Origin of the sequence: Rhodocytophaga aerolata, from assembly GCF_030503435.1 — a bacterium.
Lineage (GTDB): Bacteria > Bacteroidota > Bacteroidia > Cytophagales > 172606-1 > Rhodocytophaga > Rhodocytophaga aerolata.
In genome coordinates this window covers 57,672-102,337 of sequence record NZ_JAUKPO010000027.1, presented here as the reverse complement: position 1 = coordinate 102,337, position 44,666 = coordinate 57,672, and the positions used below count along the sequence as shown (strand labels likewise).

Here is a 44,666-nt window from a genome sequence, read left to right as displayed (position 1 = left end):
TAAGGGATGAAAGAAAGCTATTACCTGTAGTAAATTCTCTATATACAATAATGATCTAAGGCTTTGATAGGATAGAAGAGTTAAAACAACTACCCCTTTCGGGTAACTTAAAATTATAAATGATTTTTAATGATTGAATTAGTAGGTAAAGGGAACTTCAATCATGGTCTGTTCCCAGGCAAACCTCATTACTCCTTTGTTGACACCCTTGGCTTCAAATTGAATTGCAAAGTTTTCCACCTGATTGTTAAGTTTAGTGGCTGGAGCCATTACTCTTACTATATCCTTGTCTGCATTATAGCTATAGGCACCCCAATAATCCAGATCCGCATTTAAAACAATAGTCCATTCCTTTTCTCCCGGAATAGTAAAAAGGGAATAGCTACCTGCTTTTACTCTTTTTCCACTTAGCTCAACATCCTGATAAAACTTTATTTCAGTAGCCTCATTAGCTCCTGTGCGCCAGGGTTCACCAAAGGGAACTAGTTTGCCAAAAATAACTCTTCCATTTCGTGCAGGTCTACTGTAAGTGACTCTGATGATCGCCTTTTGTCCTTCTTTTCTGTCGTGGGCAAAGTTATGCGGGAAATAAGCGATGTCCATCGGACTTTTGTCTAAATCACTAAAACTTTGAGCTGGGCAGGCCAAGGAAAATAAAGCAAGCAAGAGGATAGACAGGATCAACTTTTTCATTTGTGTTTTTTTCTCAGTATACGCTAAAATAGTCAGTTAGACCATCAAGATGCAATTAATCCTCCAGAATGGAAGATGAAAGAGCATATCTATATCTTTAATTGTAAGTCGTCAGATGATAGGCGACAAACAGCTAAGAGAAAGATAGTACTAAATTATACCCGTTATTTAATACTACATAATGTGGATGCTACATAGTGTTAAAATTATGGTTTTCGCAGAACATACTGTCCAGTCAAGGCAGCAAGTTCATTACGGTTGTACCTCCATATCTGCTACGACCGGCAAATGGTCTGAAGCATATTTTTCATTGATCACCTGGTGGCTTTTTACACGAAATTTACCTGCTGGCCTAAAAGCAATAAAATCGATAGCTTTGTTTGGATTGTTTACAGGAATAGTAGGTGCACACGTTTGGCAAGTCCTGGTAAAATGTGTATCTAGCTGGCGGATTACCTCAAACTCTGGCGATGCATTAAAGTCTCCGGCAATAACGAACGGCAACTTTTCACCAGAAGCTATATTTTCAATTTCGTTGATCTGTAATTCACGGTTTACGGGTGTTTTCTGAGCATCTAAATGGGTACTGCCAAACCGTATCTCTTTTCCGCCGGGTAGGGTAACTTTAACTGTGGCTACTATCCTGGGTTCTCCCTTCGTTTCTGCTTGCGTAGGCAGGCGGTGTACCTGTTTCTCTGACAATGGATAGCGGGAAAGGATGGCTACTCCATATTCTCCTCCACCATAGTCAATGGCTTTGCCAAAATAGTAATACATGTTTAGCTGCTTAGCAATCTCTTCTGCCTGGTTATACGCACCTGACCGGTTGGTATGTACATCTACTTCCTGCAGGGCTACCAGATCTGGGTTCTGGGTTCGGATAGTATTTGCTATAGCTTCTATATCAATATATTCAGGTTTTGACGGAGGGTTGCAATGATGAATATTATAAGCCATTACCCGGATGGTCTGCCCGTTTATGCTGTCGCCCGTTTTTGTAGTAGCTGCGCTTTTTTTAGCTGGCGCAGTTTGGGTAGAACAGGAGGCTGCCAGTAAAGCAACCCCTGTCATAAAACTTAAAAAGATAAATCTGAGTCTGTTTTTCATGCTTACCATCCTGGGTTTTGACCTAAATTGGGATTCCGTTCGAGTTGTGTCAAGGGCACTGGCCACAAATAATTCCTGGACGGAGTAAATGTCCTACCAGAAAAAGCAATAATATATCCTTCTTCGTCTGCGCGGATACTAGCTACATCTGCCCCAATAAGTGCCCAGCTCTTTTTCATGCCTTTTACATCCTGCGCCAGCAGTTCTCCTTGCTCCCAGCGCAGAATATCAAAATAGCGTTGACCTTCCAGGGCCAGTTCTACCCGGCGTTCCCTGCGGATTTCTTCTCGCACATCCATTCCATTGGCAACTAATTTGGTGAGTACCATAGGCACCATGCCTACCCGTTCCCGCAGCAAATTAATGCTCATGTCTATATCTGCCTGTGTAAGGGTTCCTTGCTCTAGCCTGGCTTCAGCATAGGTTAGTAATACTTCCGCATAGCGCAACAAATGTATATCATTGGCATCCCGGCTGACACGCCCCACTGTGGAAAGTTCTACATATTTGGTAAAATAATAGCCGGTAAGGGTAACCGATCCCCGCCTGTCGGAGCGAAATTTAGGCGCCGTGAAGATAGCCGGATTTTTGTTTTCCGGATTTCCGTCAAAACGGCCGCCCCATGGCGTATTGGGTGGCAGAATGGTTTGCCGCATCCGCGGATCACGGTTGGTAAATACATCTTCATAGGTGTTTTCCACATACAGAGGCGACCTATCAATAGGCAGACCGTCTATCATCAGATAACTGTCTACAAGGGATTTGGTGGGATTCCATCGGGCATTCTGATCTGGCACTTGTATTTCCCGGCTAAGGTTATGCATACTTACATCTTCTAAATGCATCCGCGCAATGATGGTTTCGCGGTTTCGGCCACTAGCCAGCTTACCGGCATAGGTGAAGAGTTCATGATAGCTTGTACCCGGGTCGCCATTGCTGTAGAGCTGGTAAATACCCAGATCCATTACCGCTTTTGCTGCCGCTTCGGCTACTGCATACCGTTTGTTGTATAAAGCAATGCGGGCTTTTAAAGCAAGGGCAGCTCCTTTGTTCATCCGGCCCAGGTTATCTCCACTGGGGATTTCTGCCGGCAGGTTCTCTGCTGCCAGATCCAGGTCTTGCATTAGAAAATCAATGATCTGTTCGCGCGGATCACGCGGGCCGTATACTTCATCTATATTCAGCGTAGTAGTAATGAAGGGCACATCGCCCCAGAAACTGGTAAGATAGCTGTACATTAATGCCCGTATCACCCGTACTTCAGCCGCCAGTTGCTCTTTTCTGCCGGGCGTAATAACGGTGGCTTTTTCATAATTTTCCAGGAAAGCATTGCATTGCCGGATACCTGCGTACTGGGTCCTCCATTCAGTATTCAGGGTGCCCAGGTCGTTACCAAAGTTGCCGCTGCCGATCAGTTGGTAATCGGTGGTAGAAGGCCATAAGGTGTTATCGCCCATGTTTTCCATGTCTACCGTGTTTTTGGCTTTTACATTGGCATAAATGGCATTGACTGCCAGTTCCAGTTGTTCTTCGGTTTGCCAGAAGGTTTCATCGGTGATCTGGTCCAATGGCACCCGGTCCAGGAATTCATCCTTACAGGAGGAAAAAAGCAGTGTGCTTATTAAGAAGCTATATATTAATGTCTTTTTCATACGGCTTTAGTTGAAAGTCATTAGTTATTTTTGCTGATTACTGAAAGTTGAGGTTCAGGCCCATGACAAATGTTTTTACCTGTGGGTAAAATCCGCCACTACTTACTGGCGTTTCCGGGTCATAGGCATAAAAGAAATCAGAAGCTGTCAACAAATTATCTGCAGAAGCAAATATCCGTAGCTTATTGATGCGTACCCGTTGGGTGAGGGCTGCCGGAAGCGTATAGCCCAACTGAATGTTTTTCAGACGGAGGTACGAAGCATCTTCCAGCCAATAGGTAGATAAGCGTTGGTTATGCGATTGTTGATAGGTTAACCGCGGATAAGAAGCATCTGTATTTTCAGCTGTCCAGCGGTCCAGGTGGATTTTCTGTGGCAGGCTACCTTCATTAATCAACGCATGCCGGGAAGCCCCTTGCAAATAGCCATCGGCTTTTCCTACGCCTTGCAGAAAGAAACTCACATCAAATCCTTTCCAGGCGGCATTACCCCTAAAACCAAAGGTATATCTAGGAATAGCATTGCCAATAACGGTGCGGTCATCATCCAGTGTTATTTCTCCATCGCCATTCAGATCTTTATAGATTAAGTCGCCGGGCGCTACCGGGTCGCTGACAATATGCGGAAAATTGGGGATGTATTCATCGTTTTCGGCATCGTAAGTAAAGTCAGCTACCTGGGCTATGCGGTCGGCTGCCAAACCAAAAAAGGCATCTATGGGTTCTCCCACTTTCCGGATGCGGTCGCTGAGTACTGGGGGCACCCCGCCATAATCCGTTACCCGGTTTCGTACATCGGATATATTAAAATTGGCGCCATAGGTAAAATCTCCTCTCTGCTCGTTCCAGGAAAATGCCAGCTCCCAGCCTTTGTTTTCTACTTTTCCGGCATTCTGCGGAGGAGAATTGGTGCCTAAAACATCTGGCAGGGGTACCACTAACAGGATATCTTTTGTTTCGTTGATAAAATAATCGGCTGTTACACCCAAACGGCCATTTAACAACGTCAGGTCCAGGCCTACATTCTGCTTTATTACCGACTCCCAGGTTAACAGCGAATTAGGTACACTAGTATAGCGGTAGCCGATGGTATTGGCATTACCTATGGGCATGGTACCTACCGGCCCCAGCACATCCAAATAAGCAAAATCGCCCACCCGGTCGTTGCCCTGGGAACCATACGAAATACGGAGTTTACCAAAATCAATGAAGCTTTTAAGGCCACTAAAGAAACTTTCTTCCGAAAACGCCCATCCTAAGGATGCCGAGGTAAACAAGTTCCATCGCACATCTGGAGCAAACCTAGTAGATCCATCATACCGAAAGTTCACTTCTGCCAGATAGCGGTTGTTAAACCCATAATTTACCCGTCCAAATAATGATTGCAGGGCATTCTGGGAGGCACTTCCACTATTGAGTTGATTTTCTGTACCTAGGTTGAGATGGCCTACCTGCTGGGTAGCCAGGTTGGTTCTAGTGGCTACAAAATTATCCCCTATGTTTTCTTCCTGCGATGCACCCAGCATTACCTTAAAATCATGTATCTCATTAAACAAGCGTTCATACTGGGCTATGCCAATAAATGTCTGATAGAGGTTAGTATAGTCGCGGGTATCAATTTTGTTGGGAACATTCGTTTGATAGATCAGGGAATTATCTATAGGGCTGTAATAATTAATGGTTTTGGAGAATATCGTCCGTTTGGAGTTAGAGCGGATAAGCCCATATTGTCCGCGCAGGCTGAACCCTTTAAACAGGTTTAGGGTAGCACTCAGGTTACCTGTAAACTCCTGCGAAGCAAAATCATCTGTTCCACCATCTGTAGTAACGGCCACCGGATTGCGTTGTCCGCCTATATAGCCCCAGCCGCCGGTCGTAAAGCGGACGGGCACGAGAGGAAGAATCTGGTGGGCTGCATAAATAGGTCCGCCTGCGCCACCTATTCCTTCCGATGAACCAGAATAGTTTCTGTCAATGTAGCCCAGGTTCACATCTACCTGCAGCCGGTCTATAAGCGTTGTATTGAGCCGCACCCGAAGATTGTTCCGATTAGATTTGTAGTTATCTCCGGTGATGAGCCCGCCTTCTTTCAAAAGCCCGTAAGAAAGATAGTAGCTAAAGTTTTCGCCCCCACCGTTGACGCTGAAATTATGATTTTGTTGCGGAGCAGAGGGTTTATATATCTCATTGATCCAGTCGGTATTGGCAAAATAATTCGGGTCTGACCCATTGCGGGCTATTTCTATATCGGCATCGGTATAGGTAGGATTCCTGCCTACATTTACCTGCGACTCATTTAATAGCTGCATATACTCCGGTGAACCCAGAAATTGGGGAAGGGCTGTAGGAGTTTGCAACCCAAAGTAGTTGCTATAAGATATAGAAGGGGTAGTTGATCTGCCTTTTTTAGTTGTGACCAGAATCACTCCATTGGCTCCCCGTACGCCATAAATAGAAGAAGAAGCGGCATCTTTCAGCACAGAAATACTTTCTATATCCTGTGGATTCAATATATCTAACGTGCCTCCGGGAATGCCGTCTATAACTACCAGGGGAGAAGCATCACCTAAAGTACCGATGCCCCGTATGCGGATAGTGCCCCCATTATTGCCCGGTTGGCCGGATGGATTCGTAACGGTTACGCCGGCCATTAATCCCTGAAGGCCGGAACTCAGGTTAGTAACTGGGCGGCTTTCCAGGGCATCTGCTTCAATAGCACTTACAGCACCAGTTACGTTTATTTTTTTCTGGGTGCCATACCCGACTACAACTACCTCATTTAGCTGGTTATTACCAGCTTCCAGCTCAATAGATAAAGATAACTTTGCATTGCTACTTACCCGCTGATTTCGTATGGTTTGTGCCTCATAACCGATGTAAGAGAACGTAAAACTGTAGGTGCCTTCTGTGGGCAGATTGGAGAAAGAAAATTTACCCTCTACATCGGTAGCCGTACCGGTCGTAAAATCCGACTGTTCATTTTTGGCAAGCACTGTTACTCCAATAAGGGCTTCGCCGGTTTCATCCAGCACAATGCCGCTTACCTGTTCGGCGGTTTGCTGCGCATGAGCCTGGTACAACAACAGCCAGGAAAATATTAAAAGGAGCTGCCACTTTGGTGGATTACTTCGCTGGTGAATGGTAGGTTTTAAGTCCATAGTCTAACGGGTTAAAGGATACGTATTGTTTTTACTTTATATTTCAATAAGTTCTACTCTACTCTGTGCTATCAATTTTATGGAAGAAGGGCTAGTATGAGGGTTTTTGAATGCTGTACCCCTCTTTCTTCTTTACCACTTTCAGGTCATTTACACTGGCTATCGTTTTCAGGGCTCTTTCCAAAGACCGGTTTGTATGTATGCTGCCTGTAAACTGTATAGCTGAGATAGCTGCCTTATCATATAAAATAGCTACACCGTATAGTTTTGTCAGTTCGGAAAACACTTCCGGCAAAGGCAACTGGTTAAACTTAACTACATTGCCATTGACTTGGACACTGCCGGTGAGTTTATTTGCTTTTGCTATTGGGATAGCTGTAATCCGTGTTTGCCCTTGGGCCACATCCAGAATCAGTTCCTGGCCAGGCCTCAGATACACTTCTGTCAGTGCATTTTTTAGTTCTTGTGCATAGGCTATTATCACCACCCGGCCAGTATGCAGCCTTATCTTTACTTTTTTCTCCTGTGGAATTGCCTGTATAGTAAATGAAGTGCCTAATGCAGTAGTCGCTAAGCCTCCGGCCACGACTGTAAAAGGGTGGGCAGTGTCTTTTGTAACAGAAAAAAAGGCTTCTCCAGACAACTGGATATGCCTGCTTATTTTAAAAACTTTCGGGTAACGTAGGCTGCTGCCTGGGTGTAATTTCACCAGTGAGCCATCCTCTAAACTGATTTGCTGTATTGTATCGGTGGTGTTTACTTGGGTAATAATTTCGCCTGAAACAAAGGAAGAAGTAGTTGTTGCGGCTAAAGGCTCTTGTCTGCCATGCGTTTTAGTAGTATAGAATATGCCCAACGCCAGCAAGCAAAGCAGTAAGCTGGCGGCTACGGCAGTAAGGACAATAAAGTTTAGCTGCTTTCCACCCGGTTTTTTATAGGTTTGCTGCCGGATGTTTTGCAGCATCCGCTCTGATAGGCTTGCATCCCATTTCTCTTGTATAGGCAGATTGTCCCATTCTGCTTCCGGTAGCCAGGCTTCCAATTGCTCGGGATGCTGTTTAAAATAGGCAATTACAGCTTCCGCTTCCTGGGTGTTGCAGCGGTTCTGAAAAAACTTCTGGATGAGTTCCTGATTTACCATAAATTCATACTAACACAAGGAGTACGAACCGTAAGTAAAAAACCCCTGCTGTTATTAAAAATTTATTTTATGAAAAAGGATAAGAGGAAGAAAATACTCAATTTGTAATTCAGTATTTTCTTTAGTTGTTTGGTAGCTTTAGTGATGTGGTCTTCTACTGTTTTTTTAGAGATGGAGAGGTTGCGGGCAATATCTTCGTAGGAATATCCATAGAATTTCCTCAACTGAAAAACTTTTTTGCGTACAGGAGGCAACGTATTAATAGCATCATAAATTTCTTTATACTGATAATTTTCAAAAACAGCATTCTGGGTGTAACTGGCTTTTTCTTCTTGCCTGATTGTTTGCAGCATATCTCTTTCCCGGGCTTGTTTTCTGAGTTCATCAATCAGGGTGCTGCGGGCAATGCAGAAGATCTGTGAAGAGACAGAGATTTCTGCCGCCATAGATCTGGCAAAATTCTTCCACAGCTTTATAAATGTTAGCTGTACAAGTTCTTCGGACAGAAAGGTGGAACCTGTGTGTTTTATAAAATAGCTATAGACTTTTTGATGGTATGTGTGGTAAACTTCTTCAAATTCAGTTTTGGAGTCAACAGGTTGTTTTCTTTCTTTAAGTTTATCAACAAACATGGAAACTGCCTTTAGTTCGTTAAATTTTTCTTCAAAGGTAGACCAAATGAAATTACGGAACTGTTAAATAATATTGAAGTTCCAAGACGCTATGTATAGAGGCATATCTTGCATTCATTCAGCACGAGATAGTTTATCCCAAAGTCTTCTGCTAAATAGGTAGTAAAAAAATCAATATTGGAAACAAGCTGGACTAAAGTGGCAAGAAATTTCAGGATTAGCAAAGGTGCTATTCTATACTCTGAGTATTTCATGGTAGGTTAACTGAAAGGGGGAATTATTTTAACCAGTCTTTATGTACAATACTAGAATCTGGATGCTAAATACGCTCTCTTTCCATTCTCCACTTTTAAGGGGGAGTTCCACCTTGGAATTCACCTTTTAAAGTGGATAAACGAAAGAGAACAAATTTAACATTTAGATTCTGGAGTTACTCCCAAGGGGAAGGTATTTTAACTCCCTTATTTGTGTTACAAAATCTAGTGTATAAAAATTGGTTGGATGTACTTGACAAGCATAATTATAAAAATACCTAAAAATAGGTATTGACAATCGTCAAACTTCTACCCATTTTTACATGGCTTACTTATTGGTGCCAACACACTGATTCTATGTTTATTTATGTATTGATCTGCCTTCGCTTCATACATATATATTGCTTCTATTTTTCTTCAAAAGTGAATTGGTTTATTATTTTATAATTATAAGCTAATTCAAATTATCAACACTTTCTCATAAAGAACCATTCTGTTGAATACTTGGGCTAACAGAGGGTTCATTTCTTTTTGAAGTTAATACTCATCAGTTGTTAGTTGTTCATGGTCAGTTATCTATATGCCTTTGATAACCAAATTATTGCCTTCATAAGATTACGTCCTACTCATTTTAATTTAGTATAACTTACCCTAATACTTTCATCTTATGCCTATCAATCCATATGGAATCCTCAAAGGCCGTCCTATTGATAAACAACTGGGAACCGGACCTAATCCTCATTATCAGGTACTGCTGGTAGATGATGAATTCGAGTATCGTATCGCTATTAATGTGAAGTCAAAAGAGTATCCTTCTGAGTTACTTTACTTAGTAGATGAAGACTTTATGCACCCATTGCTTTCGCAGTTATTTGAATTGAGGCTTGGGTTTACAGAAAGTGAAAAAGTACCAAACGGATTAGCCCTGGACTATATCCGGGGGAATTTATTTGACCGCACTTCAATGCGTGCATTACCACACTCGCTACCCGGAACCGACAATGACCTCAATGAGAAGATCGATTATTTTATTTCCCAGGCCATGGGCAGAGAAGATGCTCTGGTATATGCCTTTGGAGAACGATGGGGACCTGAACCCGGCAAAAGAGACAAATATTTTGGATTTACCCCCGGATATGGTATACATAATATTCACATGAACCAGGGCAATGTAGCACGGTTTAAAGGTGATGATGGTGTATGGCAGGATGGCGGAATTCTCATTCACTTTCCCTCAGAAAACCGGTTTGTAGCTATATTCCTCGCCTTTCAGTCTCAGACCTGGCATACAGATGACACTACAGGGCACCGTATCGAGACACCTTCTGATGGCTTCGATCAGGTGGACAACCAGGAGATGGAACAAAAAATTTATATCATCGCTGCCCTGGTCAATCCTTCAGGAGACGACAGCAACAAAGAAACGGTAACCTTACTGAATGTATCCTCGGAAACGATTCATTTACAGAGATGGGCTATTGCTGATAAGCGGAAGCAGAAACAAATCATCACTGCTCAGCAATTAACACCCTTTCAGACACTTACTATCTCCCTTACCGGTCAAACGGCTCAACTTTCTAATGAAGGAGGTATCATCACTTTGCTCGATAGCCAGGGATTGAAAGTACATGGTGTATCTTATACCAAAAGTCAGGCACAGAAAAGTGGGTGGCTATTGAAATTCTGACCTCATATTACTTAGTGGATCTATAAATCTGTATACATCACTCTTTAAAATTTATAACAAATGGAAACATTTAGAATCAGCTGGTGGAATGTAGAGAATCTTTTTGATATAGAAGACTCTCCTGACCGGATTGGCTGGCTAAAAAATGAATTAGCTAAGGAATTAGAAGGATGGAATGAGATGGTTCTTGCTAAAAAAATTAAGCAGCTAGCCAGTATCATTGCACAGTTACATGCAGGAAATGGGCCTGATCTACTTGGTATATGCGAAGTAGAAAACCAGATCGTTTTACAGAAATTAGTCAATGAACTAACTACTGTTCATGGCAAAAACTACCAGGTTGTACACCACGATACCTCTGACAAGAGAGGAATAGATGTCGCCTTTTTATACGACCCGTTAAAATTCCAGGCCAATCAGACTTTTTTTCACGTGATTCAGAAAAGAACGGCCACCAGAGATATATACCAGGTAAATTTTACTACTACTTCAGGAAAAGAGTTAATTGTAATTGGTAATCATTGGCCATCACGCTCCGGCGGACAGTATGAATCGGAACCTTACCGAATCATGGCCGGAGAAACCCTTTCTTATTTTCACGAGCGTATCATTGAGATTAAAGGAAAAGATGTATGTATTTTATTCATGGGAGATTTTAATGACGAGCCTTTCAACAGGGCAATTACGGATTATGCCTTGAGTATCCCTTCCAAACAGAATATGCTGAATGCCAGAGAAAGGCCATTGATCTATAATTTGATGTGCAGGATTTTGGGGGAAGAAACCGGTACGTATTACTTTAATAATTTTCCTAATATTTTAGACCAGTTTATGGTCTCCAAGGGTTTTTACCTGCCGGCTGGTGCTATTTACAGTTAAAAAAGATTCTGTCAGAATAGAGGCTATTGCAGATATGGTAAAAGGGGGAGAATATGCTATACCCATTAAATTTGGGAGACCATCCTCTCAGGCTAGTTTCAACGAGAATGGGTACAGTGATCATTTCCCGATTTCTATGGTCATTGAAGAAAAATAATATTCTACATATGCTTGGTAAAACACATGAGAGCTTTACTTGTCAAGTTAACTTATTATACGGCTGTTGCCGTGTTATTCTGGATAGTACTTTACTATGGTTGGTTGATGCAATGCTTATCCCACCATGCAATTGGGCAGGGAAAAGCCAACTGGGGTTCACTCATAAAAGTGGAAGAGAAAAAGAGAGTGGATTTGATAGCTAGATTTTAGTATCAAGAAAGAGGGTGGTTAAAGAAACTCCCCCTTTCTAATAACCGCAAATATATCTACAATGTGTATATTTTTTCTTACCATTTACTTACTGAAAATTTACTACAAGTAATCAACGCATAGGCTTCTACATTGATTTTGCGTATTTGCCGGTGTTTGAAAGACCGGCTTGATGTAGGCATATTTTTCTAATCCTTTTTGTTGTGCTTCTACTTTAGAAGCAATACCCTATACTTAGCCAAAGATTCGCATCTATATAGCCCCCATTCTTTGTAGAAGGATCAGTTTTATCAAGTTGTTTGTAATACTTACCATAGCCTAACCCCACATGTCCATCTAAGCTTACGCGATTGGTAAATAGATACTGTCCACCTATATTAGCTCCCATTCTTACGGATTGCCCATAAAAGTCTCTGGCTCCTACTCCAAATAATCCAACCGGTTTGTCTAATACTTTGGCCTCTGAATGAAGTCTGCGATTCAGGTTACCCACATACATACTTACGTAGGGAGAGAAAGAATCATAGTTGAGTCGGTTGAAGTAATATTTTGTATCCAAGGTAAAACCATCGTAACGATAATGATCGGTCAGCAGTATGCGGGTAAATTGTCCATTCACATAAGAAAGTCCTACACTCCAATGGGAACTGAGCGGTTTTTCTATCGTTAAGGTAGGTCTCTGAGCCAATAAATTGAGCAGATTGGTTTTTATCCATATACTTCTCTTAGGAAGAAGTGTTTCCTCTTGAGCATATGCTGCCATATGTGTTCCCATCATCAACAATATTATTAAAGCTAGCTTTCTCATAGTATATTTCAATCTTAATCACGCCTAACCGAATCAACTGCAACTGTATACCGTTGGCCATAGCTGAAGTAATGAGCTAGGTAACCATGGTTGTCAGCTTTCCAAATATTAGGTGTATTCTCTTTATTTCCCTTGCAGTTTGTTAACCTCTTCTAGGGTTACTATTAGGTAATCTACTCCAAGCCTTTTTGCATTTTCTTCTACCGTCATAGTGAATCCGGCTTGCTTACGTCTCGTGTTTACATACTTTGGGTCTTTTATCGGCCACACAAATCTTTGCCATTTCTCTTGTCCATTCTCAGCATTGGTAGTTTTGAAACCATAAACTTGGGAGCCATAAACCTGTTCTTTGCCTGCCTGCATTAAAAACCGATCCTCCATCATGGCGTACAAGTGAAAAGCAAGCTCCCCTTTTTTGGCTGCTTGTTCGATTTGGGGCATGTACTGTTGAATTTTAGGAGAATGCTGCAAAACGTAAAATACGGCTTCGTTGGTGGGAGTACCCACCAACGACTTGCCCGGATAGCCATACTGTTTAAAGATTGCTTCTATTCTTTCAAGATTGGATGCATCCACCTCTTGCATTTTCGTATGAAGAAAAGTAGGTAAGTCTTTTGTTGATAGCTGGTAAACTTGTGCGATAGAATCCTCTTTGCCTTGCCTATTGCTCAACCAATCTAATTGCCGGTATTTCTGATCCAAAGTGAAAATACTATCTAGTTCTTGCTTTAAAGAGATATTTAAGTTTTGTTGAGCTTTTATCACTGAGGCTAACAACAAGAAAAGCAATAGGACAAGTAGTTGTTTCATAGGATGGTTATTTGGTCTAGGATGTAAGCTCTGTTTGGAGAAGCTTAATATAGTATTTCTAATATAAACTATTTATCAATACGAGCATCCATTACTCCTAGGTAATCATATTTAGTAAGTAGGCAACTCTTACAGAGCCTTTAGGAAGAGCAGCGGCACATACTAGGCAGGTAGAGCAGTAAGTGCGGATAAGGCCTCAAGGATTCATGATAGTATTTAAGAAATTATGCTATAAGCAGAGTTATAAGATATGGTAGTTAAAATAATTTCCCCTATTCTGTTACCACAAAGTTTGTTGCCTACCGAAATGAAGTAGGTTTTTCTTACTATCCGCTGTATGAAAAATAGGGAGCCTGACACATATAAGAAAGCCAAGACTAGACAACCCATTTTCTTGAAATTATAAGTTCGTACTCTGTCAAAACTTCCCTATGAAGGCTTATTTGCTTGCAATAGTGATATTTTGCCTGTCAGCATTTTTAATTAAATGACTGCCTGAATTCTACAGGTGAAATGCCATTTTTACGCTTAAATAACTTACTAAAGGATTGCGCATGCTCAAAGCCCAACTGATAGGCAATTTCACTCACAGATAAATCGCTTGTAGATAGTTTTTCTTTGGCCAGCTCCATTACCTTATCTTGTATAAAGTGTTTGGTACTTTGGCCAGTTAACAGTTGTAATAAACGGCTCAAGTAACCAGCTGATATGTGTAAGTGATCGGCAACGAATTGTACAGTAGGTATTCCTTTGTCTGCTAACTCATCCCTGTTAAAATAATCTGAAAGCAATATTTCTAATTTATTTAGGATGGCATGATTTGCCATTTTTCTGGTAATGAATTGCCGTTGGTAAAATCTCTCGCAGTAAATAAGCAACAATTCTATCTGTGCCAGGATTACATCCTGGCTATAGTTGTCAATTTTATCTTGGTACTCCTGTGCTATTTTTTCAATAATTTCACTAACCAGCCTTTCTTCCTTGTCTGACAGGTGCAAGGCTTCATTTACCTTGTAAGTGAAATACTCATAGGTTTTAATTTTCTTTGCCAAGGGGGTATTCCAAAGAAAATCGGGATGGATTAATAACAGCCATCCGCAATGTGTAAATTCTGCTGCTGATGCCGTTTGGATGGTTAAAACTTGTTTGGGCGACATAAAGTGCAGGATGCCTTCATCAAAATCAAAGTCGTGTTGTCCATATTTGATTTTTGCATTGAAATTTTTCTTCAAGGCAATAGAATAAAAATGGTGAATGATGCTGCCTGGACAAGTAGTTGGTTGCCGTTTGATGTCTTCAAATCTTACGACACTGATCAATGGATGGGCAGGTTTGGGTAGATCCATAAACCGGTGATACTCGGTAATGGTTTTAATATGATGAGAGGCAAGCGAACTCATAGAACAATGACTTTATAAAGCGAGTACTAGTTTTAAACCTTCATTTAATCGGGTTGGTTTACGCCCTAAATAAAACGCAAGTTCATTAGTAATCTCTGCTTCCTGGTTATTTTTGATATCGGTGATAAAATCTAGTATTTTCTGAGTCAATGCCTCTTCTACATTTCTTTGTCTCATCATGGCTGCAAATACGGCTCGCTCAACAGGGGTGTATTTTACTTCTTTACCAGAAAGTGCTGTAAGTGCAGAAGCAATATCATCAAAGGAATAGGCTTGATCACCTGTAAAGCTGTAAATTTTGTTTTCACATGTTTCATTCAATAAAACCTGTGCCATGGCTTCACCCATTTCGCTTCTCAAGGCAAAGGCTACTTTACCTTCTCCTGCCGGCAGTAAAATTCCTCGATCCAAGGCTGCTTGCCCTCCTACAAACTGTGGAATAGCATCCATATATAAGGTGTTTCTAAAGATAGTAAATGGCAGGCCACTCTCTCGGATATAGTCTTCTGTTTTGAAATGCTCCACCATTAATTGATTGACTAAGGTGTTTCTATCTCTCATACATCTGCTCGTGTACGCCAGATGTTTAACACCCATTTTCACAGCCATATCAATCACATTTTTATGCTCTTGGATTCTGTCCCCCTGATCACCTGAAGAAATAAGCAGAACCGTATCCACTCCCTTCATGGCCTGTTCAAGTGTAGCTAGATTGTCATAATCCCCGAGAAAGGCATTAAACCCCCTTGCTTCAAAGGCTGCCCTTTTTTCTTCATTCCGGGTAATGACTGAAATTTGATCAGCCCAAATTTTCTTTAGCAAGGTTTCGATAACGGCAGAACCTAAATGTCCCGTAGCACCGGTTACTAATATGCTATTCATCTTCTATTTATTTGGTTGATACAAAATTGGAAATGAATAAAATAAGAAAAGTGTGCAAATCTTGCTTTATGGTAGTCAAATCTGATATTAGCCTTCTCCTATGAGCGTGGAATTGTATTTGGATTCTTGAGTTTTATGAAAGGGGAGTTAGAGAGACTTAAAATTTACCAATTCTAAGGAGAACATGCTAAGATTACCTTCTAAATAAAAAGCTCCTCTGTAGGAGCTTTTTTGTACTTGATGTTTTTAAAATTAAGTGGTTTGTTTGCATCAAAAGTATGCATATACCAAGACAAAAAACACGAGTTACTAGAATATAACATAAACTTCATATCTAGTAACATTACAGTTTTCTATTAGCGTAAAATTTCTAGGGTTTCTAAAAATCTTCCCTCAGGAAATAATGGATGGCAATATCTAAAGTTAAAAGATATGCCCCTTTCGGGTAACCCATAATTGTATTAGTTTCTGTATGCTATCTGTCCGAAAAACAGGGGACCTAACATATGCTCAAATTGTTTTTATCTATCAGTGGTAGGATTAACTTCTTACAGCTAGCCCGTCATTCTACAACTTATGTAGAATCAACTGCACGATTGCAGTTTGCGCAATATGTAGATTTTGCTACAATTAATCAGGAGTATATTTTACAGAAAGGCTCAGGCCACTATATAATAGCCTTTGACTTAAGTTACCGGCCCAAAAGTGGAAGGGCTACTGCGGGCATAGGCAAATATTGGTCAGGAGCAGCTCAAACTACACTTTGGGGTCTGGAAGCAGGCCTGCTATCAGTCATTGATGTAGACAATCATACCGCTTTTCACTTAGATGCTATTCAAACCCCTGCTAAGCAGGAAAGAGAAGCAAAAGGGATCAATCTGCTAGAACATTATGGACAAGCTATTTTGTGGGCTGCCCCACAACTGACTTCTTTGAGTGCGTACCTGGCAGTGGATGCCCCTGAACCGATGACATGGAATGTCAGGTTCATCTTTGCTAAAAAAGAGTTTATAGACCGCATCCTTACCGGCACTCCTTTGCAGATTATTTCCCGTCTAAGGAAAGATGCCAACTGCTATTATCTGTATCAAGGACCCAAAAAACAAGGCAGAGGGGCTCCCAGAAAATATGCAGGCAAAATCAATTGGCAAGAGCCGGACTTAACTTCTTTTAACTTACAATATGCTGATGCCCATCTCAGGTTGTATGATGGGGTGGTCTATTGTAAATTTCTTTCCCGCAATATCCGCATTGCTTTTTGTCAATATTTGGACGAAAACCATCAGGTAAGTGCTCACAAAATCTATTTCTCTACTGATTTACAATTACCTGCTTTGATGATTGGCAAGTATTATCTACTTCGTTTTCAACAGGAATTTTTAATTAGGGATGGCAAGCAGTTTACCGGCTTACAAGATTGCCAGGCACGTTCGACAGCTAAACTGGAATATCATCGGAATACAGCTTTAACTGCCATCAATATTGCCAAAGCTGAGCAATGGTTAAACAGGCCCAAAGCAGAAAGAGGGGCTTTCTCCATGAGCAGTATTAAAACTTTCTATCACAACCACTTACTCATTGATCAATTATTTAACATCTTGCCTGAAGATACTAAGATGATTAAAAATCATCCACTTATCAGGCAGCTTTATCATTTCGGTGCTATTGCTGCCTGATTTTTAACCAGCTATTGAATTTCTAATACGTTTCAATAAAGTCTATAATCCATGAAATCTGCCCAGTTTTTGTTACAAGTTCAGTCTATTTTATTATGTTAACTCGTATACGCACTAAAGTTTAACAATAAACAGGTAGAGGTACAAATTCATTTACCACTATCATATCACAATCGCTAGTAGCCTTCAATCTTGATTTCTTTATCTCTGTATACTCCGGATCGTTATAGCAATTGAAAACTGCTTCTTTGGAAGGAAATCTGATAATGGCATTCATTGTTTTTGCTTTTCCTTCCAGACTTATCGCTTTTAAATCTGAGGCTAATACCTCTGCTCCATACTTATCAAGTAGAGTTTTTAGCAAAGGAAGGTATTTCTTGAATGCTTCAAAGTCATGAATATTATAGCTGTTGATTAAATATACGGCCATGGTTGTATTTGTGTGAGTGGTCTTTATTTCAAAAAGGATGATATCAGATGAAGCAAGTAGCTCCGATAGGGTAATACATATAAATTGGTTCAATTATCAATAAAGGATACTCTGGAGCTAGAAAAGCCTCAAAGGCGTGTGCAAATCAATTTCTTATTTTTCATAAAAAACATGGTCAAGGGCATTATTCTGAAAAGTGTTCTCATTATACACCTCATCCCTGAAATCACTGCCTCGTCCTACAAATATCCCATAGCCCCCGCTGTTATTTATTTTTGAGTTTTTGATAAACAAATTTGTACCTGGCCCCGTCAAACCTACACTCGCTTTCTTACCGGAAACCAGAGAACCACTACCTGCATAACTGATTTCTACAAACTCCCATTCATTTAGCGCAATTTGGGAATTTACTCTTATGCCATTCCAATACCCTGGTGTCTTGTTATAGCCGGTAAAAACAATCGGATTTCCAAATAAACCTTTGGCATTGATGTAACCTTCTGTATTGATAACAACCGTTACATCCTTGGCTAGCTGGATAACCACCCCAGGTTTTAGCTCCAGACCTGTATTAATCGTTAACTCTCCCGAAACCAGGTACGGGGTGTGATCATCGAAGCCTTGCCAGGTCTCAGGGCTTCCATAGCTGTTATTAATACTGGATTGCATGACCTCTACTAAATTTCTCCCATTACCGATAAATTTGGATGCTTTATCCAGATACCTTACGTTAGGCGCATCTAAATAAATACCTGATCCGCTATTATTTGAAAACAGATTGTTTGAAAATTCTTTGATAACTGATCCTGGAGAGACCGGAAGGCCTATTCCTCCGCTTTCTGCAATTAAAGTGTTTTTGAGGGAAAGCTTCGCTTTTGTTTGACCATATAATGTGAGGGCAGCATTGTAGGAGCTTACACTGGTTTTTTTCCCTCCATACCATATCTCAACATGTTCCAATAAGTTTTGCGGACTGCTGGAAAAGAAAACAATACCTTTCCATGAGCCTTTTATTTTCTCAACCCCGGTAAATACGACTTTCTTATTGGGTCCTCCCAAAACTGCCAGGGAGCCTCCTTCATTGACTTCAAGCCTGACATCTTTTTCAAAAGCCATGACCACCCCTGCATTTATCTGGAGGTCAGAATTTATGGAAATGTCTTTGGTTACAATATAATCAGGTTTTTCTGAATCGGGGATTAGATCCGGCAGGCTTATAGGAGATGTAAAATCCGAATCAATAATCTGGGTTTCAGCGGCTCCGGCATTGATGATTACCCTATCTGCACTTTGCCCGGAAGCATTGGATATGATGAGTTCAATTTCATACTGTCCCAAAGTGGTCGGCGAAAAATTAGCTATAGCCGCATCACTTTTTACAATAACCGATACGCTTCCTTCTGGTTTACGAATAATAGTCCATTTAAATTTGAAGGGATTCCCTAGGTTACTTTTAGAAGCTGTCCCATCCAGTATCACTTCATCATTCATGGCTACATTATGGTCTGGACCAGCATCTGCCGTGAGCACTTCTTTTTCCAGAACTTCATCCGGAGGCTCAGCAACAGGGGTTGCTTGCTTATTATCATCCTTTTTACAGGCAGATAAGACCAACATAGCTGCCAGAAAAAGCCATTTGAAATGCCTAAAAATTTTCATTGGGTAGTAGATATTTAGGAGACAAAAACAGGAGGGCCACCAGGCAGAAATAATGCTTGTTTTTAGGCAAAGTTATAGGCTACATCCCTTATTTTTGTAGGTAGTATTACTTACATTTTATTTAGCAAGATGAGATGCCTGCTGATGAAATAATCTTTTTGCCGGTTTAGATGTTTCGATTTCCAGGTAGTACTGTTTATAATCTCCGGTTCTGTATTAAAATGAAGTTGTTATTTGCAGTAAGCCATAAATCATCTAAAGGGTTGATTTCTTCAGAGAATATCTCAGCCGGTACACACTCAATTTTTCTGAAGTGTGATTTTTTTACTAATTTCATTCCAACGCGTTTCCGGAAGCTCTTGCCGGGCAAGTTGCAGTATCGATTGAAAGATAAACTCGGGAGCTTCCATTTTAACCCCCCTTAGCCAGCTAATTACTTCCGCATTATTGATGCCCCGCATCATCCATTTACTTTCTTCAAATAGTTCGTCTGGGGAAATACTGTTGACGATGTTCTGTTCAATAGTTAAAATCTCTTCATCGGTATAATGTTCCCATAGTACTTTATTGAGCTGATCTTCTTCGCGGTTCATATGCTCCAGGTTGAAAGCTACAAAGGCATTAAAAAGGAAAAATATCTGCCTGCCAATGGCATAGCGGCTTTCCGGATCAAGCGTAGAATTAAGTACTTGTTTTAAGTTCCGCAGGTCGGCGGCAAGCCTGTGATCAGTTACGTGTTCTTTTTCAAAATTATCTACCAGCTTTTTGTTGTGTTTCTCTATAGCCGGTAAGATAAACCGGTCTTCGTGATCGGCATGTTCATCAAAAAAGTATAAGGTGTTTTCTACTTTCTCCAGTGTTGGCAATGTTTCTGCAGGATTTGTAAAGTCGGTATGTTGGATGGCTAAAGCAGTGTCGTATAACATGGCGCGTAAGCCTTTGTGGATTAAATTAAAGCTATTATAGCGTTGCATAAATAATGGGATTTGTTAAATGAATAAATAAAAGAAAACAGGAATTGTCAATACATTAGCCAATAAGACTTCGGTAGGATTCATAACATATCTACACCTTTCAGAGAGTAAGCTACTGCTGAAGATGCTCTCTGAAAAAGTATGCTGATAATAGTGTCATTTATAAAATCCATCCGTTACTTAATCTTCAGATGGGATGGTACTAAAGAGGATAGATTACAAATCAGCCGGAGATATGGGGGCAGGCACTACATTTTTTACTGGTTTGGTACTTTTCAGGTATTGAAATATAGCTTTTAAATCCTCATCGCTGAGATTTTTAAAATTTGGCCAGGGCATGGGAGGAAGCAGTGGACGGCTGTTATCCAGACCTTTATATTTCCCTTCTCTCATGGCCTTAAAAAACTGTTTCTCTGACCAGTTTCCAATTCCTGTTGCATCAGAAGTTATATTAGAAGCATAGGAAACACCCCAGGGGCCAACTGTAGCAGTGCTCATGTGATTAAATAAGACCCAGTTTTTTAGTTCTTCTTTCTTTATTTTAGAAAGGGGCTCTGTAGCAGGATGTCCACTTAAAGCCCTTGTGGAATCAGGAGTCGGGCCTTGTGGACCAAAAATCTTTGGTGAATGGCAATCGCCACAGCCAATGACAGACACTAGATATTTACCTCTGCTCAACAGGTATTTCTTGTCTTTCTTGTTGTCATTCCTGACTAGCTTTAGATTTTGTTCAAATTTCTTCTTTTCAGAATCATTACTACTGCATTCCATTAGGGAAAAGCTAATCATCGGAAATAAAAAAATAATAGCTAAATCATTGAATTTCATTTCATTTACAATGTTTAAAGTGAAGTTTATTAATTTTAATAAAGGCGTTGGTTTCAAACTGAATGAAGACTTCATGTCAGGAGAGAAATGTTTTGTAATGTTTCCTCAAAAATATTCCTGCCACTGTCCCCAGGGTCCATCCTCTGCTTAAGAGCATGCAACTAATTAGCTACAGGTGTGAGATCCTATAACAGAGCACCATGGCATTGATCCCCTCCCACAGATTAAGAATACTTTACTGCTTGTCGTGGCGAATCAACTTTGTGGGTAGTTTCCCCAACGGCATCCTTTGTTCCAATGCGCCTGTCCAGGGAATATCTGCCACCTCCCTGCATTAGCAGTACAAGCGACATAGCAATAACCAGCAGATGGTATTCGAAACCTTCTCCTGCCTGCGTACCCTCCCAGTTCATAAAAAAACCATTATCTATATGATTTGTGAGAATGATACCTATGAACTGGATACCGATTAACAATGCTGTCACCCGTGTAGTGAAACCTGCTAGTATTAATAATGAACCGATAGATTCAATCAGAATCACCAGCAGTGCGATGAGCCATAATAAGCCTACATCTCTGGTCAGGTAATTCATGGTAGCTTTAAAACCATATCCGCCAAACCAGCCTAATAGCTTTTGAGCGCCATGCGGAAAAAGAACAATGCCTAATCCCAGGCGAATAAAGAAAGAAGCCCAGTTTTGATCTGTTTGAAATAGTACCTTTTTCATAATCATATATTTTAGGTTGAATAATAGAATTTTTCCAGGATTACTTTGCCCTCTTGGTATTCCTGTATAGATACCTGGTAATATAGCTTTGTTCCCCAGTAATTGTGGGCAACATTCAAAAGCCATGCTGCAAATACACAGCTGCCAATCTGCGCTATCTTCATTAGTTTTACTTTAAACCGACTTAATCTCTGTAAAAAGCTACCTTCCCGTTTCTGATTAGCTGCTTTTCCAAGCATATGCCCCTGCTCAATAAGTGTAGTGTGCTATATTACTTTTTGCTAATTGTTCCATTGCATGTATAGTGAATGATGGCTCAAAAATACTATAGCAAAGGGGCTTGGTGCCTTAAACTACCTTAAGAAAAATGCTTAAGGTAGTTTAACAACTTTTAGGATAAGTATTGATTTTCCCCTAAATTGCAAGCATTTATCTTCTCTAGTACATTCATGGCTCTGGAAGGCCTTGCTTATCATCATCAGTGCGTTCTCAACAATGTGGCTCAACATACAAAGTTGACTTCGGAAGAAATTCGCTTTTTTCTCAGCCTGCTAAAGCTGAAGAAACTGCGGCGGAAACAGTTTTTAGTGGTTATGGGAGAAGTAAGCCGGGTTGAGAGTTTTGTCACAAAAGGATGCCTGAGAGCCTTCACTATAGACGAAAAATATGAGGAGCATATTCTTCAGTTTGCCATTGAGGATTGGTGGATTTCAGATTTTCGCAGCTTCCTTACCGGGCAACCCGCCAATCAGTATATAGAAGCCCTGGAAGAGACTACCGTTCTTCAGTTCAGCTATGAGGATTTGCAGAAGCTTTATGAGCAGGTACCTAAGTTTGAGCGTTTTTTCAGGATAAAGCTTCAGAATGCATATATGTCTTTTGAACACCGGGTAACCACTGCTATCAGTAAATCTGCAGAGGAACGCTACCTGGATTTCACCAAACGCTATGCGTATTTAGAGCAACGGGTTCCCTTGTATATGATTGCTTCCTATCTGGGTTTTACGCCAGAGTTTTTAAGCAAAATCCGTAAGGACTTATCCAACGGTGGCTAGTGAGTATGAACACTTCTTTTAAAGCAATGAACGAAAATTTATCCGATCTAAGGGAGAGACTTTTAACCTTAAAAAGCTCATGCATATTTCGCCTTGTTGAATCAAATCTGTTTTCCAGGTAACTTCCAGGTAGAACAATGTTTATACAACTCACGGCTAGCTGTAATTCATATGGTTTTTTTCTTTAAGTGGAGTAAAACAGAACAGAGAGTATACGAAAACGGACCTTTGTAAAACAATAAATGAAAGAAAACCAGTTAATGTTCCAAACCCCATAGGTTAAAAGCTATTCTGGGGTAGTTACCAGCTTTCAGTGACAGTTCTCTTGACAGAAGGGTCATGCGTTCTAGGGTTCTGTTATTTTTTAATAAACCTGCATCCAGAACCCGGAATGGCAGCGGTTGCAATAATTCTATGACCTTTTTTCTTGCTTCTTCATCATTAGCCGTAACATATACATCACTTTTTAAACCTTGTAACACGGGAGCATCAAAGACGACTCAGTAGGTATTTTTGAACGCTCCTACTACTTTTGATCGGGGAACCAGGCTCTGGATTATTTCTGCTGAAGAGGTATTGTAAGGGGTAGTAAAATCATCAAAAGTCTCATTAAATGGATTAGTAATATCTATTACTATTTTGTCTTGCAGGGGTATTGTTCTCTGCTGCACCCAGGCTTGCAAATCAGTAAACCACAATGCAGGTATGATTACTTCTGACTGCATGGCTTTGTCCAGACTTACCGCCTGCAGGGGTAATCCTAAGTCCTGGATTACCTTTTGCGCATGATTAACATCTCTTCCGCTGTATAAAACATCATCAGGATAGGCTTTGTAAAAAGTTTTGAGCAAGGCCCTGCCCATTCTTCCGGTACCAATGATAGCAATTTGCATGATGCGAGTAGTTTGGCTGTTAAATTATTAAATGTAAGTTGATATGATAGTTGTGGGAAGGAGGTGCAGCAACAGGTAGCCTATTTGAGCCCCTGTAGTGGCCATGATCAGACTAGAATGTATAAGATTATTATCTGATAAATAGGGCTATGGGCTTCATCGGTGCATCAGTAGCAGAGCGCAATGTTATTACACGCTATAATAAAAGTGTGAGCAAGCTATAGCTGTTTCTGCAATAGTATTTTTAACTGCAACATACTGACGCGGTATACCCACATAACCAAAACAAATAATCAGATGTGGTGTTTTAAGCTAGAGGCATAAACGTATTTTTTGCGTTTTCCAGAAAATCATTTTACTCGATTTGAATAAGGGGCTCTGTGGCAAAAAGCTTTGTTGGATCACTTTTGCCTGGTATAACAGTATATCTATGTAATAGAGAATACAAGGCCATTTCAAAAAACTCCTCATTATGGGTCTACTATAATTTTACAATTTTTGTGGCACGATAGGTTGTATCCTTTATAATCACTTTTCGTAATTGAAACTTTGCCGGGTCAAGATACTGCTCAATAAAAGGCAAATCAGGTGCATAGTAAAATGCCCCACCTCTTTCCAGTGACTGCAACATTTCTTTGTACCGTACTGCATACGCTAAATAGTTGCTATTCGCCCGCAGGTGATGGTACTGGAAATGGTTAGAAAATCCAAGATTGCTAATAATGGTTCCCCAGTTTCTGCTTGAGAGGTTAAATTCAAACCAGTCCAGTTGAAAAATATAATCCTTTGCTACTGCATTTCTATCTACACCGAAAGCTTTCAACTTTAACCCTCTGAGGTATTTCACTAGGAATGCTTGCTGACCACAGCCTATATCTAATATTGGTTCCTGCAAAGTAGTTACATCTATATCCAACAGTTGTAGCTGTGTTAGGGCAGAGTATTCCCCACAAACTACCTCCTGCTCAAGGTAGGGCTGTGTAGCAGAATAAAGCCGCTTACTAAATGGGTTGGAGTTTTTTACCCAAACTTTCAGCGTTCGGTAATGCTGAGTAGCTACATTCTGTAAACGTTCCTCTACTTTGTATGCTGTTAAACTCTTTATCTCCGTGAGCAGTCTATTATATACTTTTCTTAGGGCAGACCTGTCAAAGCTGTTGAGGTAGTAAAACTGGTTTGCTTGGCAAAGAGATTTAATTGCCTTATCAGTCAGGTAATTCAATAAAATCTCCTCTTCTTTGAAGCCTATATCTTTTAGCTCTTGTAAGTGCTCCTTTATATATGTTATCGTGCCGGGAGAAAAACTTAGAGCACTAAACTCTTCTTCACAAAAGATATTCTTCATTCTATTGAAATGAATTTGATGATCTATGTGTATTAATAAGCTATCCACAGTTTATAAAAAATTGGAATTTGATGATTGGCTAGGGCATGAAATGTACAAAATTACCAAAGATGGAACAAGCAAATTAGGTGCATGGACATTAGCTTTATAAGGACTGTGCCGTACTGTCTGTGGTTATTAGCTGTTATCTGTATTGACAATTAAGGTTGTTGTAATTTATAGTAGCGATAAATAGGATAATTTTGATAAAATACATGAGCAGAGGTCTGATGATCTTTCCCTTGATGAGGACGATTGAAATTATATTCATACTCAAATAGCTTGAGATAGTACTTTCGCTCTTCGGAAGAGGTAAATCTAAAAGCGGTGAAAGAGTTCATAGTTATCTGTACGATTAGAACGCTCAATAAAGCCATTTCTCCAGGGCTTCCCTTTAGGAATCAAAGCATGGAAACGACCTGAAGTTTCCACGGCTTTGGTGAAAGCAGTTTTACGATTGGGATGATGACTATATTTCATTGTAAACATCATGGCATTATCTGTCCAGACTCCAAAAAAGGGGGGAGTACATCTAATGGGTTTCCTTAAAATAATGGTTCTCCCGCAAGTTCCGTGCTCAAGCACTATAAAGGACTCGTTTTCGAGGTAAATCAAAGTTAGCTCTGCCGTACATCTGCCTTTATAACACTTTAAGTCGATTGATTTGCCCTTCCGTTTGTCCGTTGCTCCATTCAGTTTCCAGAGTGGAACTGCTACATTTGTATGGACAGATTTCTATGGATTAACCAACAGAGTATGTATAGTTTTTTTCATATTTTCGATTTTGTTTTACGACAGCAAATATACGGCTAATAAGTTTGTTACGGACTGCATTGATAACTGCCATTTTGTTTTTCCCTTCAGCTACTTTTCTTAGGAAATAATCCTGTAGCTCTCCTTTGGTTTTGATAGCTGCCAAAGCAGACAGATGCAACAGGGTTTTTACCGATTTGTTAGCCAGAGGTGTGACTCGGATTTTTCCCTTAATGCTAGACCCGGAGCGATATGGAAAAGGAGCTACTCAGGCATAACACGCATATTAATCCACCAATCCTCAATGGCAAACTGAAGAATATGCTCCTCATATTTTTCGTCTATAGTGAAGGCTCTCAGGCATCCTTTTGTGACAAAACTCTCAACCCGGCTTACTTCTCCCATAACCACTAAAAACTGTTTCCGCCGCAGTTTCTTCAGCTTTAGCAGGCTGAGAAAAAAGCGAATTTCTTCCTCTGTAAGTGCTATATGCTGAGTCACATTTTTGAGAATGCATTTATGATGATAGGCAATGTCTTCCGTAGCCATAAGTGTAAAAAAATGTGTAATACGCTCATTTGCTATTGCAAGCTAGCCGTAAAGCTATACTTATCCTAACCCTGCTTAAACTACTTTAAGGTTTTTTCTTAAGATTCTTTAAGGCATCAGGCTTCTGCTACACACTATGTTTGTATTATAAAAAATTAAAATTATAAACAACATAGCAGAAAAAGTTCAGGCGCTCAATCTATTGATTGAGCAAGGATAGATTTTGTAAGCCTTCGAAAAATACTACTATGAAGAGGTAGTTATGCAGGAAAATGAGGAAGCACCAGTAATTGGGAAAGCTTTTAACCGGGAACGGGAAAAGGACTTTGTACAAAACTTACAACGCTTCCAGGCAAAGCTGTTGAAGTCGGCGCAGAAAGAGAACTTCGTATTTTCGGAGTGGGAATACAAGTATGAACATCGGGACTGGGGCGTTAAAAATTACAACTATGTTTCAGTTCTGGAATGGAAAGATGGACAGGTGATCCAGGAAAAAATTTTACTATGCAAATTAATTAAAGACCATGAAAAAGATACTATTTGGGACAGAGCAAAGCTGGGCGGCTTTTATTATGCGGCTTGGTTTAGGAATTTTGCTTTTTCCGCATGGCGCCCAGAAACTAACCGGATGGTTTGGCGGATAGGGTTTTCAGGGACAATGGATTACCTGACCGGAGAGGTAGGCCTTCCCTGGCTCATAGGTTTAATGGTGATTCTTATCGAATTTGCGGGGTCGATTTTACTCCTGTTAGGCTTAACAACCAGGGTAGCCTCCTTGCTGATCATTATTCAGTTTGTAGGCTTCATCTTTACAGCACATGTATCTCACGGATTTTTTATGAACTGGGAAGGCAATCAGTCAGGCGAAGGTTTTGAATACCACTTGCTGATCATTTCTCTTTCACTTGCCTTACTCATACAAGGAGGGGGTAAATACTCAGTTGATCGGAAGATAGCAGCCGGCAAGCAGTTCACGAATAGCACACATACCATTGGTAGCTCTAAAGCCTCTCATCAGTATTCTTAAATAGTGATGGGGGCCGCACTTATACTTCTGCCCCAACATGGTATCAGTGGCAGGATAAGGATGGTACTGTTTGCGTTATTCCACAAACAGATATAACTGTTTGATTTCAATAATTCCTTTATATAATTTTCAATAATCATTCACTCGTCTGTATTTTTCTTTCATTTAACATTCATACACATATGTCATTTACATTAAGAGGGCTAGCAATTCTGATATGGCTCTTAAGTGGATTCCTTTACATATTAATAGACTTTAAGGCACCTCAAAAAAATACGTTTGAGAAAGTAGATGGCCCTATTATCCGCGATACCCTTGATTGCAAGCGCATTCATCAGGAAATAGTACCTAGTACTTTACTGGCAGAGAGAAACTAAAATACTGTATAAAATTTGTCTGAGTCCGGCAAATCAGGATAAGCTTCTGCCATAGCATTATGAAAAAATAAATTTATATGGGCACATCTTTTACTATTGAACCTTGCACCCGGCAAGTAATCCGCTTTAGCGATGCGATCCTCTCGGACGTTTAAATAATGCTCGTTATCTGGATTATATGATATCAGCGCACCAAGATCACTTAAGTCATTTTTAAGGATTTAACCTGCAGGAGTGTATCCGGCAAGGGTTTGGCTGGGTAGTAGGCCATCATGAAATCGCCTACCTGAAACCTGTCCGTTACCACGAAACTGTCTGGATTCAGACATCACAAATTGCACTGACAGAAAATTATCTTCAGGTAGAAGCGCTTATGTTAGATGAAGAAAAGCAACAAGTAAAATCCCTGTTGTGGACTAAGTATTACTTGATAAGTATGGATACAGGGAGGAAGGCTGTGCATAGCCCCGAGCTTTTATCTTTTTTCGGAAAATTACTCAACCAACGAGTAAATCCTTCAGCCGGTTTCTCTGCCAGGGTAACCCAGGTACGTTCACAACCTGTTGCTGGTTAACGCTTTTTAATTTGACAAACCCAATTCAACTTACATTCCCTGTCAGTGATACCTAACTGGAGACCACCTACAGCTAATCAAAAAACAGTATACACCCATGAAAAATAAAACTAAAAATCTAATACAAGTGACCGAAGCAAATTTTGAAGAAATAAAAAACGCTTCTCCCATATTGCTGATAGATTTCAGCGCTGACTGGTGCCCTCACTGCCAGGTAATGGAACAAATTATGCATGAACTTGCTGATCAATATGCGTTGAAAGCCACCATTGGCAGAGTAGATGTAGAGGAGTCAACTAACCTGGCAGTGCGGTTTCAAGTCAGGAATTTGCCAAGTATCCTGGTTTTTCGGCAAGGGGAGCTCTTGCACAAATATGTAGGTTTGATGCCAAAAAGGGTATTAGATGCACAAATCCAGGAATTACTCCCAAATACTTGTTCTATGAATATATAAACTAAATGAGGTTACTGGCCATAGCAGGCTCAAAATAGTTAAAACCATGGAAGATATTATTGGTAGGTTCTTTCTTCTATGGTTTAAATCACACTTACTAGCCACACTACTCCAAAGAAAGTAAATAGAGATAGATAGATTTTATTTCATCATCCGAAAAGTTGGCTGTTACTTTCCAGGGCATATGCTCATTGTTTATCTGCTTACCCTGATGTGTAATACCGGTCCTTAAGGTTTTCATAAACTGTGCTTCATTTACTTTTCCAATTATACCGGAAGAGGTAATATTGGGCGGAGAGGGAAAACCAGGCAACACTGGGTCACCCCCTTTTAAATTTTCTCGGTGGCAAGCTGAGCACATCACAGAGAGATATTTACCATACGCAGCACTTACTTGTGTGTTTACTTCGGGTAATAACTGCAGCTTATGATCAATATCCTCGGCTGAGAGCAGGTTTACTTTCCCTAAGTAATTCACCACACGCAGCACAGGGCCAATTTGTATGTCAGGCAATGAATTATCAACAGGCGGTAAACTCTGGCAATAGGCTATAATGGCTGCCATATCTTGCTGAGCCAACTGTACATATTCTTTGGAAGGCATAATAGTTAAAGAGGTATTATATGAGCGCAGTCCATGTTGAATAGCTTTTAGCCAATCAGTTGCTGTGTAGTGTTCCGGAATACCGCCTTTCCCTCTGGTAAGGTTAGGAGCAACCAGTTTGCCGAGTGCAGGATTTTCAATAATTACTTTGCCTGCCATGTTTTCGCCGTGGCATTCCACGCACCCCCGGATAGCCACCAGATGCTTTCCTCTGCTTATTAATGCAGGATCATCGGGTATCTGTATGAGTCGTAGCGTAACCTGATAGGTTTTTTCTAATTGTTTTTTTAATTGATAACTTATGTACCAGTAGCCTAGTAGCCCGGTTACAAGCAGGCATGCAATACCTATACCTGTCCATTTAAGAATTTTGCATAACATTTTTATTAACAATTATTTTTAGCAAAAGTCTGAAAGGCTATGTAAAATGAAGCTACGCAAAACGGATGAACATCTACGCAAAAGGGATTATCTTATGAAGTACTACGAATTTTCTTTGTCTGACCTGCTACAGGAAAACCAGGCTTATGGTTATTTGTCCCAAACTCCGGGAGGGATTACTGACAATGCTACCTCTATTCAAGACTTCACACACAACAATGCATATATAAGCCACTACCAGATGACCGACAGAAGTACATCAAATGTGCAGATTGCTTTTGTTGAATTACAGGTAAAAGAAAACAACTTGCAGATATGCGATACAGATTGTGGTCCAGGAATTAAGAGTAGTTTTCAATTAAGTGGCCAGGTAGCGTCTTCTGTAAATTATATTAACCAGACTTTAGAATTCAAAAAAGGCCATCATAACTTGCTTCATACTTTAGAGACAGGAGGAAAGCATCTGCTGAGGGCAAATGAAAAGGTAGAAATTTTTCATGTAGGTTTACCCCTAACTACCTTCAGAAGGTTTATAGATGATACCGAAAAATGGGGAGAACAAACCTTGAACAGAATAGAAAGACAACATGCTTTTATTGCTAACCAGCAGTCTTTGCCTATTACCACTGCTATGTTAACTGCCATGGCAGAAGTTAAAAATTGTGTATTGAAAGGTCATGTACAAAAGCTGTATTTGGAAGCAAAAATTACTGAAATTATGGCCCTGCAACTTGACCAGATACTGGCACATAATAACTTGTATAGCCAACAAGCCTTTATCAGTAATACTGACAGAGAAAAACTTACAGCAGTCAGGGAATACATTTTAACTCATTTTTTGCAAGACTTATCTATTCAGCAACTCGGCAAGCAATTCTTACTAAATGAGTTCAAATTAAAAAAAGGATTTAAGCTTCTATTTGGTAAACCAGTTTTCTCCTTTATCCAGGAGCAACGCATGCAGTATGCAAAGCTACTGTTGCTGGAAAAAGTAAAAAACGTAAATGAAGTAGCAGAGATGTTAGGCTATGTGAATGCTAATCATTTTTCTGCCGCTTTCAAGAAGCATTTCAACATAAGTCCGAGCGCATTGCTATACAATTGATTTAAGAAAAACAGGTTTGTACATTTTGCAGAATATATCAAGCTAAAGTGATATTGTCAGAACCATTATTTTCGGAAATAGAGTAACCGGGACAACTTACTTGTTTTACGGTCAGTTGTGTACATTTTCATATTTTGAGTATCAAGAAAGGGGGAATTACTTGAACTATTGTTATTGGTGTTATTGGGTCTTATTCATAGTCCTACTTGAATGTTTTTTATTCAGAAACATAGCAACAGCTTCTATTAAACTTCCTATTATTTTAATCAGTGCTTCCATATTTGTTTAAATGAGTTGTGATGGGGAGTTATTTCGGTAATGATTACAAAATTTTCTTTATGTAACTTCTATTTTCTTTCAAGTTTGTGGCTAATCTTTAGCTTAGGTGAATATACTATTTTGAGAAATGGAAACAAACCATCTTTGGAACTTTTGTGACTAGTTTTAGTTATTCCCCCTTTTGCTTTACTGCCAAATTTGACTTTTGGCTAACGAATTTTTCTTCTTTTTGAGTGTTCATAAAACAGGCCCCTGACAATCACCGACGTTTCTTTAGTTGTTTCAATTCTATAAACGCTTTGCCTGCTGTTCAATATCGGTAAGTTTAGCCACTATCTCATGGGGAAACCATAAGGGATTTTTGATGCCATCCGCATTTTTGCACCTGGCTCCTACATGAAACAGCCTCATAAGCACTGTGAAGCAAGGCACTAAGTCCAGTTCTAATGGAGATATGGGCAGCAGTTGGTTGTAGCCTTCTAAAAAGGAAGAAATATTTTCTTGGTTAGCTCTTTCGTAAAAGCAGAAGCTGCCTAGATCATACAGCAAAAAGCCATAGCCGCTAAAATCAAAGTCATACATGGTCACCTGATTAGTGGAGGGGTCTAGGAATATATTTTCGTAATGTGGATCTCCATGACAAATACCTATTTTCAGTTCTTTCAGTATGGAAGGTGTCAGTTTCTTATTAAGTAGAGAATGAATCTCTATAAGCTTATGATGAGCTTCTAGATAAGCCGGTAATACCGTTTGAATAGCCTGCAGCGTGCCATCCAGAATACTATTTACTGAGTAGTCTCTTTGCAAATGTTGGATATGCTTATTAGCAGTAATCAGATGCATTTGAGCCATAAACCTGCCGAACACAAAAGCTTGTGAAGGGCTAAGTAAGGATAATTTTTCTCCCTGCGCATAAGAGAACAGCGCCGCGTAGCGTTCTCCTTCGGGACTGCTTATTTTCTGGATCAATCGCTCCTTTTGGTCAGCAATCGGATAAGATACAGCTAGTCCTTGTGCCTTTAACCATACGAGTAATTGTAATTCAGCCTCCACCTGCTCGAATGTTTTCCATCCGGCTCTATAAATCCTTAAAATAAACCTTGAACTAGTGCCTTGGATGAGATAGGTATCGTGCATACCTTGATACAAAAACACTACCTTTAAATCCTTTGGAAGCAAATATAATGGAAGTAAGGCTTCTTGCAGGGCTTGCGAGGAGATCAACGAATAGGTTACTGGGAAGACCAAAGCCTGGCTCATACGCATAATTGAGTCAATGACTGTTCTAAGTTATCAATTCTTCTGCTGGTGGGCAGTCTTTAGAATAGATCAATTTACTAAGCTTATTATAGTGATACAATAAAAAATGATTGGTAGGATAAATGTGTAACGCGTGTAGCGTTTTAGGGTGAGCAGAATTATTTATTTAGCTTCCATGAGGTCGTCTATCTCCTAGGTCTAACAAAGGGGTAATGACCCGGTGGATATTTCAGGAGATCATATAGGCAATATATCCATTTTCAAGAACGGTGTAGTTTGAATTACTTCCTTATAACTTTAGCTCTACATTCGGCTGCTATCTACAATCGCTCTTCCTGAGTGTACACTTTTTTAAGGGAAGTCCATTTTTGATTTGGTAATCTTTCCTTGAATATCTGCTAAAGCTACTTTAAGAAATCCAGGATTGCTTTTGCGGTCTCCTCTGGTTTCTCTTCCTGAATAAAATGTCCTGATCCTTCTATTTCCTTCATTTCATACTTAAGGACATGCCCGGATAAAAAATTCTCCAGGATGCCAAAACTTGCCGGTGAAGCAATTCCTTTAGTCACATGTTTAATTGTTGAATAACTCTTTTGGTCTGCGATATCCTGGCCAAAAGCCTGATACCAGGCATTGGATGCGCTTATGCTTTTTTTATCATTATAGTGTTGGATATATACAGACCGGTCAAAGGCATTGATCGCCTCTTGATTAACCAGCAATTTATCCAACAGATGATCTAACAACAAGCTAAATCGTCCTTCCAGCAGCCTGCCAGGTAAGTCGCTTACCTGATTAAAGGCGACCCACCAGGGATACACAGGCGCTCCTACAGGCAGCATGGGCAGTCGATACATATTTTCATCGGGAGGCGGGGTGTCTAACAGAATCAGTTTGTTGACTTTCTCCGGGTAATTGGCCGCAAAGGCATAGGCTACATTGCCCCCTATGTCATGCCCGGCTACATGTACCTTTTCATACCCTAAGGCAGCAACCAATTCCTTGATATCGCTGGCCATAGTCTTCTTAGTATAACCTTCTACAGGCTTATCACTATCCCCCATTCCCCGCAGGTCCACCACAATCACCGTATGCTTTTGGGCCAAGAGAGGCATCATATGGCGGTAAGCCCACCAGGTTTGAGGCCAACCCGGCAATAATAGCAAGGGTTCTCCGCTTCCTCCGATCACATAGTGAAGCGTTAGGTTTTTGACTTTTTGAAAGCAGCTGGTGAAACCCGGTATTTTGTTAATCAGATTTTGGGTTGCGTATGGATTCATAGCGATAGAGATTTATTCTTTTAGTCCGATGGCACCTTTAAAGGAAGTCCAGGCAAATTTCTTACTATCATTTCTGGCAATATCCCCAGACTCAAAGGCATAAATGGAAGTCTCAATGATTGATCCGAACAAATTAAAAATCCAGGGCAGCGTTAGTTCAGCGTTAATGCGCCCCTCCTGTTGAAGATTCTTGATGATGGTTAACCATTTGGATTTGACGTTATCAGATTCAAATTCTTTATTTCTATCTACTTCTGCAAAACTACTACGCTCATAGATTCTTTTGACAAACGAATAATTAGCCCCTTGCTCAATGGCAGCAAACAACATATTCCTTACTTTTTTTATTGGGTCATTATCCCTTTCATAGGCTTCAGTCATCGCCTTGTTACATCTATCGAGCATCTCGTTTTTGCAAGAGTCAAGTAATTCCTGACGATCTTTAAAATATCGATGCAGCGTTCTGCGGGACACCCCAGCCTCTTGAGCAATCTTCTCTAACGTAGCTGATTCGTTGAGCCGAAAGCATTTTACGGCTGCAGCGATAATTTCAATTTTTGTATCAGTCATGACACAAATATATGCAATATGTCTCAAATAAGTGACATAATTAAAAATTAATTGATCAACTTTTTCGATGAATGGATTCAGTATCAGAGTAAGAAAAGGATTGCAGTAAATAGTCAGTAAGGTGAAATTATGAAATGGTTGCTGATTTTTAGATAACGGGTGTCAGGCGCCCTCTTTTACTGATAGAGGAAAAGTAGAAAAAAATAGTAATGGTGAGTATCCAGAAAGGGGTAATTTTTGTAACTAATTCATTCTTAGGACTTCATTTATGGGTAAAAGGAGGAATGATATTTTCCCCTCTTGCCTATTTTTTAAAGCAAAAGTTGGAATAGTAAAGGGGTAGTTACAGTAAATACCATTATACAAAACATGTTGAGTCTGATCATTTGATGGGAGGTGCTGAAGCTTGAAAATAGTAAGCATATTAGGTTTTTTATTATTGCTCGGATAGGTTATGTAACAATTCGCTTACACTTCGAGCTTTGCTTCTCTTTTTCTTCCTGCTTCCTCTATACTGTTGCGGCTATGAATTAAACTTGATCTCCCAAATAATAGTAAATAGTATGAGCTTGAATTACAGAAAAGGTCATACTTTATCAATTCCTAGTTAGAAGCCGGTTTAATTTTTTTCGGAGGCTCCATTCCTTCTAACCTCCATGCTTCCTCATAGATGGATCTATAGGTAATAATGATCTTTGCAGCCTCCTTATTAGTAGCAGATTGTTTCTCAAAAAACCTTTTCAATTTGATCGAACTTTCTCCCGAATTATGAGCAACAACCAAAGTAATCTTTTTGCCGGCAGGAATCACCGAACCGTTTGAAATATTAGTATAGGTATAGCCACCGGGCCTCTCTTCCAGTTTGGGTACGGTAGTCAAAAAAGAAGCTTGGTCACCAGGATAAAATTTGCCTTTATAATTTACGCTTACCTTTTGGATGAAAGCTGGCCCTAGCCCGTTGTTTTCTAAAATTAAAGAATAAATACCTGCTTCATGGGAATTATACATTTCCAGGTAGGGTAACATAGTGGCATAGAGGGCTTGCCTGTTTAATTGGGCTTGCTCCTGAGTTATTACAAATTGCTGCTGAGAAATTACAAATTGTTCCCGGGTAAGTTCTGCCTGTTCCTGAGAAAGCTTGGTTTGGTAGACAAGAGCCAGGAATGTTCCTAAGCTGATAATAAAGGCAGAGGTGCCAACAATCTTATCCGGGTTGAAATATTTCCTTATATTCATGGAATACTATTTTTACCTTTATTGAAGCTATTAGTAGATGTAGTTGATTAAATCGCACGAATAAATGATCGGACTACAGCTGAAGCCTGCTGTTTGCAATATACTATCTTTTGTTAGCTGAACTTACTCCTTATAACCGGAGGTAGCTAATTACCTTAATGAGTATGAGGCTTCAATAAAATAACAGGACAAAAACTAAGCTTGAAGTCCATTATTCTTTTATGCGCACGAGGCAATCAACGTTACTTCCCTGACACAGGCTAACTTATAAAAGGTGGTTAAAATAAATACCTTTTTTTGAAACTCAAAAAAGATTCGGATTCTACATCTGCCCTGTTTCAATTCTACCTTTTGGAAAGATAACTCCTAATGCCTTTTTTCTTTATGCCTTTTTACACCAAAAACTGGCCTCTAACCCTGCATCTGAGCAGATGATAGCATTACTTGTAATCAGTTCTTACTTTGTTGTGTAGTTTTGCTCCAGCTTCCTTAAATAGACAATTGTTTGCCCACTAAATAAGGGGGCTCCATACCCTGCTCTTTTAGCCGCTTTGTTATATAAAGCTACAAAGGTGAAGGGATTGTCAGCTTGTTCAATCAACCTGTTGAGTAAACCGTTATCCTTTATTGTCTTGGCCATATAATAGCCGGGGATGTGTCCGACCGAGTTTTCCAGCAGCTGCCGGTATTGCCTCTCATCTAAGTAGCTTTCTTCGCTTTGAGCCAGCTTCTCCACTATTTCATTTAAGGCTATAATCACTGCAGGTGCTTTATCTAGCAGATAACTCTGATAAATGTCTTTCTGATCCCAATCAGATTGCTCATTTAGAAAATAAGGTTTGTCTACCAGATCTGCTAGTCCCTCATTGAGCATAGCATCCAAGGCATAATACAAGCCTTTGTGGGCATCGGCAAGGGGTTTGATGGCTTTCGACTTTCTCAAAAAGTGGTGGATCTCATGTCCCCCGAAAGCCCCTGCTTTGATGCGGTCCAGATCATAGGAGGTAAGCAGACTGATGATTACTTCGCGCTCAGAAGCACTCCCTTCACTTCCTAAGCTCGTATAGTAGATCTGGGGTTGAAATGGCAGTGCCTGTAGGCGCTTGGGAAGAAACTTGCGGGCATGAGAGAGCATGGTATCTAGTAAATCTGTTTTTTCTAGCCAAGCCATATGCTCTTTCAAGTTAGGCTCCTGGGTTTTATAGCGGTGAATAGCACTCAACATGGGATCTGTCGGTAATTTGCTTTGCAAAAGAGAGTCCATGGAGGGACGGTATACTAGTTCGAGTTTCTGCCGGTATTCCTCTAGATACGACTGAGGCAAGTTATTGCTTTCAATGTAAATCCGGTTACCGGCTTGAGATAGAAAGGTTTGCCATAAACTATCGCTTAAGGGTTGATCCTTTTTGAGCTGTTCAACAAAAGGGAAATAATGCTGCAAAGCCTCTGTATTGGCTTGTCCATAACTTTGCAAAACGGTTAACATTCCTAGGAATATGAGTGCTTTTTTCATTTTTTTGTTTCGCTTACATATATGATGAGCCTAATGCCTGGTACCTACTGTTGTCACGTTGGGCAAAAGTGGATACCTAGTAAAGCTATGTTTATCGTTTCGTTCACATCTTTTGAAATGGAATTCATCAAAGCTATCCACTAGTTCAATACATCTTTTACCTCCACTAACTCAAAATTAGGATTAGACTCAAACAGATGCCTGAGGATAGGAATATGGCCTTGCCCATAGATGACTAAGATGGCCCGGTCGGCAGGTTGCAGCTTTCTCAAGATGTTGGTATAAATATGCAAATTGGTTTTGTACCACTCAGCTACCAAATTAGTACCCACATACTGATCTTCCTTGCCTATTTTAACCGTATACTTGGTATATAATTGATGATTATTACTTAGGGCATAGGGACTATTATCAAAAAGTAAGAATTCTTTTAAAGGTAAATTCTGCTGTTTATCCTTGTTTTCATCGTTGTTGGCTTGAGCAAATTGATATAAGCTATCTAGTAAATGGGTTTGATTATTCTTGGTAGCAAACTCCTCTAATGGGGCTGTTTCAAAGTAGCCCATATAATTGACCGCTGTAAGGCTAGTAAGGCCTAGTTTTTTTGCAGTTTGAAATCCTAGCTGGTCAATTTCACTTACCCCTAACTTATACTTGCCGGTTAAATACAATTTATAGGCACTATCCAGCTTGGGTTGGTAATTTACCTCCCGTTCTACGCAGATTTGGTTGGGTTTGAATGCGGCTAACTTAGTTACTACTTCTGCTATCTGTTTCTGCCCTTTTGTACTTTCAACATCGAAGCCTTTACTTTTGTATACATCGGTGGGAGAAGGGGTAAAATGAGGCACACCTAACAGCAAAATTTTAGTTTTATGGGAGGGCGTCTGGCCCAAAAGGGTATGTATACAAATAAAGAAGGCAAGCACCGTCAAGAGAGGTTTCATTAAAAGTTTCATTAAGTAACATTAAACAGGAAGGTAAAATAAGAAGATTGGCGTATAAATACCATTGAATCATGTAAAAATAGACAGGTAATCTTCTTATTCCAAAATGATAATTAAAATGTAGCTTTGATCATCATTTTGGAATAAGAAGATAAGCGCCCATTTAACTACAGTGTATATTCGTCGATGGTTAACAGAAAGGGGGAATTTATTTTACTTGTTCAGGTAATTTGCATCCATCTGTTAAAAATGTATCTTTGTCACTATGCAATGTAATCTGCTCCAACTCTATCGCTAATACTGCTTCTGCAGACCTGTGGGTTGCTTTCTTTCACCTTTGGGTGAATAACAGCCTTGCTTTGTATTAACTAAAGCAAAACAGGGTTTCTTCTTGCTAAGAGCCTACCAAAGCAATTGACCACAGCATGCTACCACAGCATGCTTTTCTTCTTATTCTTTCACCTGAGGGGAATGCCTCTTTCCATTAGAAAGATGGGCTATGCCTGTATTGCCCTCTCCATTATCTCAATTTATGAATCAATCATCATTTATGAATCAATCATCGCCCTTTATACAATCTCCTACCATTCAACAAGTGCTCTCGCTTGCTTCCACACATGGCCTTACCCTGCAAGGGGAAAGCCTCTCCTTGAATGAATCCGGCTTAGATTTTCTGGTAGCCATTGCTAGAGACCAAACAGACAACTCATGGGTGCTGCGTATTCCTAGAAGAAGCGATGTGGGAGAAAAAGCAATCTATGAAAACAGGGCACTAACCCTGGTAAGCCAGCATCTGCCGGTAGCTGTCCCAGAGTGGAAAGTAAATACTGAGCAACTGATCGCTTATCGGCTGTTACCAGGTACACCTGCGGCCACAATCGATCCACAAGTCAAGCAATATCAATGGCATCTAGACCCTGCTAACTTAGCGGCTGCTTTTACTACTTCCCTTTCTCATACCCTAGTTGCCCTACATAGTATTGATCCCAAAGAAGCTGCCCAAGGCGGGATTCGGGTCACTCCTGCAAAAGGGCTGCGCACCACACTGCAGCTTAAAATGGAACAGGTACAGCAAGAAATGGGTGTCTGTAAGGCTTTATGGCAAAGCTGGCAAGAATGGGTAGGGGAGGATTCTTATTGGCCTCAGCATACATCCCTGGTGCATGGGGATTTGCATGCCGGCCATATCTTAGTAGATACCCAAAGCAGGGTAAGTGGGTTGATTGATTGGACAGAGGCCGAAGTGGGGGATCCTGCCATCGATTTTGTGCCTTATTTAGCCACCTTTGGGCAGCAGGCGTTAAGCACTTTACTAACCGGCTATGAGCAGGCAGGCGGCAAAGTATGGCCAAGAATGAAAGAGCATATTGTGCGGCAACAAGGAGCGTATGGGATAAACATTGCCTTATTTGCTTTACAATCAGGGGTAGAAGAATATCTACAGATGGCTAAAGTGGCACTTGGGGTAGACAAATAGTAGAAACATAACGGATCCGGCAGAGATTTCTTGTACAATCCGGATCAGTAACAGATCTGACAGAGCTTTCTCATGGAACACAAAGGGGGAGTTAAATTAACTCCCCCTTTAAAGAAAACTCATTGAATCCGTTTCTTTTTCCAAACACCAGTCGAGGGAGGCATCCCTGCTTAGCTCATAGGGTGATATTTTCAGAAAACGCTCTCCTTCCCTGTTTGAATACCAATTCATAGTTCTGCCTCCTCTTCTTTAGTATACCAACTCTGCCTATAGAGGGCAACAGGCATACCCCATTGTTGTCTTTACTGACTTTTCGTCGTTTGCCAACTACCTCCCTCATTGTTGGCTGTTTTCCAAGTTCCTTTCAATTGCTTGCTTTCAAGCTTACCCTCTACTTGTATTGGATTGCCATCAGGATCGCTAAAAGAAGCTGTCAGGCTGTTTCCTTCTAGCTTAACTGAATCAAAGGTAGCCGGAGTGGATTTTTCCCCGCCTTCCGGGTGAATTACTATTTGACCACTTAGTGTCCCATTTGCCTTTCGGCTAAACTCCATTTCACACGTGCCAGGAGTACCTCCATCATAACTGCCTTTCCATTTACCTACTAATAAGGCTGTAGACTCTGTAGTTTTAGTAGGAGTTTGAGCAGATTTGCTTGTAGTTTGGCTGTTGGCCAGGAAGACAATGCCCAACAGAAAACAGAGTGTGAACCATACATGTTTTATTTTCATAAATGTTGAGAGGAAGAAAGAGTAATGGTAGATAATGTTTTATAGAACTACCCAACTAAGATGCTAAGTTGATAAACGAACATCAACAGACTATGAATATAAGGAAGGGAAGTAAAAATCAAAACTAATTAGTTGAATTTAATTTTGGCTATCAGTTAATTGAATTCCCCCTTTCGGGTAACCTGCAATAGATAAATATGAGCAAGAAGAGTGTTTATGTTTGGTTATATGAAAATCACTCTTCTCTATACTGTTCCAAGACACCTATTGTAAAAACTAGAAAGTAAGTAAAATACTAAAAAGGCAGGCTGAGTGACCAGCCTGCCTTTTGATTTGGACTTAATTAGGGATTAGTTCTTGATTACTTTCATCACGTGCGTTTTTCCATCTTGGGTCTGCAGTTTAAGCAGGTGCAGGCCATGACTTAAGGCTACGCCTGCTAAATCAAGCTCTAGCTCGGATTGCCCCGACAAGATATACTCCTTCACAAAATAAGTTTTGCCTACCACATCTGTTAAGCTAATAAGCACCTTGCCCTGCTGCCCGTTGGTAGCTACCCTCATTCTGTTAGTAAACGGATTGGGATAGACAGCTATACTTAGCTGCAGATTTTCTTCACTGGCCAATCTAGCAGCAGAGGGCACAAAAGGGGACAAGACTGATCCTGGAATCACACTGATGCTACTGCTGCCGGGAATAGTCCAGCCAACGGCTAAGTTATCCCCATAAACCGCTTCTTTGTGCAAAGCTTCGATGTAGTACTTATGGCCTGCCTGCAAAGTGACCGCTACAGATTTTTGAGAAGCATACTTGGTCCATTGCCTACTAGAAGTATGTCCGGTAATGTAGGCAATCTTTATTTTACTTAACGGATTATCCGTTGTACCTATCCACAATTCTCCTTGATCGTCAGAAGCCAGATAGAAGGTATAATCGCCAGTGGCCGGTGCACAAAGGTAGCCTCTGATGCGCTGTCCATAGTTATCGCCTATATTAGAGGGTGTTTCAAAAGAAGCGATCTGAGTAGAAGAAGTAGGGGTAGTCGTAAGGGGAATACTAGCGACACTACCACCGGAGATATTGGCCCAATACTCTCTTAAAATCGTTCCTGACGCATGACAAAACGGACCAGCGGGATCAGCCGGCGAGAGTACCGAGCCAGGGATCACACTGATGGTTGTAGTAGTAGGCGTTTGCCATCCCACCGCTAAGTTATCGCCGCCGGCTCCTTCTTTATGCAGGGCTTCAATATAATATTTTTTCCCCGCCTGTAAGGCAATCGTAGCTGACTTCTGAGTGGCATATTTAGTCCATTGCCTGGAGGTGGTATAGCCAGTGACCGAGGCTATTTTCTGCTTTAAGGCAGCATCATCACTTGAGCTTAGCCATAGCTCCCCATTATCATCAGAAGCTAAGTAGAAGGTATAATTTCCTGTAGCCGGGGCACAGATATAGCCTCTGAGCCGCTGCCCGTAGTTGTCTGATACATTGGTAGGGGCTTCAAACGAAGGGAGTTGTGTGGAGGTTAAGGGCGCTGAGTTTACAGGAATAGAAGAGATTTCTTTTCCTGGAATGCCAGACCAGAACTCGCGTAAGATACTACCTGTGGCACTGCAAATGGGTGTGGAGCCGACAGTAATTACAACGGGATCAGACCTGGTAGCTACGCCATTTCCGTCGTTTACTACGGCTGTAAGGGAGTAAGTACCTGCCGGTACATTCGTCCAGGTATAGCTATACGGACTTTGAGCATCCCCGCCAATAAAAGTATTTCCATGATAAAAGTCCACTCCATATATTGATCCATTAAACCCAGAAACATTGGCTGCCAGCGTGATGCTAGCCGGAGCAGCATAGCTCGAATTTGGAGAAGGGGATGTAAGGGTTACCACCGGTGTATTCCTGACTTGAACCCGACTAAAGGTAGCTGTATTCAAGGTGCTGTTATTCTGAGATGTGAGTGCCATGCCTATATAAACGGTGTTGCCCATGGCAATATTCATCGTACCAATTAAGGTCCAGCTTTGTTCTGCACCAGTTGAGTAATAGGCGGAAAATGTATTGCCTTTTCTTTCCAATCTGAGCCATTTGTGAGCGGCAACCGACGTATAGCCAGGAGTACCAGCACCTTGCCGCCACATAAAGTTTGTATTGCCTGAAGGATTCACCGCTACAGCTGCAAAGGATGAATTAGCACTCAGGTCTTCCCGGATCATTAAGCCGGCCAGGGCATAGGGATGGGTATTGCCCATGTTTTCTACATAGGCTGTGATAGTGCCATTGCCAGTAAAAGGTTGATAAACATACCGAAAGGCATCGGGTGCCTTATAGAAGTCATAACCTCCACTTTCTAGGGTAAACAGAAAACTAGCCGGTATAATATCGTTGTTATAATTGGCACTACCGGCTATAGCCACGGCACCGATATCCTGGCTTTTCCAGGGAGTAGGAAGGGTGGGGGTTAGTTTCGTTGTTCCTGCCTGTGTAGCATCACTCTTCCACAGCTGCCTTTTTCCCCCAATACCATCGTAGGCAGAAAACAGTAACGTATTATTAATGGGCGTTAGCTCATCTGGAAAAGAAGAGTCATAAAAATTAGGAGCAAACCGATCCCGGTATATGTTCTTTACTTGTACTGTACCCTGGGCAGTACCATCACTTTTCCAGAGTTCACCATCGGGCGACCACCCCCTTTGGCTCCCCGGACTGGCAAACAGCAAAGTGCCATTCAAATTTGTTAGTTTAAATGAAAGTAACTTATTATCCAAGCCTAAACCGAAAGCTTTTATCATTCCTGTTCCTGTCTCTGTGCCATCGCTTTTCCAAAGTTCCTGATGATAACTACTATTCCCCTCCTCATCTACCCTTACATGGTTGACAATAAAAAACAGCTTGTCATTCACTACAGTAAGTTCTTGAGGATAAAGGCCTGGTATAGATTTTACTTTTACTGTGCCTTGGTTTGTGCCATTTGTTTTCCAAAGCCCATAAAAATCAGTACCTGTATCGTAGTTCCCATAAACATCACTTGCTCTAAAATATAGCTCTCCTTTGAAGCTAATGAATTCTGATGGACTGGATCCTAGGTCAAAGGGTTCGCCATCTGGCTTTATATTCTTTAACAATACCGTACCTGCTGCTGTGCCATTGCTCTTCCATAATTCGGTACCTACAGAGCCATTATCGGCAGCAAAATACAAGTTGCCATTCCAAACATACAAATTGGAAGGTACTGAACTTTCTGTTCCTGGATAGATATCCTTAACCAGCACAGTGCCTACCGCCGTGCCATTGCTTTTCCATAACTCAAAACCTGTTGCCGCCTCATAGCTTGCGAAGTATAAGACCCCATTTAGATTGGTCAGTTGAGTAAAACTTCCATACATAGAGCCAAGTACTGTTTTAACAAGGGTGGTTCCCGAGGCTGTACCATCGCTCTTCCATAACTCATAGGTGTTGCTCCCCTTATAAAACACAAAGTAAAGTACCCCATTTACGTCGGTGAGTTGGGAAAAAGGGGAAGGGTTGGAGGAGGTAAAGCTTTTTACTAGTAAGGTACCTTCAGCTGTGCCATTGCTTTTCCACAGTTGTGTTCCATTGGCTGTAAAAAATAAGCTGCTGCCTATCTTTTTCAGGTTAAATGGTGATGAACTAGCTGTCATCGAAGCAATATCTTTTACTAAAACAGTGCTTTGGATAGTGCCATTACTCTTCCATAATTCTGTTCCTTTATCAGGCGAACTAGCTGCAAAAAATAAGGTACCATTCACATGGGTTAAGCCTGTCGGGTTCTCCTGTGCTATAAGCGAGGAGAAGGAAACAAATAAAGCAAGGACAACTAAAACGGCTTGTTTAGCCGCAATAACATACGTGTGCCTGGCAGTAGCTAGGCATAAGCTGGTAAAGGGTGAAAAATAAAACATGAGAAGGTTGGTAAGGGTTAGAAATAAAGAATTGTTAGTTGTTATTTTATAGTAATATTTCTGCCGGATAGGTAGTAGTAAGTGCAATAGTTGGAATAGCTGTCTGTATAGTAGACAGAACGCATCCTGCGATTTACAAAGAATCCACTGTTATTTCGTTTGTTTTCCTTGGCTAGGAGAGATAGCCAAAGAAAAGTTGGACAAAAAAGGCTTAGCCAGGGAAAATCTCATTTACAGCGGGGCAGATTGCTAATGGATTAGGAGAGCAAGTTAACAAGTTGAACATAGACGATTAGTTAAGTAGATAAGTGGTTGTAAAAAAGTAGTTGCTTGTGTATACAAGTTACTGTGTCTATTACAAGTAAATGTGGACCTTCCTTTTCGGATACTGAGAGCCTGCTTATAAAGCTGCTTGTAGAAAATGAGGCCTTAATTTAATTTTCCAGCGGATATCACCCGCTGGTATAATGCAAGCTAGTGTTCAAAAGTGTAGGCCACAAAGGTAAGAGGAATGCCTATACCTGTCAA

The 44,666-nt window shown here is 40.6% G+C and carries 41 protein-coding genes; 11 read left to right on the top strand and 30 right to left on the bottom strand.

Going from position 1 to position 44,666, the window contains the following annotated elements:
- Nucleotides 1–138 precede the first annotated feature (138 nt).
- The 6 genes from Q0590_RS28610 to Q0590_RS28585 all read right to left on the bottom strand — a co-directional run bounded on the left by Q0590_RS28610 (nucleotide 139) and on the right by Q0590_RS28585 (nucleotide 8,382).
- Entirely contained in the window at nucleotides 139–693 is a 555-nt protein-coding gene (locus tag Q0590_RS28610) for a DUF2911 domain-containing protein (RefSeq protein ID WP_302041077.1), read from the bottom strand.
- Nucleotides 694–945: 252 nt separating this feature from the next.
- Complete coding sequence (locus tag Q0590_RS28605; protein WP_302041076.1) at nucleotides 946–1,800, bottom strand: endonuclease/exonuclease/phosphatase family protein; 855 nt, start codon at nucleotides 1,798–1,800, stop codon at nucleotides 946–948.
- Nucleotides 1,801–1,802: 2 nt separating this feature from the next.
- Nucleotides 1,803–3,452, bottom strand: coding sequence for a RagB/SusD family nutrient uptake outer membrane protein (locus Q0590_RS28600; RefSeq protein ID WP_302041075.1), 1,650 nt, complete (start codon nucleotides 3,450–3,452; stop codon nucleotides 1,803–1,805).
- Nucleotides 3,453–3,489: 37 nt separating this feature from the next.
- Nucleotides 3,490–6,609, bottom strand: coding sequence for a SusC/RagA family TonB-linked outer membrane protein (locus Q0590_RS28595; protein WP_302041074.1), 3,120 nt, complete (start codon nucleotides 6,607–6,609; stop codon nucleotides 3,490–3,492).
- Between the two features lie 91 nt (nucleotides 6,610–6,700).
- Entirely contained in the window at nucleotides 6,701–7,750 is a 1,050-nt protein-coding gene (locus tag Q0590_RS28590; RefSeq protein ID WP_302041073.1) for a FecR family protein, read from the bottom strand.
- Between the two features lie 62 nt (nucleotides 7,751–7,812).
- On the bottom strand, nucleotides 7,813–8,382 hold the full coding sequence (locus Q0590_RS28585) for an RNA polymerase sigma factor (protein WP_302041072.1): 570 nt from the start codon (nucleotides 8,380–8,382) through the stop codon (nucleotides 7,813–7,815).
- A gap of 921 nt (nucleotides 8,383–9,303) precedes the next feature.
- Between Q0590_RS28585 and Q0590_RS28580 the strand changes: the two genes are divergently transcribed.
- From Q0590_RS28580 to Q0590_RS28570, 3 genes are read left to right on the top strand one after another with little or no spacing between them, the layout of a single operon-like run.
- A complete protein-coding gene (locus Q0590_RS28580; protein ID WP_302041071.1) occupies nucleotides 9,304–10,323 on the top strand; it encodes a DUF2278 family protein in 1,020 nt (339 codons plus the stop codon).
- Between the two features lie 60 nt (nucleotides 10,324–10,383).
- Nucleotides 10,384–11,202, top strand: a complete 819-nt coding sequence (locus Q0590_RS28575) for an endonuclease/exonuclease/phosphatase family protein (RefSeq protein WP_302041070.1) — start codon at nucleotides 10,384–10,386, stop codon at nucleotides 11,200–11,202.
- Complete coding sequence (locus Q0590_RS28570; protein ID WP_302041069.1) at nucleotides 11,186–11,359, top strand: hypothetical protein; 174 nt, start codon at nucleotides 11,186–11,188, stop codon at nucleotides 11,357–11,359. The genes Q0590_RS28575 and Q0590_RS28570 overlap by 17 nt, the downstream gene beginning before the upstream one ends.
- A gap of 426 nt (nucleotides 11,360–11,785) precedes the next feature.
- Here the strand turns inward: Q0590_RS28570 and Q0590_RS28565 are convergent, their stop codons facing one another.
- The 4 genes from Q0590_RS28565 to Q0590_RS28550 all read right to left on the bottom strand — a co-directional run bounded on the left by Q0590_RS28565 (nucleotide 11,786) and on the right by Q0590_RS28550 (nucleotide 15,471).
- A complete protein-coding gene (locus Q0590_RS28565; protein WP_302041068.1) occupies nucleotides 11,786–12,379 on the bottom strand; it encodes a DUF3575 domain-containing protein in 594 nt (197 codons plus the stop codon).
- A gap of 123 nt (nucleotides 12,380–12,502) precedes the next feature.
- The gene (locus tag Q0590_RS28560) at nucleotides 12,503–13,189 is read right to left on the bottom strand and encodes a DUF6624 domain-containing protein (protein ID WP_302041067.1); all 687 of its coding nucleotides are present in this window, start codon (nucleotides 13,187–13,189) and stop codon (nucleotides 12,503–12,505) included.
- A gap of 479 nt (nucleotides 13,190–13,668) precedes the next feature.
- Entirely contained in the window at nucleotides 13,669–14,589 is a 921-nt protein-coding gene (locus Q0590_RS28555) for a helix-turn-helix domain-containing protein (RefSeq protein WP_302041066.1), read from the bottom strand.
- Nucleotides 14,590–14,601: 12 nt separating this feature from the next.
- The gene (locus Q0590_RS28550; RefSeq protein WP_302041065.1) at nucleotides 14,602–15,471 is read right to left on the bottom strand and encodes an SDR family oxidoreductase; all 870 of its coding nucleotides are present in this window, start codon (nucleotides 15,469–15,471) and stop codon (nucleotides 14,602–14,604) included.
- A 506-nt stretch (nucleotides 15,472–15,977) separates the two neighbouring features.
- Between Q0590_RS28550 and Q0590_RS28545 the strand changes: the two genes are divergently transcribed.
- Nucleotides 15,978–17,147, top strand: coding sequence for a hypothetical protein (locus tag Q0590_RS28545; RefSeq protein WP_302041064.1), 1,170 nt, complete (start codon nucleotides 15,978–15,980; stop codon nucleotides 17,145–17,147).
- A gap of 121 nt (nucleotides 17,148–17,268) precedes the next feature.
- Here the strand turns inward: Q0590_RS28545 and Q0590_RS28540 are convergent, their stop codons facing one another.
- From Q0590_RS28540 to Q0590_RS28515, 6 genes are all read right to left on the bottom strand, one after another.
- Nucleotides 17,269–17,577, bottom strand: coding sequence for a DUF1330 domain-containing protein (locus Q0590_RS28540; protein ID WP_302041063.1), 309 nt, complete (start codon nucleotides 17,575–17,577; stop codon nucleotides 17,269–17,271).
- A 153-nt stretch (nucleotides 17,578–17,730) separates the two neighbouring features.
- Nucleotides 17,731–19,236, bottom strand: coding sequence for a beta-helix domain-containing protein (locus tag Q0590_RS28535; protein WP_302041062.1), 1,506 nt, complete (start codon nucleotides 19,234–19,236; stop codon nucleotides 17,731–17,733).
- 299 nt (nucleotides 19,237–19,535) lie between these two features.
- A complete protein-coding gene (locus Q0590_RS28530) occupies nucleotides 19,536–20,210 on the bottom strand; it encodes a hemerythrin domain-containing protein (protein ID WP_302041061.1) in 675 nt (224 codons plus the stop codon).
- Nucleotides 20,211–20,426: 216 nt separating this feature from the next.
- Complete coding sequence (locus tag Q0590_RS28525) at nucleotides 20,427–21,038, bottom strand: c-type cytochrome (RefSeq protein WP_302041060.1); 612 nt, start codon at nucleotides 21,036–21,038, stop codon at nucleotides 20,427–20,429.
- A gap of 224 nt (nucleotides 21,039–21,262) precedes the next feature.
- The gene (locus Q0590_RS28520; protein ID WP_302041059.1) at nucleotides 21,263–21,766 is read right to left on the bottom strand and encodes a DoxX family protein; all 504 of its coding nucleotides are present in this window, start codon (nucleotides 21,764–21,766) and stop codon (nucleotides 21,263–21,265) included.
- An 11-nt stretch (nucleotides 21,767–21,777) separates the two neighbouring features.
- Nucleotides 21,778–21,930 carry a hypothetical protein gene (locus Q0590_RS28515; protein WP_302041058.1) on the bottom strand — a complete coding sequence of 51 codons (153 nt, stop codon included), beginning with the start codon at nucleotides 21,928–21,930 and terminating at the stop codon, nucleotides 21,778–21,780.
- 255 nt (nucleotides 21,931–22,185) lie between these two features.
- Here Q0590_RS28515 and Q0590_RS28510 point away from each other — a divergent pair, with 255 nt between their 5' ends.
- A complete protein-coding gene (locus tag Q0590_RS28510) occupies nucleotides 22,186–22,821 on the top strand; it encodes a Crp/Fnr family transcriptional regulator (RefSeq protein WP_302041057.1) in 636 nt (211 codons plus the stop codon).
- A gap of 257 nt (nucleotides 22,822–23,078) precedes the next feature.
- On the opposite strand, the gene Q0590_RS28505 is transcribed toward Q0590_RS28510, so the two are convergent.
- From Q0590_RS28505 to Q0590_RS28485, 5 genes are all read right to left on the bottom strand, one after another.
- The gene (locus Q0590_RS28505; protein WP_302041056.1) at nucleotides 23,079–23,303 is read right to left on the bottom strand and encodes a hypothetical protein; all 225 of its coding nucleotides are present in this window, start codon (nucleotides 23,301–23,303) and stop codon (nucleotides 23,079–23,081) included.
- An 18-nt stretch (nucleotides 23,304–23,321) separates the two neighbouring features.
- Nucleotides 23,322–23,714 (bottom strand): NADPH-dependent F420 reductase, encoded by a 393-nt coding sequence (locus tag Q0590_RS28500; RefSeq protein ID WP_302041055.1) that lies wholly within the window; start codon nucleotides 23,712–23,714, stop codon nucleotides 23,322–23,324.
- Between the two features lie 481 nt (nucleotides 23,715–24,195).
- Complete coding sequence (locus tag Q0590_RS28495) at nucleotides 24,196–25,059, bottom strand: hypothetical protein (RefSeq protein ID WP_302041054.1); 864 nt, start codon at nucleotides 25,057–25,059, stop codon at nucleotides 24,196–24,198.
- Nucleotides 25,060–25,840: 781 nt separating this feature from the next.
- Nucleotides 25,841–26,017, bottom strand: coding sequence for a hypothetical protein (locus tag Q0590_RS28490; protein ID WP_302041053.1), 177 nt, complete (start codon nucleotides 26,015–26,017; stop codon nucleotides 25,841–25,843).
- Between the two features lie 98 nt (nucleotides 26,018–26,115).
- Complete coding sequence (locus tag Q0590_RS28485; RefSeq protein WP_302041052.1) at nucleotides 26,116–26,400, bottom strand: cyclic nucleotide-binding domain-containing protein; 285 nt, start codon at nucleotides 26,398–26,400, stop codon at nucleotides 26,116–26,118.
- A 262-nt stretch (nucleotides 26,401–26,662) separates the two neighbouring features.
- On the opposite strand from Q0590_RS28485, the gene Q0590_RS28480 reads away from it, so the two are divergent.
- From Q0590_RS28480 to Q0590_RS28465, 4 genes are all read left to right on the top strand, one after another.
- Complete coding sequence (locus Q0590_RS28480) at nucleotides 26,663–27,427, top strand: DoxX family protein (RefSeq protein WP_302041051.1); 765 nt, start codon at nucleotides 26,663–26,665, stop codon at nucleotides 27,425–27,427.
- Between the two features lie 182 nt (nucleotides 27,428–27,609).
- Nucleotides 27,610–27,804: a hypothetical protein gene (locus Q0590_RS28475; RefSeq protein WP_302041050.1), complete on the top strand. Its 195-nt coding sequence runs from the start codon at nucleotides 27,610–27,612 to the stop codon at nucleotides 27,802–27,804.
- A gap of 373 nt (nucleotides 27,805–28,177) precedes the next feature.
- The gene (locus tag Q0590_RS28470; RefSeq protein WP_302041049.1) at nucleotides 28,178–28,378 is read left to right on the top strand and encodes a hypothetical protein; all 201 of its coding nucleotides are present in this window, start codon (nucleotides 28,178–28,180) and stop codon (nucleotides 28,376–28,378) included.
- A gap of 97 nt (nucleotides 28,379–28,475) precedes the next feature.
- On the top strand, nucleotides 28,476–28,832 hold the full coding sequence (locus Q0590_RS28465; RefSeq protein ID WP_302041048.1) for a thioredoxin family protein: 357 nt from the start codon (nucleotides 28,476–28,478) through the stop codon (nucleotides 28,830–28,832).
- Between the two features lie 106 nt (nucleotides 28,833–28,938).
- Here Q0590_RS28465 and Q0590_RS28460 read toward each other — a convergent pair whose 3' ends face one another.
- Nucleotides 28,939–29,817: a c-type cytochrome gene (locus Q0590_RS28460; RefSeq protein WP_302041047.1), complete on the bottom strand. Its 879-nt coding sequence runs from the start codon at nucleotides 29,815–29,817 to the stop codon at nucleotides 28,939–28,941.
- Between the two features lie 46 nt (nucleotides 29,818–29,863).
- On the opposite strand from Q0590_RS28460, the gene Q0590_RS28455 reads away from it, so the two are divergent.
- A complete protein-coding gene (locus tag Q0590_RS28455; protein WP_302041046.1) occupies nucleotides 29,864–30,922 on the top strand; it encodes a helix-turn-helix transcriptional regulator in 1,059 nt (352 codons plus the stop codon).
- Between the two features lie 567 nt (nucleotides 30,923–31,489).
- Here Q0590_RS28455 and Q0590_RS28450 read toward each other — a convergent pair.
- The 6 genes from Q0590_RS28450 to Q0590_RS28425 form a co-directional block, all read right to left on the bottom strand.
- Entirely contained in the window at nucleotides 31,490–32,461 is a 972-nt protein-coding gene (locus Q0590_RS28450) for a phosphotransferase enzyme family protein (RefSeq protein WP_302041045.1), read from the bottom strand.
- A gap of 404 nt (nucleotides 32,462–32,865) precedes the next feature.
- Nucleotides 32,866–33,741 (bottom strand): alpha/beta fold hydrolase, encoded by an 876-nt coding sequence (locus tag Q0590_RS28445; RefSeq protein WP_302041044.1) that lies wholly within the window; start codon nucleotides 33,739–33,741, stop codon nucleotides 32,866–32,868.
- 12 nt (nucleotides 33,742–33,753) lie between these two features.
- Complete coding sequence (locus tag Q0590_RS28440; RefSeq protein ID WP_302041043.1) at nucleotides 33,754–34,338, bottom strand: TetR/AcrR family transcriptional regulator; 585 nt, start codon at nucleotides 34,336–34,338, stop codon at nucleotides 33,754–33,756.
- A gap of 576 nt (nucleotides 34,339–34,914) precedes the next feature.
- Nucleotides 34,915–35,547 carry a hypothetical protein gene (locus Q0590_RS28435; RefSeq protein WP_302041042.1) on the bottom strand — a complete coding sequence of 211 codons (633 nt, stop codon included), beginning with the start codon at nucleotides 35,545–35,547 and terminating at the stop codon, nucleotides 34,915–34,917.
- Between the two features lie 457 nt (nucleotides 35,548–36,004).
- Nucleotides 36,005–37,060 (bottom strand): DUF5700 domain-containing putative Zn-dependent protease, encoded by a 1,056-nt coding sequence (locus Q0590_RS28430; RefSeq protein WP_302041041.1) that lies wholly within the window; start codon nucleotides 37,058–37,060, stop codon nucleotides 36,005–36,007.
- 140 nt (nucleotides 37,061–37,200) lie between these two features.
- Nucleotides 37,201–38,007 (bottom strand): DUF5694 domain-containing protein, encoded by an 807-nt coding sequence (locus tag Q0590_RS28425; RefSeq protein ID WP_302041040.1) that lies wholly within the window; start codon nucleotides 38,005–38,007, stop codon nucleotides 37,201–37,203.
- Between the two features lie 550 nt (nucleotides 38,008–38,557).
- Between Q0590_RS28425 and Q0590_RS28420 the strand changes: the two genes are divergently transcribed.
- The gene (locus Q0590_RS28420; RefSeq protein ID WP_302041039.1) at nucleotides 38,558–39,484 is read left to right on the top strand and encodes a macrolide 2'-phosphotransferase; all 927 of its coding nucleotides are present in this window, start codon (nucleotides 38,558–38,560) and stop codon (nucleotides 39,482–39,484) included.
- Nucleotides 39,485–39,786: 302 nt separating this feature from the next.
- Here Q0590_RS28420 and Q0590_RS28415 read toward each other — a convergent pair whose 3' ends face one another.
- Together Q0590_RS28415 and Q0590_RS28410 are read right to left on the bottom strand one after the other, a co-directional pair.
- Nucleotides 39,787–40,215, bottom strand: a complete 429-nt coding sequence (locus Q0590_RS28415; protein ID WP_302041038.1) for a hypothetical protein — start codon at nucleotides 40,213–40,215, stop codon at nucleotides 39,787–39,789.
- A 350-nt stretch (nucleotides 40,216–40,565) separates the two neighbouring features.
- The gene (locus tag Q0590_RS28410; RefSeq protein ID WP_302041037.1) at nucleotides 40,566–44,138 is read right to left on the bottom strand and encodes an ELWxxDGT repeat protein; all 3,573 of its coding nucleotides are present in this window, start codon (nucleotides 44,136–44,138) and stop codon (nucleotides 40,566–40,568) included.
- Between the last annotated feature and the right edge of the window lie 528 nt (nucleotides 44,139–44,666).

Coding starts and splice junctions, on each gene's coding strand:
- Q0590_RS28610 (WP_302041077.1), bottom strand. CDS start 693: ATGAAAAAGTTGATCCTGTCTATCCTCTTGCTTGCTTTATTTTCCTTG.
- Q0590_RS28605 (WP_302041076.1), bottom strand. CDS start 1,800: ATGAAAAACAGACTCAGATTTATCTTTTTAAGTTTTATGACAGGGGTT.
- Q0590_RS28600 (WP_302041075.1), bottom strand. CDS start 3,452: ATGAAAAAGACATTAATATATAGCTTCTTAATAAGCACACTGCTTTTT.
- Q0590_RS28595 (WP_302041074.1), bottom strand. CDS start 6,609: ATGGACTTAAAACCTACCATTCACCAGCGAAGTAATCCACCAAAGTGG.
- Q0590_RS28590 (WP_302041073.1), bottom strand. CDS start 7,750: ATGGTAAATCAGGAACTCATCCAGAAGTTTTTTCAGAACCGCTGCAAC.
- Q0590_RS28585 (WP_302041072.1), bottom strand. CDS start 8,382: ATGTTTGTTGATAAACTTAAAGAAAGAAAACAACCTGTTGACTCCAAA.
- Q0590_RS28580 (WP_302041071.1), top strand. CDS start 9,304: ATGCCTATCAATCCATATGGAATCCTCAAAGGCCGTCCTATTGATAAA.
- Q0590_RS28575 (WP_302041070.1), top strand. CDS start 10,384: ATGGAAACATTTAGAATCAGCTGGTGGAATGTAGAGAATCTTTTTGAT.
- Q0590_RS28565 (WP_302041068.1), bottom strand. CDS start 12,379: ATGAGAAAGCTAGCTTTAATAATATTGTTGATGATGGGAACACATATG.
- Q0590_RS28560 (WP_302041067.1), bottom strand. CDS start 13,189: ATGAAACAACTACTTGTCCTATTGCTTTTCTTGTTGTTAGCCTCAGTG.
- Q0590_RS28555 (WP_302041066.1), bottom strand. CDS start 14,589: ATGAGTTCGCTTGCCTCTCATCATATTAAAACCATTACCGAGTATCAC.
- Q0590_RS28550 (WP_302041065.1), bottom strand. CDS start 15,471: ATGAATAGCATATTAGTAACCGGTGCTACGGGACATTTAGGTTCTGCC.
- Q0590_RS28545 (WP_302041064.1), top strand. CDS start 15,978: ATGCTCAAATTGTTTTTATCTATCAGTGGTAGGATTAACTTCTTACAG.
- Q0590_RS28540 (WP_302041063.1), bottom strand. CDS start 17,577: ATGGCCGTATATTTAATCAACAGCTATAATATTCATGACTTTGAAGCA.
- Q0590_RS28535 (WP_302041062.1), bottom strand. CDS start 19,236: ATGAAAATTTTTAGGCATTTCAAATGGCTTTTTCTGGCAGCTATGTTG.
- Q0590_RS28530 (WP_302041061.1), bottom strand. CDS start 20,210: ATGCAACGCTATAATAGCTTTAATTTAATCCACAAAGGCTTACGCGCC.
- Q0590_RS28525 (WP_302041060.1), bottom strand. CDS start 21,038: ATGAAATTCAATGATTTAGCTATTATTTTTTTATTTCCGATGATTAGC.
- Q0590_RS28520 (WP_302041059.1), bottom strand. CDS start 21,766: ATGAAAAAGGTACTATTTCAAACAGATCAAAACTGGGCTTCTTTCTTT.
- Q0590_RS28515 (WP_302041058.1), bottom strand. CDS start 21,930: ATGAAGATAGCGCAGATTGGCAGCTGTGTATTTGCAGCATGGCTTTTG.
- Q0590_RS28500 (WP_302041055.1), bottom strand. CDS start 23,714: ATGCAAATTGCTATCATTGGTACCGGAAGAATGGGCAGGGCCTTGCTC.
- Q0590_RS28495 (WP_302041054.1), bottom strand. CDS start 25,059: ATGAAGAATATCTTTTGTGAAGAAGAGTTTAGTGCTCTAAGTTTTTCT.
- Q0590_RS28485 (WP_302041052.1), bottom strand. CDS start 26,400: ATGGCTACGGAAGACATTGCCTATCATCATAAATGCATTCTCAAAAAT.
- Q0590_RS28480 (WP_302041051.1), top strand. CDS start 26,663: ATGCAGGAAAATGAGGAAGCACCAGTAATTGGGAAAGCTTTTAACCGG.
- Q0590_RS28475 (WP_302041050.1), top strand. CDS start 27,610: ATGTCATTTACATTAAGAGGGCTAGCAATTCTGATATGGCTCTTAAGT.
- Q0590_RS28470 (WP_302041049.1), top strand. CDS start 28,178: ATGTTAGATGAAGAAAAGCAACAAGTAAAATCCCTGTTGTGGACTAAG.
- Q0590_RS28465 (WP_302041048.1), top strand. CDS start 28,476: ATGAAAAATAAAACTAAAAATCTAATACAAGTGACCGAAGCAAATTTT.
- Q0590_RS28460 (WP_302041047.1), bottom strand. CDS start 29,817: ATGTTATGCAAAATTCTTAAATGGACAGGTATAGGTATTGCATGCCTG.
- Q0590_RS28455 (WP_302041046.1), top strand. CDS start 29,864: ATGAAGCTACGCAAAACGGATGAACATCTACGCAAAAGGGATTATCTT.
- Q0590_RS28450 (WP_302041045.1), bottom strand. CDS start 32,461: ATGAGCCAGGCTTTGGTCTTCCCAGTAACCTATTCGTTGATCTCCTCG.
- Q0590_RS28445 (WP_302041044.1), bottom strand. CDS start 33,741: ATGAATCCATACGCAACCCAAAATCTGATTAACAAAATACCGGGTTTC.
- Q0590_RS28435 (WP_302041042.1), bottom strand. CDS start 35,547: ATGAATATAAGGAAATATTTCAACCCGGATAAGATTGTTGGCACCTCT.
- Q0590_RS28430 (WP_302041041.1), bottom strand. CDS start 37,060: ATGAAAAAAGCACTCATATTCCTAGGAATGTTAACCGTTTTGCAAAGT.
- Q0590_RS28425 (WP_302041040.1), bottom strand. CDS start 38,007: ATGAAACCTCTCTTGACGGTGCTTGCCTTCTTTATTTGTATACATACC.
- Q0590_RS28420 (WP_302041039.1), top strand. CDS start 38,558: ATGAATCAATCATCGCCCTTTATACAATCTCCTACCATTCAACAAGTG.
- Q0590_RS28415 (WP_302041038.1), bottom strand. CDS start 40,215: ATGAAAATAAAACATGTATGGTTCACACTCTGTTTTCTGTTGGGCATT.
- Q0590_RS28410 (WP_302041037.1), bottom strand. CDS start 44,138: ATGTTTTATTTTTCACCCTTTACCAGCTTATGCCTAGCTACTGCCAGG.